Origin of the sequence: Mesorhizobium sp. M0808 (genome assembly GCF_040320025.1) — a bacterium.
Taxonomy (GTDB): domain Bacteria; phylum Pseudomonadota; class Alphaproteobacteria; order Rhizobiales; family Rhizobiaceae; genus Mesorhizobium.
Window position 1 is genome coordinate 1 of record NZ_JAMYOX010000014.1, and the last position, 55,419, is coordinate 55,419.

56 protein-coding genes, 1 tRNA gene and 1 pseudogene (1 of these 58 only partly in view) are annotated in these 55,419 nt (G+C 62.4%); 32 read left to right on the top strand and 26 right to left on the bottom strand.

Features of this window, described 5'->3' with window-relative positions; all coding sequences use genetic code 11:
* Positions 1 to 390: 390 nt before the first annotated feature.
* Both NKI25_RS17365 and NKI25_RS17370 read right to left on the bottom strand, forming a co-directional pair.
* Positions 391 to 690, bottom strand: coding sequence for a BA14K family protein (locus NKI25_RS17365; RefSeq protein ID WP_023680423.1), 300 nt, complete (start codon positions 688 to 690; stop codon positions 391 to 393).
* 175 nt (positions 691 to 865) lie between these two features.
* Positions 866 to 1,033 (bottom strand): hypothetical protein, encoded by a 168-nt coding sequence (locus tag NKI25_RS17370; RefSeq protein ID WP_023680422.1) that lies wholly within the window; start codon positions 1,031 to 1,033, stop codon positions 866 to 868.
* A 156-nt stretch (positions 1,034 to 1,189) separates the two neighbouring features.
* Between NKI25_RS17370 and NKI25_RS17375 the strand changes: the two genes are divergently transcribed.
* The 4 genes from NKI25_RS17375 (at position 1,190) to NKI25_RS17390 (ending at position 2,905) form a co-directional block, all read left to right on the top strand.
* Positions 1,190 to 1,265: transfer RNA gene (locus tag NKI25_RS17375), tRNA-Thr, on the top strand.
* 153 nt (positions 1,266 to 1,418) lie between these two features.
* Positions 1,419 to 1,658: a hypothetical protein gene (locus tag NKI25_RS17380; protein WP_156937488.1), complete on the top strand. Its 240-nt coding sequence runs from the start codon at positions 1,419 to 1,421 to the stop codon at positions 1,656 to 1,658.
* A 275-nt stretch (positions 1,659 to 1,933) separates the two neighbouring features.
* Positions 1,934 to 2,131: a hypothetical protein gene (locus NKI25_RS17385; RefSeq protein ID WP_084641813.1), complete on the top strand. Its 198-nt coding sequence runs from the start codon at positions 1,934 to 1,936 to the stop codon at positions 2,129 to 2,131.
* 135 nt (positions 2,132 to 2,266) lie between these two features.
* On the top strand, positions 2,267 to 2,905 hold the full coding sequence (locus NKI25_RS17390; RefSeq protein WP_352570926.1) for a cupin domain-containing protein: 639 nt from the start codon (positions 2,267 to 2,269) through the stop codon (positions 2,903 to 2,905).
* A gap of 64 nt (positions 2,906 to 2,969) precedes the next feature.
* Here the strand turns inward: NKI25_RS17390 and NKI25_RS17395 are convergent, their stop codons facing one another.
* On the bottom strand, positions 2,970 to 3,536 hold the full coding sequence (locus NKI25_RS17395; RefSeq protein ID WP_352570925.1) for a DUF2569 family protein: 567 nt from the start codon (positions 3,534 to 3,536) through the stop codon (positions 2,970 to 2,972).
* A 140-nt stretch (positions 3,537 to 3,676) separates the two neighbouring features.
* Here NKI25_RS17395 and NKI25_RS17400 point away from each other — a divergent pair, with 140 nt between their 5' ends.
* A complete protein-coding gene (locus NKI25_RS17400; protein ID WP_023679908.1) occupies positions 3,677 to 3,877 on the top strand; it encodes a DUF2905 domain-containing protein in 201 nt (66 codons plus the stop codon).
* Positions 3,878 to 3,932: 55 nt separating this feature from the next.
* On the opposite strand, the gene NKI25_RS17405 is transcribed toward NKI25_RS17400, so the two are convergent.
* The gene (locus NKI25_RS17405; RefSeq protein ID WP_352570924.1) at positions 3,933 to 4,547 is read right to left on the bottom strand and encodes a TetR/AcrR family transcriptional regulator; all 615 of its coding nucleotides are present in this window, start codon (positions 4,545 to 4,547) and stop codon (positions 3,933 to 3,935) included.
* 91 nt (positions 4,548 to 4,638) lie between these two features.
* Between NKI25_RS17405 and NKI25_RS17410 the strand changes: the two genes are divergently transcribed.
* The 7 genes from NKI25_RS17410 (at position 4,639) to NKI25_RS17440 (ending at position 12,237) form a co-directional block, all read left to right on the top strand.
* Positions 4,639 to 5,745 (top strand): polyamine ABC transporter substrate-binding protein, encoded by a 1,107-nt coding sequence (locus NKI25_RS17410; RefSeq protein WP_352724703.1) that lies wholly within the window; start codon positions 4,639 to 4,641, stop codon positions 5,743 to 5,745.
* A gap of 13 nt (positions 5,746 to 5,758) precedes the next feature.
* Positions 5,759 to 6,601, top strand: coding sequence for an ABC transporter permease (locus NKI25_RS17415; RefSeq protein ID WP_352724704.1), 843 nt, complete (start codon positions 5,759 to 5,761; stop codon positions 6,599 to 6,601).
* Between the two features lie 2 nt (positions 6,602 to 6,603).
* Complete coding sequence (locus NKI25_RS17420) at positions 6,604 to 7,386, top strand: ABC transporter permease (RefSeq protein WP_352755283.1); 783 nt, start codon at positions 6,604 to 6,606, stop codon at positions 7,384 to 7,386.
* Entirely contained in the window at positions 7,383 to 8,453 is a 1,071-nt protein-coding gene (locus NKI25_RS17425) for an ABC transporter ATP-binding protein (RefSeq protein WP_352998856.1), read from the top strand. The genes NKI25_RS17420 and NKI25_RS17425 overlap by 4 nt, the downstream gene beginning before the upstream one ends.
* Entirely contained in the window at positions 8,450 to 9,211 is a 762-nt protein-coding gene (locus NKI25_RS17430) for an MBL fold metallo-hydrolase (protein WP_023679914.1), read from the top strand. Before NKI25_RS17425 ends, NKI25_RS17430 begins: the two co-directional genes overlap by 4 nt.
* Positions 9,212 to 9,671: 460 nt before the next feature.
* Entirely contained in the window at positions 9,672 to 10,445 is a 774-nt protein-coding gene (locus tag NKI25_RS17435; RefSeq protein ID WP_023679915.1) for an NAD kinase, read from the top strand.
* A 190-nt stretch (positions 10,446 to 10,635) separates the two neighbouring features.
* Positions 10,636 to 12,237 (top strand): DEAD/DEAH box helicase, encoded by a 1,602-nt coding sequence (locus NKI25_RS17440; RefSeq protein ID WP_352570918.1) that lies wholly within the window; start codon positions 10,636 to 10,638, stop codon positions 12,235 to 12,237.
* 81 nt (positions 12,238 to 12,318) lie between these two features.
* On the opposite strand, the gene NKI25_RS17445 is transcribed toward NKI25_RS17440, so the two are convergent.
* Both NKI25_RS17445 and NKI25_RS17450 read right to left on the bottom strand, forming a co-directional pair.
* Positions 12,319 to 14,331, bottom strand: coding sequence for a BTAD domain-containing putative transcriptional regulator (locus NKI25_RS17445; protein WP_352570917.1), 2,013 nt, complete (start codon positions 14,329 to 14,331; stop codon positions 12,319 to 12,321).
* 447 nt (positions 14,332 to 14,778) lie between these two features.
* Complete coding sequence (locus tag NKI25_RS17450) at positions 14,779 to 15,720, bottom strand: LysR family transcriptional regulator (RefSeq protein WP_352570916.1); 942 nt, start codon at positions 15,718 to 15,720, stop codon at positions 14,779 to 14,781.
* A gap of 72 nt (positions 15,721 to 15,792) precedes the next feature.
* Between NKI25_RS17450 and NKI25_RS17455 the strand changes: the two genes are divergently transcribed.
* Both NKI25_RS17455 and NKI25_RS17460 read left to right on the top strand, forming a co-directional pair.
* Positions 15,793 to 16,677 (top strand): NmrA/HSCARG family protein, encoded by an 885-nt coding sequence (locus NKI25_RS17455; protein ID WP_023679920.1) that lies wholly within the window; start codon positions 15,793 to 15,795, stop codon positions 16,675 to 16,677.
* Between the two features lie 48 nt (positions 16,678 to 16,725).
* Positions 16,726 to 16,998: a DUF2798 domain-containing protein gene (locus NKI25_RS17460; protein WP_023679921.1), complete on the top strand. Its 273-nt coding sequence runs from the start codon at positions 16,726 to 16,728 to the stop codon at positions 16,996 to 16,998.
* A 90-nt stretch (positions 16,999 to 17,088) separates the two neighbouring features.
* Here the strand turns inward: NKI25_RS17460 and NKI25_RS17465 are convergent, their stop codons facing one another.
* The 6 genes from NKI25_RS17465 to NKI25_RS17490 all read right to left on the bottom strand — a co-directional run bounded on the left by NKI25_RS17465 (position 17,089) and on the right by NKI25_RS17490 (position 24,515).
* Positions 17,089 to 17,736: a YiaD family glycine zipper/OmpA-like lipoprotein gene (locus tag NKI25_RS17465; protein ID WP_023679922.1), complete on the bottom strand. Its 648-nt coding sequence runs from the start codon at positions 17,734 to 17,736 to the stop codon at positions 17,089 to 17,091.
* Between the two features lie 174 nt (positions 17,737 to 17,910).
* Complete coding sequence (locus tag NKI25_RS17470; RefSeq protein WP_023679923.1) at positions 17,911 to 18,279, bottom strand: GFA family protein; 369 nt, start codon at positions 18,277 to 18,279, stop codon at positions 17,911 to 17,913.
* A gap of 177 nt (positions 18,280 to 18,456) precedes the next feature.
* Complete coding sequence (locus NKI25_RS17475; RefSeq protein WP_031212810.1) at positions 18,457 to 18,843, bottom strand: hypothetical protein; 387 nt, start codon at positions 18,841 to 18,843, stop codon at positions 18,457 to 18,459.
* Between the two features lie 473 nt (positions 18,844 to 19,316).
* Positions 19,317 to 20,448 (bottom strand): peptide chain release factor 2 gene (gene prfB, locus NKI25_RS17480; RefSeq protein WP_156937454.1). Its coding sequence is split into 2 segments (ribosomal slippage): positions 19,317 to 20,381 and positions 20,383 to 20,448, totalling 1,131 coding nucleotides; the frame shifts between segments, so codons are not numbered across the junction.
* A gap of 133 nt (positions 20,449 to 20,581) precedes the next feature.
* On the bottom strand, positions 20,582 to 23,038 hold the full coding sequence (locus NKI25_RS17485; protein ID WP_023679927.1) for a penicillin-binding protein 1A: 2,457 nt from the start codon (positions 23,036 to 23,038) through the stop codon (positions 20,582 to 20,584).
* A 214-nt stretch (positions 23,039 to 23,252) separates the two neighbouring features.
* Positions 23,253 to 24,515 (bottom strand): N-acetylmuramoyl-L-alanine amidase, encoded by a 1,263-nt coding sequence (locus NKI25_RS17490; protein WP_352593831.1) that lies wholly within the window; start codon positions 24,513 to 24,515, stop codon positions 23,253 to 23,255.
* A 666-nt stretch (positions 24,516 to 25,181) separates the two neighbouring features.
* Between NKI25_RS17490 and NKI25_RS17495 the strand changes: the two genes are divergently transcribed.
* Positions 25,182 to 28,148: an Rne/Rng family ribonuclease gene (locus NKI25_RS17495; RefSeq protein ID WP_352998858.1), complete on the top strand. Its 2,967-nt coding sequence runs from the start codon at positions 25,182 to 25,184 to the stop codon at positions 28,146 to 28,148.
* A gap of 200 nt (positions 28,149 to 28,348) precedes the next feature.
* Here the strand turns inward: NKI25_RS17495 and NKI25_RS17500 are convergent, their stop codons facing one another.
* Together NKI25_RS17500 and NKI25_RS17505 are read right to left on the bottom strand one after the other, a co-directional pair.
* On the bottom strand, positions 28,349 to 29,314 hold the full coding sequence (locus NKI25_RS17500) for a glutaminase (protein ID WP_352998860.1): 966 nt from the start codon (positions 29,312 to 29,314) through the stop codon (positions 28,349 to 28,351).
* A gap of 11 nt (positions 29,315 to 29,325) precedes the next feature.
* Positions 29,326 to 30,474, bottom strand: a complete 1,149-nt coding sequence (locus tag NKI25_RS17505; protein ID WP_352998862.1) for a pyridoxal phosphate-dependent aminotransferase — start codon at positions 30,472 to 30,474, stop codon at positions 29,326 to 29,328.
* A 145-nt stretch (positions 30,475 to 30,619) separates the two neighbouring features.
* Between NKI25_RS17505 and NKI25_RS17510 the strand changes: the two genes are divergently transcribed.
* From NKI25_RS17510 to aat, 6 genes are all read left to right on the top strand, one after another.
* On the top strand, positions 30,620 to 32,014 hold the full coding sequence (locus NKI25_RS17510; protein WP_352748111.1) for a M48 family metalloprotease: 1,395 nt from the start codon (positions 30,620 to 30,622) through the stop codon (positions 32,012 to 32,014).
* Positions 32,015 to 32,084: 70 nt separating this feature from the next.
* The gene (locus NKI25_RS17515) at positions 32,085 to 32,888 is read left to right on the top strand and encodes a DsbA family protein (protein WP_023674825.1); all 804 of its coding nucleotides are present in this window, start codon (positions 32,085 to 32,087) and stop codon (positions 32,886 to 32,888) included.
* A gap of 164 nt (positions 32,889 to 33,052) precedes the next feature.
* Positions 33,053 to 33,487 carry a type II 3-dehydroquinate dehydratase gene (gene aroQ, locus NKI25_RS17520; RefSeq protein ID WP_031211260.1) on the top strand — a complete coding sequence of 145 codons (435 nt, stop codon included), beginning with the start codon at positions 33,053 to 33,055 and terminating at the stop codon, positions 33,485 to 33,487.
* Between the two features lie 26 nt (positions 33,488 to 33,513).
* The gene (gene accB / locus NKI25_RS17525; protein WP_023674823.1) at positions 33,514 to 33,972 is read left to right on the top strand and encodes an acetyl-CoA carboxylase biotin carboxyl carrier protein; all 459 of its coding nucleotides are present in this window, start codon (positions 33,514 to 33,516) and stop codon (positions 33,970 to 33,972) included.
* Positions 33,973 to 33,991: 19 nt separating this feature from the next.
* Positions 33,992 to 35,335, top strand: a complete 1,344-nt coding sequence (gene accC / locus NKI25_RS17530) for an acetyl-CoA carboxylase biotin carboxylase subunit (RefSeq protein WP_352829315.1) — start codon at positions 33,992 to 33,994, stop codon at positions 35,333 to 35,335.
* 15 nt (positions 35,336 to 35,350) lie between these two features.
* On the top strand, positions 35,351 to 35,968 hold the full coding sequence (aat, locus tag NKI25_RS17535; protein WP_023674821.1) for a leucyl/phenylalanyl-tRNA--protein transferase: 618 nt from the start codon (positions 35,351 to 35,353) through the stop codon (positions 35,966 to 35,968).
* A gap of 83 nt (positions 35,969 to 36,051) precedes the next feature.
* Here aat and NKI25_RS17540 read toward each other — a convergent pair whose 3' ends face one another.
* From NKI25_RS17540 to NKI25_RS17550, 3 genes are all read right to left on the bottom strand, one after another.
* Positions 36,052 to 36,420: a hypothetical protein gene (locus NKI25_RS17540; protein ID WP_352593854.1), complete on the bottom strand. Its 369-nt coding sequence runs from the start codon at positions 36,418 to 36,420 to the stop codon at positions 36,052 to 36,054.
* An 88-nt stretch (positions 36,421 to 36,508) separates the two neighbouring features.
* Complete coding sequence (locus tag NKI25_RS17545) at positions 36,509 to 36,991, bottom strand: DUF2155 domain-containing protein (protein ID WP_352451095.1); 483 nt, start codon at positions 36,989 to 36,991, stop codon at positions 36,509 to 36,511.
* A 171-nt stretch (positions 36,992 to 37,162) separates the two neighbouring features.
* Positions 37,163 to 37,561, bottom strand: a complete 399-nt coding sequence (locus tag NKI25_RS17550; RefSeq protein WP_023674818.1) for an NADH:ubiquinone oxidoreductase subunit NDUFA12 — start codon at positions 37,559 to 37,561, stop codon at positions 37,163 to 37,165.
* Positions 37,562 to 37,816: 255 nt separating this feature from the next.
* Between NKI25_RS17550 and NKI25_RS17555 the strand changes: the two genes are divergently transcribed.
* From NKI25_RS17555 to NKI25_RS17575, 5 genes are all read left to right on the top strand, one after another.
* On the top strand, positions 37,817 to 38,977 hold the full coding sequence (locus tag NKI25_RS17555) for a helix-turn-helix transcriptional regulator (RefSeq protein WP_352829314.1): 1,161 nt from the start codon (positions 37,817 to 37,819) through the stop codon (positions 38,975 to 38,977).
* Between the two features lie 207 nt (positions 38,978 to 39,184).
* A complete protein-coding gene (locus NKI25_RS17560; RefSeq protein WP_352829312.1) occupies positions 39,185 to 40,585 on the top strand; it encodes an ArnT family glycosyltransferase in 1,401 nt (466 codons plus the stop codon).
* A 94-nt stretch (positions 40,586 to 40,679) separates the two neighbouring features.
* Positions 40,680 to 40,979: a hypothetical protein gene (locus tag NKI25_RS17565; RefSeq protein WP_352998865.1), complete on the top strand. Its 300-nt coding sequence runs from the start codon at positions 40,680 to 40,682 to the stop codon at positions 40,977 to 40,979.
* Between the two features lie 137 nt (positions 40,980 to 41,116).
* Positions 41,117 to 42,328: a hypothetical protein gene (locus NKI25_RS17570; protein ID WP_352998866.1), complete on the top strand. Its 1,212-nt coding sequence runs from the start codon at positions 41,117 to 41,119 to the stop codon at positions 42,326 to 42,328.
* Positions 42,329 to 42,479: 151 nt separating this feature from the next.
* On the top strand, positions 42,480 to 42,821 hold the full coding sequence (locus tag NKI25_RS17575; RefSeq protein WP_352829307.1) for a hypothetical protein: 342 nt from the start codon (positions 42,480 to 42,482) through the stop codon (positions 42,819 to 42,821).
* Positions 42,822 to 42,837: 16 nt separating this feature from the next.
* On the opposite strand, the gene NKI25_RS17580 is transcribed toward NKI25_RS17575, so the two are convergent.
* From NKI25_RS17580 to NKI25_RS17595, 4 genes are all read right to left on the bottom strand, one after another.
* On the bottom strand, positions 42,838 to 43,326 hold the full coding sequence (locus tag NKI25_RS17580; RefSeq protein WP_352829305.1) for a GNAT family N-acetyltransferase: 489 nt from the start codon (positions 43,324 to 43,326) through the stop codon (positions 42,838 to 42,840).
* Between the two features lies 1 nt (position 43,327).
* Positions 43,328 to 44,827: an Asp-tRNA(Asn)/Glu-tRNA(Gln) amidotransferase subunit GatB gene (gene gatB, locus NKI25_RS17585; RefSeq protein WP_352998868.1), complete on the bottom strand. Its 1,500-nt coding sequence runs from the start codon at positions 44,825 to 44,827 to the stop codon at positions 43,328 to 43,330.
* 189 nt (positions 44,828 to 45,016) lie between these two features.
* Complete coding sequence (locus NKI25_RS17590; RefSeq protein WP_023717464.1) at positions 45,017 to 45,448, bottom strand: CBS domain-containing protein; 432 nt, start codon at positions 45,446 to 45,448, stop codon at positions 45,017 to 45,019.
* Positions 45,449 to 45,548: 100 nt separating this feature from the next.
* Positions 45,549 to 46,319, bottom strand: coding sequence for a rhomboid family intramembrane serine protease (locus tag NKI25_RS17595; RefSeq protein ID WP_352998870.1), 771 nt, complete (start codon positions 46,317 to 46,319; stop codon positions 45,549 to 45,551).
* A 393-nt stretch (positions 46,320 to 46,712) separates the two neighbouring features.
* On the opposite strand from NKI25_RS17595, the gene NKI25_RS17600 reads away from it, so the two are divergent.
* From NKI25_RS17600 to NKI25_RS17610, 3 genes are all read left to right on the top strand, one after another.
* Positions 46,713 to 47,351 (top strand): PAS domain-containing protein, encoded by a 639-nt coding sequence (locus tag NKI25_RS17600; protein WP_352593821.1) that lies wholly within the window; start codon positions 46,713 to 46,715, stop codon positions 47,349 to 47,351.
* A gap of 117 nt (positions 47,352 to 47,468) precedes the next feature.
* Positions 47,469 to 48,086: a PilZ domain-containing protein gene (locus NKI25_RS17605; protein ID WP_352593820.1), complete on the top strand. Its 618-nt coding sequence runs from the start codon at positions 47,469 to 47,471 to the stop codon at positions 48,084 to 48,086.
* Between the two features lie 262 nt (positions 48,087 to 48,348).
* Positions 48,349 to 48,948: a transglutaminase-like cysteine peptidase gene (locus tag NKI25_RS17610; protein WP_198023528.1), complete on the top strand. Its 600-nt coding sequence runs from the start codon at positions 48,349 to 48,351 to the stop codon at positions 48,946 to 48,948.
* Positions 48,949 to 49,249: 301 nt separating this feature from the next.
* Here NKI25_RS17610 and NKI25_RS17615 read toward each other — a convergent pair whose 3' ends face one another.
* Positions 49,250 to 50,146: a LysR family transcriptional regulator gene (locus NKI25_RS17615; protein WP_023674806.1), complete on the bottom strand. Its 897-nt coding sequence runs from the start codon at positions 50,144 to 50,146 to the stop codon at positions 49,250 to 49,252.
* A 96-nt stretch (positions 50,147 to 50,242) separates the two neighbouring features.
* Between NKI25_RS17615 and NKI25_RS17620 the strand changes: the two are divergent.
* Both NKI25_RS17620 and NKI25_RS17625 read left to right on the top strand, forming a co-directional pair.
* Positions 50,243 to 51,418: pseudogene (locus tag NKI25_RS17620) on the top strand (MFS transporter); the annotation flags it as partial.
* 41 nt (positions 51,419 to 51,459) lie between these two features.
* Positions 51,460 to 52,206 (top strand): SDR family oxidoreductase, encoded by a 747-nt coding sequence (locus tag NKI25_RS17625; protein WP_023674804.1) that lies wholly within the window; start codon positions 51,460 to 51,462, stop codon positions 52,204 to 52,206.
* Between the two features lie 57 nt (positions 52,207 to 52,263).
* Here NKI25_RS17625 and NKI25_RS17630 read toward each other — a convergent pair whose 3' ends face one another.
* Both NKI25_RS17630 and NKI25_RS17635 read right to left on the bottom strand, forming a co-directional pair.
* Positions 52,264 to 52,791 (bottom strand): gamma carbonic anhydrase family protein, encoded by a 528-nt coding sequence (locus tag NKI25_RS17630; protein ID WP_352998873.1) that lies wholly within the window; start codon positions 52,789 to 52,791, stop codon positions 52,264 to 52,266.
* Between the two features lie 18 nt (positions 52,792 to 52,809).
* On the bottom strand, positions 52,810 to 53,154 hold the full coding sequence (locus NKI25_RS17635; RefSeq protein WP_352998874.1) for a DUF6949 family protein: 345 nt from the start codon (positions 53,152 to 53,154) through the stop codon (positions 52,810 to 52,812).
* Between the two features lie 118 nt (positions 53,155 to 53,272).
* Here NKI25_RS17635 and NKI25_RS17640 point away from each other — a divergent pair, with 118 nt between their 5' ends.
* Positions 53,273 to 54,004: a hypothetical protein gene (locus NKI25_RS17640; RefSeq protein ID WP_352998876.1), complete on the top strand. Its 732-nt coding sequence runs from the start codon at positions 53,273 to 53,275 to the stop codon at positions 54,002 to 54,004.
* Positions 54,005 to 54,269: 265 nt separating this feature from the next.
* Here the strand turns inward: NKI25_RS17640 and NKI25_RS17645 are convergent, their stop codons facing one another.
* Positions 54,270 to 54,473: a DUF3126 family protein gene (locus NKI25_RS17645; protein ID WP_023674799.1), complete on the bottom strand. Its 204-nt coding sequence runs from the start codon at positions 54,471 to 54,473 to the stop codon at positions 54,270 to 54,272.
* A 333-nt stretch (positions 54,474 to 54,806) separates the two neighbouring features.
* Positions 54,807 to 55,419 carry the 3' portion of a serine O-acetyltransferase gene (gene cysE / locus NKI25_RS17650; RefSeq protein WP_023717455.1) on the bottom strand. Its footprint extends 236 nt past the window's final position, so the window shows 613 of its 849 coding nt (coding positions 237-849); its start codon lies off the right edge, out of view; the stop codon is at positions 54,807 to 54,809.

A 55,419-nucleotide genomic window follows, 5' to 3' on the forward strand; every position in this document is an offset into this window, starting at 1 on the left:
TCCAAAGTCCAAAGCCCCAGGACCCATCACCTTCCGACACGGATTGCAGCACTTCCTGTCCATCGCCCATGGATGGGCGCTTCGAAATGTGTGAATCGCCTAGACGGAAGTGGGGAGAGGTGGCGCGGCGAAGCCGCGACGGAGAGGGGACCGCGCCCTACGAAGGCCCCCTCTCCGGCCGCGGAGCCTGTCCTCGGGCTTGCCGAAGGCAAGACCCGTAGGCGGCCACCTCTCCCCCGCTTCGCGGCGGGCGAGGAACCCAGGTCCTAAGAGGTCGGAGGAACAACCCCTCTGCCCTGCCACTCAGACACACAGAAAAAGGGGCAGTGGGGTGCCCCTTCTTCCGGTTGCCTGAAACGGTCACCTCCTCCCAAGCTGGCATAGTGGCCCTCAAAGCCAGCAGCGATGGCGATAGCCGTCGTAGCCGACATAGGTGTCCGAGTACGGGTCGTAGCTCTGGTAGCGATTGAGGCAGCGCCGGACGTGCCACGAGCCGCCGCCTTCCTCGATATAGACGGTGCGCGGCTGGGCCAGCGCGCTGCCGAGCAGGAAGCCGCCGACACCTGCGGCAATGCCGATGCCGAGGTGCTTGTGCTTGTGATGGGCGGCCGACGGCTGAACGGTGCCGACCAGCATGGCGGCGGCGACAGTGGTGGCGACGAGGCCGGAAACGATGGTGCGCTTGAACATGACGATCTCCTTGTTGTGGGAGGCGATCCAACCGCCTCTTGACCATCAGTCGTCGCAACAAGGAAAAAGGTTCGAAGGTCCTTTTGGATTTTTTTCGAAGGGAGAAATCGCGCGGTCTGATGCGCGACCACGAACGGTCGCGCCGTCGACAGTTCACCGGAACAACCGGCAGGCCTCAGCCCATGCCGGTGATATGGCGAAGCCAGAAGGCGAGCGCGATGAAGCCGATGATGGTGGTGACGCCGGTCCAGTCGATATTGGCGTGCTTCAGGTCCTTGACGAGCTTCACCAGGAGAACCCAGGCCACGACGACGAGCGGGAGAATGATGACAAACCTGATCATGCGACTGCCTCGCTGATGCAATTGCACCTTCGATCAATATAGGAAGCGAATTGGCCGTTTTCAGGACGCCTTGGCGGCAGAACCGGCGCGTTCGCGGCGGCCGAAAACGGAGTTTTGTCTTTACTGGCGCGGCAAATATGGTAACCGGAGCGCCGTGCCCTTGTAGCTCAGCTGGTAGAGCAGCGGTTTTGTAAACCGAAGGTCGGCGGTTCGATTCCGTCCGGGGGCACCAGTACGGGCTTCTTGAGACCTCCGGGGCGCTTGATATCTGCTCATCCCCGATATCCACAGGCCGGGGCCGTCAGGATCGGTAGCACATCAGCTTCAACGCATATATTCCCTAGCGGAAACCATAGTTCCCTAGCGGAAAACCTAGGAGTCTTCGTTGGAGCAGAAACGCACGACCGCCCCCTTCATCAACGGCATATTTGGCGGATTTATCGTCTTCGCCTTCGCGTTCGGTTTCCGTTTCCTGCTAAGTCCCGATCCCGATCCAACATCAAGAGCAACGACAAGCCTTTCAGTACTGGCCTTCGCCATTTGTTTCGGCGCAGCCTTCCTCCGCGAGCACCGGCGCCAGATTGCCGCCGCCAGAGAATATATAAGCCGCCCAAGATCGTATTAGGGGCGTACGTGTCGGGACCGTCCTCGTCGGGTCACCAGAAACTTCCGTGAAATTGCTGGCAAAATCTGTCGCCAGACAACGAGTTAGCATCTCATATCTAGAGACGCTGAGCCAGGGCGTGACTTCGCGGTTGCAGAGCCGTCATTTCGGCCCTCTCTCCCGGCCTCGGCCATCTCGTACCATTCGATTAAATTGCTCCTGTGTATATTAGCACTCGCTCAATTAAGCGCGCCGACAATGTCGGTGCGGCGGGCCAAAAACCAAAGGGTGTTGTCATGCGAAGTGATTTCGCCGCGGCGCGCGAGCTTTTGGAGTGCGCACAAAACCGCCTCTGCGGCGCGGATGAAACGAGCCGACGCGTCAACGAGGCCCTCGACGCGCTGATTGAAGAAATAGCCATCGCGGAATTCCGCAAGGCGCCACTGACGGTCGTGCCGTTTCCGCGAGCGCGGCCGCCTAAGCATGTTCGGTAGAGCGCTGATCGCCCGCGTTGACGAAGAGCCGGCAACTGGTGTTTCCGCAATCGCCCGTTGGAGCGTCGTTGAACGACCAAGCCTTTGACGATAGAGTTGCCGGGCAGTGGTGCTCTGAAACTCCGGAGCCGATCCATGTCACGCTGTGGAGATGTCTACGAGAACAAGGTGACCGGCGAATATGCGGTCATCCTGCGTGGTACCGAAGACCGCGGCCAGGGACCTGGCATCGCTCATCTGACCGCCCGGCCGGGAGCCGCAGTGGTGGGCGAGCACTTCCACCCGAATCTGACGGAACGGTTTACCGTCCTCCGTGGCCGTCTCGACGCTTGCATCGCCGGGAGCACTTTGTCCCTGGGGCCTGGCCAATCCGCCACGGTCGAAGCAGGCGTCGCACATGATTGGTGGAACAGCAGCAAAACCGAAGAAGCGCATGTCCTGGTCGAAGTCGACCGGGCGCCAGGTGCGGACAATGTCGACCCGAACCGTTTCGAGCTGCTGATCGGCATGCTCTTCGGCCTGGCCAATGCCGGCAAGGTAGACAGAAAAGGTAGACCTTCGCCGCTTCAGGCAGCAGTCATCGCCAGGGAATTTGCCGACGTGATCGTCTTCACGCACCCGCCACCTTCGATTCAGCGAGTGGCGCTGGGGATCCTGGCGCCACTCGGCCATCTGCTCGGCTATCGCGCGATCGACCCGGACTACTGCAAGCCGCACGGGCATGTCACGCCGGCTCCTGAAATCCTCGCTAGAGCAGGCCTAGTAGCCGGATGATCCGGGTCCATATTGGGCGCCCGGCATTTTTGTCGGCAGCCATACATAGGACTCGCGGCAAGCTCTATGAAGCACTCGCGACATGACCGGATATGGCGACCCGGTCGAACGTGTTTCTCACCCTGACCGACTTGTAGACGTAGGCGACCCAGATGCCGGTCAGGACAAAAGAAACTGCGGGCATTACCAGCGCATCCCCTGCAAGCACCAAGCTCACAGGAGCGCTCATAACCGCTGAGATCCATACCGCGTCCAGAATAAACACGATTGGTATTGCAAACCACTGATACAGGAATAGCTGCTTGAAGCGGGAACTCCGCCGGAGCATTGCAACGAACACAATCACCTGGAGCACCAGAAACGCCAGCAAGAGGGCAACCTCGCCGTAGACCGCCAAAGTGCCATTCGGGAGCGTCATGAGCTGTCGGTAGCCTTCACTCGATGAGCCCAATGAGACGAGCGTGCGTAGCGGGGAGAAAGCCTGAAGGATCGCCAGCAGCATAAGCCAGCCTCCGAAACCTACGAGAGCCGAAGGATCCTGTAATGGCTTTGCGGCTGACCGAACGGCAAAGAAAACAGGCACGCCGATCAGCAGCAGCACTATAGCCCAATGCCAGATGGAAATCTGCATCCAATCCCTCCCTTGATACCCTTTTAGGTTGTATCAGATTTCAACCTCAACTCAAGAGGCAACATCGAAAGGAAGCGCTGCTTGCAAGACCCGTCAACACTATATTTCTGGTACGATGCTATTTCCGGCAGGATGCTGCCATGTCGCGAACTCTGATCGTCGTTGGTCTCAGCATAGTCGCCATAGGCCTGCTGTGGCCTTGGTTGGCCCGGACCGGCCTTGGCAGGCTGCCCGGCGATATCGTGATCGAGCGTGAGAACTTCAGGCTTTATGTCCCTATCACCACGGGGATACTGGTCAGCATCGTGCTCTCGGCCATTCTATGGCTGATCAACCGTTAGGCGATGCTCCGGCTGCGGCGATTTGTGTTGCAGGCCCTACTCGCCCTTGATCTTCTTACACTCCGATCGCCGCCACCAATATCCTGTTCTGCCTGCGTATCGCCGTGCGCAGTTCGGCAATCCTCGCCTCCTCGCGCTTCACGAATTCGATGAACATCATGTTCATGTTGTTGAAGATGAGTTCGCCGAGCGCCGGCCCGTCGATGTCGCGGCGCACCAGGCCGAGCGCCTGCAGGCGGACGATCAGCGCGCGGATTTGCTCGGTCAATGCCCGGTCGAGCGCGGTATAGGCCTGGCCGAACGGGCTGTCGGGCAGCTGCGTCGAGATCGCCATCGCCTGCCGCCACATCTCCTTGCTGAGATAATGCAGCGAATGTTCGATATAGATGCCGAGCAGCGTATCCAGCGCGTCGCCGACATTGGCCGGCGGGTTGGCGACGACGCCGCGCCCGGCATTCAGCACCTCGTTGACCTCCAGCGAGACGATGGCGCCGAGGATGTCGCCCTTGTTCTGGTAGTAATTGTAGATCGTGCCGACCGAGACTTCGGCCTGCGCCGCGATGGTCTCGATCTTGGCGCCTTCATAACCGGCATCGCGGAATAGGTCCGCTGCCGCCTCGATGATGCGGCGGTGCCGATCCGCCTTCTGCCTTGCCCGCAATCCGCTCATAGCGGCTGTTTGCCACAAAAACAGAATTGACTCAATTTTAGAATTGGTTCAATTTTTTGCCACAAGCCAAAAAGGCAAGGGAGAACACTCGATGCCCATCAAGCTGAAGACCCCCAATCCAATTACCAGGAACCCGCTTTCCGTTCTGAAGAGCCATCTCCAAGGCGCGTGCGCCGCGGCAGCACTGCTGCTGGCGGCTGGCAGCCTCGCTCAGGCGCAGGACCTGAACGCGCTGATCTGGTGCGATCACGCCGATCCGGCGCTGTTGCAGCCGTTCGAGGAGGCGAACGGCGTCAAGGTCAATGTCAAGGAGTTCGAAGGCACCGGCGCCGGCCTGGCCATCGTCGATCAATCACAGCCCGGCGACTGGGACGTGATGGTGATCGACAGCATCGACGTACCGCGCGGCGTCGAAAAAGGCCTGTTCGAGCCGCTACCGGAAGACAAGCTGCCGCTGGTCGACCTTTTTCCGCAGGTGAAGATGGATAGCTCCACCGTCGTCGACGGCAAGCGTTACGGCATCACCGAAAAGTTCGGCTACAACACGATCGGCTACAACAAGACCAAGGTCGACCCGGCCGACATGCAGTCGATGGCCGCGCTGACCGGCGACAAATACAAGGGCAAGATCGCCATCTACGATTATTACCTGCCTGTCATCGGCATGGCCGCACTGGCGATCGGCAAGAAGACTGCCGAGCTGACCGAAGCCGACCTTCCCGCCATCAAGGAAGAGCTGCTCAAAATGAAGGCCAACGCCAAGCTGGTCGGCGAAGTGACCGCCAGCCAGACGGCGCTGGCGACCGGCGAGGTCGACATTCTGGTCGGCGGCGGCGAATGGGTGACGGCGGGGCTGGCCAAGGAAAACCCTGCCCTCGACTTCTCTATCCCGAAGGAAGGCGCCGTGCTGTGGTCGCAGTCGCTGGCAATGTTCAAGGATTCCAAGAACAAGGAGCTGGCGCTTAAATTCATCCAGTACATTATGAGCCCCGAAGGCCAGGCGCGGCTCGCCACCTCGTCCTGCTATTGGGGCATGCCGGCCAGCAGCAAGGCGGCGTTGAGCGACGAGCAGAAGAATATCCTGCGCTTCGACGAGCAGCCGGAATTCCTCGCCCGCGCCCAGTCCTATCCGGCGCCGAACGCGGATCTCGACAAGAAGATGCAGGACGTCTGGACCGAAATGCTGCAGGCGCAATGACCGGCTGCCGGTCGTGAACGCCGTCAACAGCGGGCGTGCCCTGCCCTGGGCGCTGGTCGCGCCGGCGCTCGGCTGGACGTTGCTGTTCTTCGTGCTGCCCTTCGTCGCCATGGCGGTATCCAGCCTGACGGCACATGAAGGCGGCGGCTTCACGCTGTCCAACTACAGCCAGTTCTTTGCCAATCCGTCCTACTGGCAGGCGATGGTGAACTCGCTGCAGGTCACAGCGATCGTCACCGTGATCTCGGTGCTGCTTGCCTATCCCTTTGCCTGGATCCTGGCCGAGCAGGTGCCGGAGCGCTGGCAGCGGCTGGCGCTGATGCTGGCGGTGCTGCCCTTCTGGACCTCCTATGTCGTGCGCTCCTATTCGTGGCTGCTGGTGCTGGCGCAAAACGGCGTCGTCAACCGCGCGTTGACCGGCTCCGGCCTGTTCAGTGAACCGCTGCAGCTCGCCAATACTCGGCTGGCCACAATCACCGGCTTTGTGCATTTCTTCGTCATGCTGTTGACGCTGACGATCTTCGCCAATCTGAAGCAGCTCAGCCCCAGCTACCGCAAGGCCGCCGCCGACCTCGGCGCCGGGTCGCTGCGGACTTTCCTGCATGTCGTTCTGCCGCTGACGCTGCCTGGCATCATGGTCGGCGCCTTCCTCACCTTCGTGCTATGCATCGGCGACTACATCACGCCGCAGATCCTCGGCGGCAACAATGAGCTTTTGATGCCGCAACTTGTCATGATGCAGATCGGCCGGCGCGGCGACTTTCCGCTCGCCTCGGCGCTGTCGATCATCCTGATGGCGGTGGTCACCATTGCCTATCTCGCCTGCGCCCGCTGGCTGAAGATCGAGCGGGCCTGACCATGCGCGCTCTCATCCGCCTTGTCTCCGGCCTTTACGCCCTCGCCATCTACGGCTTCATCTTCTTGCCGGTCGTCGTTCTGGTGCTGTTTTCGCTGCAGGCAACCTCGTTTCCGATCCCGCCCTTCACCGGGCCCTCGCTGCGCTGGTACGAGGCCGTGCTCGCCGACACGCGGCTGACTTCGGCTCTGGTCAATTCGCTGCTGGTGGCGGTCGTCTCCTCGGCTGCCGCCGTCACGCTTGGCTTTCTCTCCGCCTGGGGTTTTGCGCGCTTCGCCTTGCCGGGCTCGGGCCTGATGCGCGGGCTGATCACCTTGCCCCTGACCGTCAGCTATCTCATCATCGGCATGGGGCTGCTGGTGCTGTTCAACTGGGCCGGCGTGCCGAAGTCGCTCATTGCCGCCGGCATCGGCCATGTCGTGATCAACCTGCCGCTCTGCTTTGCCATCGTCTACAGCCAGATGGGCGACCACCAGATCAATATCGAGCGCGCCGCGCGCGACCTCGGCGCCCCCGAATGGAAGGTGCTGCTGCTGATCACCGTGCCTGTCATGGCGCCGGCCATCTTCGCCGGTTTCTTTCTGTCGATGACCTTCTCCTGGGACGAATTCGTCATTTCGTTCCTGTTGACGCGCTTCGATACGACGCTGCCGGTCGAGATCTGGAACCTGCTCCGGTCCGGTCTCAATCCCAAGACCAACGCCGTCGGCTCGCTGGTCTTCGCCGTCTCCATCGTGCTGGTGGTATTGTTCGAGCTGATGCTGTTGCGGAGGAAGCCGGCATGACCGCGCCACTGGTCGATATAAGCTCCGTCTCGCATCGCTTCGGCCAGCATACCGTGCTGAAGAACGTCTCGCTGACGATCGAGGCGGGCAGCTACACGATCCTGCTCGGGCCGTCCGGCTCCGGCAAGACGACGCTTTTGTCCATCCTCGGCGGCTTCGTCACGCCGAGCGAGGGCAAGGTGCTGATCCGCGGCGAGGACTGCACTGCCGTGCCACCGGCGAAGCGGCCGACGACGACCGTGTTCCAGGATTATGCGCTGTTTCCGCATATGAGCGTCGGCAGCAATGTCGGCTTCGGCCTGCGCATGCGGGGTGTCGATGGCGCAACCCGGGCAGCAAGGGCACGCGAGGCGCTGGCGCTGGTCGGGCTCGCCACTGCCTTCGACAAGAAGCCGCACCAGCTTTCCGGCGGTCAGCGGCAGCGCGTGGCGCTGGCGCGCGCCCTGGTGGTCGAGCCGGCGGTGCTCCTGCTCGACGAGCCGCTCGGCGCGCTCGACCTGAAATTGCGCCGGCAGATGCAGGATGAATTGAAGGCGATCCAGAAACGCGTCGGCACCGCCTTCATCCACGTCACCCACGACCAGGAAGAGGCGATGGCGCTGGCCGATCATTGCGTGGTGATGAATGACGGGCGCATCGAGGACGAAGGGCCACCCGAGCGCGTCTATGCACGGCCGGCGACGCGCTTTTCCGCGACCTTCATGGGCGAAAGCACGCTGTTATCGGGAACGGTGACCGAGGCAAAGAGCGCCAAAATCACCGTCACCACGAAGCTTGGGCCGCTCTCGCTGCCCGGCACATTGCCGGTCGGCTCGACCGTTGCGCTGGCCGTCCGCCCGGAGCATCTTGTCCTCGGCGCTGCCGGCGGTGCTGTGGCGCTCGGTACGGCCAAGGTCAGCGACGTCGTCTTCCAGGGCAGCTTCAAGCGTGTGCTGGGGACCTCCACGACCGACCCGGCGCTGCACTTCATCGCCAAGGTTCCCTCGGCATCGGCCGTCCAGCCGGGCGACGTGGTCGCGGTATCGTGCGATGCTGGCGACATCATCCTGCTTGCGGACCAAACATGAGCACGCTTCCAATCATCGACGCTCCTGACTGGTACGAAACTATCCGCATGGGCGATGGCGTGACGCTGATCCACGAGCCGTGGATCAAGCCGTTCTTCCGCTGCAACATCTGGCATGTGCGCGGCCGCGACCGCGATCTTCTGTTCGACACCGGCCTCGGGCATTTCAGCCTGCGCCGCCACGTGCCGCTGGTCACGGAGCGCAAGCTCACCTGCGTGGCCAGCCACACGCATTTCGATCATATCGGCTGCCATCACGAATTTCCCGACCGCTGCGTGCACCCGGCCGAGGCCGAAATCCTCGCCGATCCACGCAACGAATGGACGGTTGCCGACCGCTATGCCACTGACGAGATGTTCGACGGCATGCCGCAAGGTTGGGACACGAAGCGCTACCAGATCCTGCCCGCACCAGCCGGCTGGTTGCTCGAGCAAGGCGACATCGTCGATCTCGGCGACCGTGCCTTCGAGGTCATCCACACGCCCGGCCATTCACCCGGCGGCATTGCGCTCTACGAAAACAGGACGGGCATCCTGTTTTCCGGCGACATCATCTATGACGGCCCGCTGATCGACGACGTCTATCACTCCGATATCGACGATTATGTCGAAACGCTGCTGCGCATGCGCGATCTCGATGTCTCGGTCGTGCACGGCGGCCATTTCCCGAGCTTCGGCAAAGTCCGCTATCGCCAGCTTGTCGACGAGTATCTCGCGCAAAAGCGCCAGGCCGGCTGCCATCTGTTGCAAGCCCGATAAGCACTGGCGCTGTGGCGTTAAAGCGCCCTTTGCGGACAGGGTGTCCCCGCCGCGTCGCCGCAGCGTGAGGCCGTGGGCTCGGGTCTAAAGCTCTTTTCCTCCGACTGGCGCACCAGTTCCGCGAAAGCCAGGGCAAAACTTGCCAGCATCAGGAAGACAATAATCAAGCGTGCCAGCGGCAATAGATCGGCCTCGACTGGTTAGCCCCCACGCCGCCCGTCCGCTGCCGGCTAACATGATCGATATGGCTTTACGAGAGTTTAAGGCGAGTCTTAACCATCACATCATTTTGTCCTCCGACATGATGCGCGAGTGCGGCTTGTTTGGTCGCCATCTGCAGGCATCTCCCTCCCTTTGCAGAAATGCCCACCCATGCTAACCCGGCGCTGGCGCGGCCCAGCAACCGGTCGCCGCCAATCGGTCGCCAGGCGGTCGTCCCAATCGGTTGTCGTTGAGAGCCATGAGCAAAACCGCCAGCCGTTTCGCCTTCGTCTCATCCGGTACCGCCGACGCCAATGCGGCGTTGGAAAGCCTTTCGGCACGCTACGGCCAGGCATCCGTCGAAGAAGCCGGGATCGTCGTGGCGCTCGGCGGCGACGGCTTTCTGCTGCAGACCCTGCGTGAGACGATGAGCACGGGAAAGAAGGTCTACGGCATGAACCGTGGCACCATCGGTTTCCTGATGAACGAATACCGCGCCAGCGGCTTGACCGGGCGCATCGCGGCGGCCGTTGCCGAAACGATCCGTCCGCTGGAGATGCAGGCGGTGACGGCCGAAGGCGAGACGATTTCGGCGCTCGCGATCAACGAGGTCGCGCTTTGGCGCCAGTCGTACCAGACGGCCAAGATCCGCATCACCGTGGATGGGCAGGAGCGGCTGGAGGAATTGCACTGCGACGGCGTGATGATTGCGACGCCGGCCGGCTCGACCGCATATAATCTGTCGGCGCACGGGCCGATCCTGCCGCTCGACGCTCCGCTGCTGGCGCTGACCCCGGTCAGCCCGTTTCGTCCGCGCCGCTGGCGCGGCGCGCTGCTCTCCAACAAGGCGATCGTGCGTTTCGACATTCTGGAGCCGGAAAAGCGGCCGGTGAATGCCGCCGCCGACCACACCGAGGTCAAGGCGGTGACGACGGTCACGGTGAGGGAATCGCCGACGGCAACGGCGACGCTGCTGTTCGATCCCAACCATTCGTGGAACGAGCGCATTCTCGCCGAACAGTTCAGGTATTGAGCCGGCGCAGCGGCCACTGCGCAAATTAAGCATCGCGATTAAGGTTACGACTTCACAATCGCGCCAATGCCGCCCGTTTGTGTTGACAAATCGTGGGCTTGCGCCTACCTGCAATACCAATCTTGCAGGCGCGCGGCGCTTGCCGCGACTGCATATGTTGCGCCCCCGAACCAGCCAAAGACAGCCAAACTTGTCCTCAGACACCCAGATCGCTCAAGAAGCGTTGACCTTTGCAGACCTTGGCCTGTCGCCGAAGGTCCTTTCCGCAGTTACCGATGCCGGCTACACCGAGCCGACGCCGATCCAGGCTGGCGCCATCCCTCACGCCTTGCTCGGCAAGGACGTGCTGGGCATAGCCCAGACCGGCACCGGCAAGACGGCGTCCTTCGTCCTGCCGATGCTCACCCGGCTGGAAAAGGGCCGCGCCCGCGCCCGCATGCCGCGCACGCTGATCCTCGAGCCGACGCGCGAGCTCGCCGCGCAGGTCGAGGAAAACTTCGTCAAATACGGCAAGAACCACAAGCTCAACATCGCACTGCTGATCGGCGGCGTGTCCTTCGACGAGCAGGACAAGAAGCTCGAGCGCGGCGCCGATGTGCTGATCGCGACTCCCGGCCGCCTGCTCGACCATCGCGAGCGCGGCAAGCTCCTGCTCAATGGTGTCGAGATCCTCGTCATCGACGAGGCCGACCGCATGCTCGACATGGGCTTCATCCCCGACATCGAGCGTATCTGCGAGATGATCCCGTTCACCAGGCAGACGCTGTTCTTCTCGGCGACGATGCCGCCGGAAATCACCAAGCTCACCGAGAAATTCCTGCACGCGCCGGTGCGCGTCGAAGTGTCGAAGGCAGCATCGGCCGCCACCAACATTATCCAGCGGCTGGTGAAATCCGGGCCAAAGCCGTGGGACAAGCGCGAGACGCTGCGCAATTTGATGAAAGCCGAGGATGCCGAGCTGAAGAACGCCATCATCTTCTGCAACCGCAAGATCGAGGTATCGGAGCTGTTCCGCTCGCTGCTGAAATATGATTTCGACGCCGGCGCCCTGCATGGCGACATGGACCAGCGCGCGCGCATGCAGATGCTTGCCAATTTCCGTGACGGCAAGCTGCGCTACCTCGTTGCTTCGGATGTCGCGGCGCGCGGCCTCGACATTCCCGATGTCAGCCATGTCTTCAATTACGACGTGCCGATCCACGCGGAGGATTACGTCCACCGCATCGGCCGTACCGGCCGCGCCGGGCGCTCGGGCAAATCCTTCACCATCGCGACCAAGTCGGACACCAAATACATCGACGCCATCGAGCGGCTGATCGGCACGAAGATCGAGTGGCATGACGGCGATTTGTCGACGGTCGTTGCCAGCGAAGGCGGCGAGGATGAGGCCCCGCGCCGTGGCCGCGGTGCGCCACGCCGTGCCGGCCGCAAGGACGACGCCGACGCCAAGGACAGGGGCGAGCGCAAACCGCGTGAACGCCACGTCAAGCGCAGCGAGGAAGCGGCGCCGGAAGCGGTTAGCGAGGAACAGCCAGTCGTGGCCGAAGCCACCGTCGCCGACATCGACGAGCGGCGTACCCGCAAAGAGGCGATCCGGTCGGAAAACAGCGAACGCCAGGCTTCACCTGAACGGAAGGCTTCGCCGGATCGCAACGAAAGGCGCGCGCCCGAACGCGGCGACACCAGGCCGCAGCGCGAGCGCCCTGCCCGCCAGCGACAGGAAGACAATGACGCGACCGTCGGCTTCGGCGACGACATGCCGGCCTTCATGCGGATCGTCGCCAAGGTCTGATGCTGCAGCGCTTGTGCGTCCTGCGGACGCGCGAAGCACCGAAACCTGCATAAGACAGCCTCGCTTCGCGCTGAGATGGGGTTAGTCCGGCAGGCCCGCCTTGCGAAGGCCTTCGATATATCTGCTGCGATCGTCCGGTCGATAAAACGGCGGCAGCACCTCGGCGAGATTCGAAAGCCGCAGCGAGGGATCGAACTCGCAAAGCCGGGCCATCATTTGCTGCGCTTCCGTTAGGCGCCCCGCAAGGGCATGACCCGCCGCCACTACACGCATCGCGCTCACGTAGTTCGGCTGGTGCCGCAGCGACTTTCCCGCCCAAGCGACGGCGTCATCGTAGTGGCCTGCACAAAAATGAGCGAGCCCGGTGTTGAACTGCCAAGCGAACAGGCGTGGATCCAATGGGCTTAGGCGCATGGCAAGCGCGGCGTGCTCGATGGCCTTGCCTGGCTCGCCCAAGCAAGCCCTCACCCAGCTGCTGACGCCCAAAGCAGCGGCCAAGTTCGGGTTGAGAGCGAGCGCGCGATCGATGCAAGCCGCACTATCATCAAGGTCGCCGCCTACGTAGCCGAGGACGTATCCACCGTAGGAAAGCGCAATTGCATCGTCCCTTCCGAGTTCGACCGCTCTCCTGGCCAGTCGAGTAGCTTCGGCAATCTCTTCTGCACGGTCGACCATCCAGCCGTTGCTTTTTCGGGTAGCGTAGCACCGCGCCGCCCGCGCATGGGCTATCGCGAACTCCGGGTCACGGTCGATCGCCTTCATGAAGAGGCGCAAGGCGTCGTCAATCGCCGATCTACTAGTGATCGTTCGGTCAAAGGCCGCCAGCCCGCGGAGATAGTAGTCATAAGCATCGAGGCTTTCTGTCGGTTTGCGTTTGGCACGCTCGATCTCAGCCTCCTCCATTTTCGGTGTGATTGCGCCGACGATGCTCGAGGCGACCTGGTCCTGCAGACTGAAAACTTCGGCGAGCGTTCCATCAAAACGGTCGGCCCAGAGATAGGCCCCCGTCGAGGTGTCGATGAGCTGCCCGGCGATGCGCAGGCGGTCGCCCGCCCGGCGAACACTTCCCTCGACCACATAGCGCACGCCCAGCTCACGCCCGACCTGCTTTATGTCTATGGACCGTCCCCTGTAGGTGAAGCTCGAATTCCGTGCGACCACGAACAGGTGACGAAAGTGAGCCAAGGCGGTGACAATGTCTTCCACCATGCCGTCGGCGAAATATTCCTGCTCCACATCACCGCTTAGATTCTGAAACGGCAGCACCGCAATCGACGGCTGGTCGTCGCGCCTCGTCGGGGCCGCCAGAACCTGCGCCAGTGATGCGGCGGCAGAGCTTGGCTCAGGCCGCTGACGTTCAGTTCTTTCACGGGACTGCAGGGAAGCCGCAAGTGAGCTTGTCTGCTCCTCTGGGTCCGCATTCAGATGTTTTTTTAAAGCTGCCCGACACAGCTCGACCTGGCGCAAGGCCGCGTTTTCGTGACCTCGATGAGCGTGGATGCGGATAAGCGCCCGATGGGCTGCCTCCGCCGTCGGATCCGAGGCGAGCAATCTCTCCGCGAGCCCTTCGCAGGCCGTCTCTTCCGCTGAGCCGGGTGCGGGCAGCGCCAGGCTCAGCCGATCGACCAACTGCAGCGCCTTGCGCTGATACTTGCTCAGATACGGTCCAAACCACTCGTCCAGTTCGTCAGGAATCGTTTGCCCGGCAAGCAGCTCACCGCGATAGAGATCGGCTGCGAAGGCGAGATCGGTGGTCCGGCCCTCCTCTAATTTCCGGTCGAACACCGAGATGTCCGCCTCATCCGGACCGGCAATCAGCACGACGGTCTCCTGATCCCCATCGATGTAGACGGTGGCATCCAAGCTGGCCGGGAACGAGCGCCTGATGTCGACAAGCGCTTGCCGCAGACTATTGCGGGCTTGCCCATTGCTTCGCCCCGGCCAAAAGGCTTCGGAAAGCTGCTCGCGACGATGGCCGCGGCGGCCTGCGAGAACCAGAGCAGCAAAAAGAAGCGAAGTCTTGCGTGTGGCGAACCGGACGGGCCGGTGCTCCGGGGAAGTAACCTCCAGGCCACCAAGCAACCGGATGCGCACAAATCGTCTCCAGACTTTGACCGCAGCGACAGAATAGCATCTCGGTAGATTGATTTAACACCGATTTAACGGCGGATCGTCGGACTCCTCCCAATTGTTCACGCACAGCCGAACAGCCCGAAAACACCTGCGTGGCACGCTCCCACCCGCAAACTCGAAACGGGAGACTAAGAAATGGCTCACACGGGAACTCGCGCCGGCAGCAGCGCGTCCAAACGCCGCTGGCTTGGGTCTGGCCTGAAAAGCGCAGCAATGATGATCACTGCCTTCACGGGGTGGCGGCGGACCGTCGCAAGACGCAGGGCATTGGCAAATTTGACGACCGATCAGCTGAATGACATCGGTCATTCGGAGGTCCATCAACCCGTGGTCAACGCCGCCAAGGCAGTTCTGATCACGAACTTGATGTCGATGAGGTAAGATCGGCGCTCAGATTAGTTTTGCGCCCTAAAGGTTCTTGAGCTCCAGGCGGGATGCCAGCAGGTCCAGAAAAGCGCGAACTTTGGCGGAGGATGATCTGCCTTCCGGCCACACGGCGTGTATCGGCACCGGCACAGGCTCGAATTCGGTCAGAACCAGTTCCAGGCGGCCGTCGTCCACCAGGTGTTTTATCTGCCAAAGCGGCGAGTAGCCCAGACCCAATCCGTGAACCGCGGCTGCATAGATGGATATCATCAAATTCGACCGGAAAGTGCCCGCGACCTTCACCGACCGGGGCTTGCCTTCAATCTGAAACATCCATTCGCCCGGGCGGCCGTCGACAGTTCGTACGATGCAATCGTGCTCACGCAATTCAAGCGGATGGGCCGGTCGGCCGCGTTGCTGGAAGTAGGCAGGTGCGCCGAACACGACGCGCCGCAACGCCCCCAGCCGCTTCGCACGTAAATTGGAATCCGGCAAATTGCCGATCCGGACCGCCAAATCGAGACCCTCGGCATCAAGATCGACAAATTCATCGGAAAGCTGGAGGTCAACCTCGACGCGGGGATATGTCCGCATACAGTCGGCGATGACCGGCATCAGGAAATCCGGGCCGAACAGAACCGGGGCACTCACACGCAGGATGCCCGACGGCTCCGACCGTCGGTTGGCCGCCTGAAGCCTGGCTTCGTTAATTTCCTCGACGGCGGGTTTGATGCGCTGGAAAAAAGCCGCTCCGGCTTCGCTCGGCGTCGAGCGGCGTGTCGTCCTGTGCAGAAGCTCGACCCCGATGGATTCCTCCAATGTCGCCAAGGACCGACTGACCGACTGCAGTGAGCGGTTCAGCCGGCGTGCGGCAGCCGTCAGGCTGCCGTGCTCGACAATGGCAATGAAGGCTTCGAAATCATCTATCCGGCTCATCGCTCCTTTCTCCCGAAAATCGGGAGAAACTATCGCAAAATCGATCAATTGTAACGCAGTTCGCTAGATTTTATCTTCCCTGCATAGGCCGAAAGGCAGACTTGAGGGAAGGAGATCGTCATGCGAACACCCAGTCCAACGGTCCTGATCGTAGGCGCCGCAGGCCGCGTTGCCGGTTTGGTGGTGCCTGAACTCGTCCGCCGCAATGCCAGGATTCGGGCGCTTGTTCGTGACGCCGCGAGTGCCGAAAAAGCCCAGAAAGCCGGTGCATCCGAGATCGCGATCGGAGATCTGCGCGACCATCGGAGCCTTGAGCAGGCCGTGGAAGGTGTCGACGGTGTCTTTCACATCGGACCGGCCTTTGCTCCCGACGAAGCCGCCATGGGGGTTGCCATGGTTGAGGCGGCGGCGCGAGCAGGCGTTCGAAAGTTCGTCTTTTCGTCGGTGATCCAGCCGACCAATACGAGGCTGGAAAACCATGCAAGCAAGGTACCCGTTGAAGCTGCCCTCTATTCGACGAACATGGAGTACACCATTCTGCACCCGGCCAATTTCATGCAAAATATCGCGGCGGCCTGGCCGTCCGTCGTCGAGCACGGCGTTTTCGCCGAGCCGTTTCCAAGGACGGCGAAGCTCGCCCGCGTCGACTATCGCGATGTGGCTGAAGTTGCGGCAATCGCACTGACCGAAGCGCGTTTGTCCTATGCGACCCTCGAGCTGTGCGCCGACGGTATGCACAGCCGCGAAGAGGTCGTCGCCATGATGAGCGAAGCGCTTGGCCGGCCGGTTTCGGCGGGCGAGCCGACATTTCAGGACTGGGCGGCGAAGGCCCGCCTTCCCTATACGGACCGGCAGTTGCAGATGCTGGCCAAAGTACACAGCCACTACGCCAAATACGGCCTCGGCGGGAACAGCCTGACGTTGCGTGCCGTGCTTGGCCGCGAGCCGCGTTCGCTGCGAAGCTTCATTCGGGAATTGGCGCTGCAGACGGCATATGCCGCCTGATCGTCCTCACAATAGCGCCTACGCATATTTTTTTATTAGGAGATTTCGATGCAAGCATCACCGGACCGAGCCTTCAAGTTGAGAAAGCTGCCGCCCTCCTACGGCGCGGTGGTGATGCCGTTGGTTCTTTCGATTCTGATGTCCTCGATTGTCTCGGCGGTTTCGACGGCAATCGGCGCAGGCTGGACGAACGGGTTTATAGCGGCCTGGAGCTATGCGTGGGGCGCTTCATGGCTTGTTGCGTTTCCCAGCCTGCTGATTGTGCTTCCGATCGTGCGCCGGATCGTTGCCGCAATTGTCGATCAGCCGGCCCGGTCCTGATATCGCGAACGAAGGGCGCCGGCGGCCGGTGGTCCGGCATAACCATTAGAGCGGCCCCTTGCGGGGCCGCTCTCGGTTCATGTGCTTGCCTCAGGTGAGCGGCGACAGCTGGATCTCGACGCGGCGGTTCTGAGCCCGGCCGGCAGCCGTCGCATTGGAGGCGATCGGACGCGTCTTGCCGAAGCCGGTGACGGCGAAGCGGCGGGAATCGACGCCCTGTCCGGACAGATAGTTGGCGACCGCCAAAGCACGGCGCTGCGACAGGTCGAAATTGTGCTCGTCGCCGCCGGTCGAGTCGGTGTGGCCGAACACGTCGACGGTGGTCTGCCGGAACTTTTTCAGCACAAGGGCAACCGAATTCAGCACCGGATAGAAACCGGCCTTCACCGCGTCCTGGTCGACGTTGAAGGTGATGTCGGACGGCATATTGAGGATGATCTGGTCGCCGGTGCGGGTGACGCTGACGCCGGTGCCCTGAAGCTGTCGGCGCAGTTCGGCCTCGTTCTGGTCCATGGTGGCACCGATGGCACCGCCGGCAAGCGCGCCGATGCCCGCGCCGATCAGCGCGTTGCGGCGGTCGTTACCGCCGGCAAGCATGCCGAGCCCGGCACCCGCCAAAGCACCGAGACCGGCGCCGGCAGCGGTGTTGGAAACCTTCTGTTCCCCGGTGTAGGGATCGGTGGTGCATGCGCTCACGAGCACAGCCGTCGCCACGACGGCGAGCACAATCTTTTTCATATGGTGGTCCCTCTCCATTCCACGGTCGCGCAACGGCGCACCGCATCAGCCCTTCCAGCGACTTGTACCATGAAATGCGGCGAAAAACGGACCAGCAAAAGCCGTTGCCGCGGCTTTCCCCGGCTCAATTCCACACGCCTGCAGCGGCTCGCGCGACCACCCCAATTCGATCGGCTACCAGAGATTCTTGCCGTCGATGACCACCACTTCGACCTTGTCGAGATCGAAATCGTCGAACAGCCGCGAGTTCACGCTGATCTTCGGATTGTCGAAATTCGGCTCGCCTGTCGACCAGTCCGGCGTCTCGGTGAAGGTGCCGCAGCCGCAGGTGGCGCAAAAACCGTGTTTTATGGTTTTCGATCCCCACTGGTAGAACGAAACATTCTCCGGCGGGCTGGTGAGTCTGAATTGCGATGGGGTGTAATAGGCCCACAACGAACCGCGTTTCGAACAGAAGGAACAGGTGCATCGCGTCACTGTCTGCGGCGCTTGCGAAACCTCGAACGTCGTCGCCTTGCAGTGGCAGCTTGCCTTGATGGTCATGAATTGGTCCCTCACAATGCCGCCGCCCCGTACGGCAAAGGCAGCATAAAGAAACGCTCCTGACAACTGCCGGTCAGCAGACCTGTGAGCCTGCGATGCACAGATCGAAGGCCCATCGATCCAAAACCGCTGCACACGCTCGGGTCAGCCCGTGGGCAAGCTTTTGGGCGTCATGCGCTAGTAGGACGATGGGGGCACGAACAGGCAGATGGTCTTTCCGTCATTGGCACCGGCAACGGAGCACCAATGATATTCGCCGTCGGGCGAATTCTTGATCCGCTTGTCGCTATAGGCCACGACTTCCCCGGTTCCTTTGATGACATAGCCCTCGGGACGTTCGCTGATCGATGTCTGAGAGACCTCGCGGCAATCATAGCCCGAGCAGCAGGAGAACGGATAGCTCCAGCCTTGCGGCATTGCCGCGGTCGGCTTGGCATCATGCGCCAGAGCAGGCGCCGCAAATGGAATGGCGGCAGCAATCAAAACCACTGCCGCGACAAGTGAATTCAGGAGTCGGCGCGCCGTGCGGGCGACTGGGGCCGGTCTGGTTGTGAGAGCAGGCATGAGCGCAGTTCCTATCAACGGTTGTCAAGCATTTCGCTTGCCCGTTCCCGGAACGTGTCTTCCCAGTGGCCGGATCGTCAGGTCGCAGATACGCCGCGTCCGGCCATAAATGCTTTTTTCCTCCCCAGCGCATGAATGCTGGGCTGATTCCTTGGTTGGCGCAAGGAATTGCTGTCGCAATCGAACGCCGACCTCTGCAGCCGGAACCAACCTGCCGCCCTGGTTGACGAACCTCGTCGACCCCCGGCAGAGGGATCGCCAATAACGGGATTTGGCTCGCGCTGGTTCCAGGCTTGGCACCGGCAGGCCCGAGGCATCCGCGTCAAAAGCGGAAATCGATTTTGAAAAACTCTACGAAAAACAAAGTTGTAGAACGACAGGTAGGTGCAAATTGAGAGCTCGTCACTCTCGCACGATGGCCGTAACTCTCGCGTGATGAACCCACATTCCTGCCGGATTGGTGCCCGGCGGCCTCAGTCGATATCGGCCACCGTTTCGCCGGCGCCACCCTCGATCCGCTGCGACAGCGAGGCTTCCATGAAATCATCGAGGTCGCCGTCGAGCACGCTCGACGGGCTGGTGCTCTCGACACCGGTGCGCAGATCTTTCACCAACTGATAGGGCTGCAGCACGTAGGACCGTATCTGGTGGCCCCAGCCGATATCGCTCTTCGACGCTTCCGTGGCGTCCGCCACCGCTTCGCGCTTCTTCAGCTCTTCCTCGTAAAGCCGCGAGCGCAGCATTTCCCAGGCCTTGGCCTTGTTCTTGTGCTGGGAGCGCTCGGCCTGGCAGGCAACCGCGATGCCGGTGGCGAGATGGGTTATGCGCACGGCCGAATCGGTGGTGTTGACGTGCTGGCCGCCCGATCCCGACGACCGATACGTGTCGATACGGACGTCGGATTCGGAAACGTCGATGTCGATCGTATCGTCGATGACGGGATAGACCCAGACGCTGGCGAAGGAGGTGTGGCGGCGCGCATTGCTGTCATAGGGCGAAATCCGCACGAGACGATGCACGCCGGATTCCGTCTTCAGCCAGCCGTAGGCGTTGTGGCCCTTGATCAGCAGCGTGGCGGACTTGATGCCGGCTTCTTCACCGTCATGTACTTCCAGCACTTCGACCTTGAAGCGGCGGCGCTCGGCCCAGCGCGTATACATGCGCAGAAGCATCGAGGCCCAGTCCTGGCTTTCGGTGCCGCCGGCGCCAGCATGGACTTCCAGATAGCTATCGTTGGCGTCAGCCTCGCCCGACAGCAGCGTTTCGATCTGGCGCGCCTTGGCCTCGCCGCGCATCGAGCGGATCGCCGCTTCGGCCTCCGCGATTACGCCCTCGTCGCCCTCTTCCTCGCCAAGCTCGATCAGGCCGATATTGTCTTCCAGGGCCTGGGTGAGGCCTTTGACCGCGGCAATACCTTCCTCGAGGCCCTGACGCTCGCGCATCAGCTTTTGCGCTTCCAGCGGCTCGTTCCAGAGGCTCGAATCCTCGGCACGGACATTCAGGTACTCAAGCCGCTTTATGGCTTGATCCCAGTCAAAGATGCCTCCTCAGCAGGGTTATCGCCTGCCTGATCTCGTCGACAATATTTTGCGTTTCCGCGCGCATGGCTGGCTGTTCTGTCCTGTTGCTAAATGGCGGCTTGATGGCGCGATACATAGGGACGGCACCGGCCCCTGTAAAGCGGAATGGGCCGGCTCGACCATCATCGTCAAGTCGGCCCGACCCGATGTAGCGATTGTCAGTAGAGCCCGCCGCCGCCCGACTGGATGGCCTGGTTGGCCTGCGGCGACAGCGCCCCGCCGGTGGCGTTGGAGCCGTCCGCACCCATGCCGATCACCCAATAGCTGTCGGCGGGACCGGTACCCGGCTTGAAGGCTTCGGTGATGGTTCCGGCGTCGCCCGCGTTGGCTCGCATGCCGGTCTTGCGATTGATCGCAATCAGCTTCATGCCTTCCGGAACCTTGAAGTCGACATTGGGCGTGCCATCCAGCGCCACGCGCATGAAATCCTTGAAGATCGGCGCGGCAAGGCCGCCGCCGGTCGCGCCCTTGCCAAGACCTTTCGGCTGATCGTAGCCCATATAGAGGCCGACAACGAGGTTCGGCGTATAGCCGATGAACCAGGCATCCTTTTCGTCGTTGGTCGTTCCGGTCTTGCCGGCGATGTGACGGCCAAGCTCGTTGATGGTGGCGCCGGTACCGCGTTGCACGACGCCCTCCATCATCGATGTGATCTGGTAGGCGGTCATCGGATCGAGCACCTGCTCGGAGTTGTCGACCAGCTCCGGCTCTGGCTGGTCCTGCCACTCGGCGGCATTGCAGTTCGAGCAGCCGCGTTCGTCCTGCCTAAAGACGGTCTTGCCGTAGCGATCCTGGATGCGGTCGATCAGCGACGGCTTGATCGACTTGCCGCCATTGGCCATGATCGAATAGGCCGACACCATGCGCATCACCGTCGTCTCGCCGGATCCCAGCGCCATCGGCAGATACGGCGCCAGGTGGTCGTAGACGCCGAAACGCTCGGCATATTCCACGACCAGCTTCATGCCCATGTCGTTGGCAAGCCGCACCGTCATCAGATTGCGCGATTTCTCGATGCCGGAGCGCAACGTCGCCGGGCCGGCCACCGTTCCGTCGTAGTTCTTGGGCGTCCAGGTCGTGTTGCCGCTCTGGATGGTGATCGGCCCGTCCATGATCACGGAGGCGGGGGTATAGCCATTGTCGAGGGCGGCCGAATAGACGATCGGCTTGAACGACGATCCCGGCTGGCGCATGGCCTGCGTCGCCCGGTTGAACTCCGATTGCGCGTAGGAGAAACCGCCGACCATGGCCAGGACGCGTCCGGTATGCGGGTCCATGGCGATCAGGCCGCCTTCCACTTCGGGAACCTGGCGCAAGCTGTAGCTGTTGTCCGAGCCGTCGTTCTTCTGCACGAAAATCACGTCGCCCGGCTTCAACACGTCGGCGGGCGACTTCGCCTTGACGGTCCTGCCGTCGACCACGTGGCGCATGGCGAAGCTCATGTCTTCCTTGCTGACAGTGCCTTCGACGCGGTCCTTGACGATTTCGCCGGAGATCTGGCGCGTCGGCTGCAGGCCGATGGACAGGCCGGTGGCCGAGCTGTCGAGCACGACGGCGAGCGACCATTCCGGCACGTCCTCCAACCGCTTGACGTTGCCCAGCGGCACGCCCCAGTCGCCGGAAACGTCGATGCTCGTGACCGGCCCGCGGTAGCCGCGCAGCGTGTCGAACTTCATAAGTCCGTTCTGCATGGCCTTGCGGGCAATCAGCTGCATCTTCGGATCGAGCGTCGTGCGGACGGAAAGGCCGCCCTCGTAGAGCGCATTCTCGCCATAGCGCGCGATGATCTGGCGACGCACTTCCTCGGTGAAATACTCCCCGGCGAAGAGATAGTTGCCGGTGCGGCGCGGCGTGACGCCGAGCGGCTCGGCCTTGGCCTTCTCGCCTTCCTCATGCGTGACGTAACCGTTCTCGACCATCTGGTCGATCACCCAGTTGCGGCGCTCCAAGGCGCGATCGGCATGCTTGAAGGGATGGTAGTTGTTCGGCCCCTTCGGCAGAGAGGCGAGATAGGCGGCTTCGGCCACGGTGAGCTCGTTCACCGATTTGTCGAAATAGGTTAGCGCAGCACCGGCGACGCCATAGGCGCCGAAGCCGAAGAAAATCTCGTTGAGATAGAGCTCGAGAATGCGATCCTTCGAGTAGGCCTGCTCGATGCGGAAGGCGAGGATCATCTCCTTGATCTTGCGCTCGTAGGTCTGGTCTGAAGACAACAGGAAGTTCTTCGCCACCTGCTGGGTGATGGTCGAGGCGCCGACCTGGCGCTTTCCCGAGCCAACATTCTGCAGGTTGACGACAATGGCCCGGCCAAGGCCGGTCACGTCGATGCCGGGGTGATTGTAAAAGTTCTTGTCCTCGGCCGACAGGAAGGCCGCCTTGACACGATCCGGGATCGCCTGAATCGGCAGATAAAGCCGCCGCTCACGCGCATATTCGGCCATCAGCGCGCCATCCGACGCGTGGATGCGGGTCGTCACCGGCGGCTCGTATTTGGCCAGCACCTCGTAATCGGGCAGGTCCTTCGACAAATGGCCGATATAGATCGCCACGCCCGCCGCGACCAAAAGGGCCAGCGTCGTGCCGATGCCGAAGAAATAGCCAATGAGACGAATCATACCCGCTCCAGTCCTTGGTTCGGGAATTTCCTAAACGAAGCCGCCCTTCGCGCAAGCTTTCGGGACGATCCCAAACCGTAATCGCAAAACCCATGTCGCGACCATGTGGGCAAAATACGGCAGCGTGGAATTTCGGTTTCGAATGCCGGAAATAAAAGCACAGGGTGTTGTCGCCGTGCAACGCTGCTTCAGGTTGTGGGCGCCGGCGGACATTTCAGCCTCCGGCCCCCGTTCCGCTCTTGGCCGAAGCAAATAGGGCAACGGCGTTGGTTATGCTCTGGGTCGCCTTGTTGCGCCAATCGGCGCTGAGCAATTGCGCTTCGTCCTTGGCGTTCGACAGATAGCCGAGTTCGACCAGCACGGATGGAACGTCCGGCGCTTTCAGCACCTTGAAGCCGGCAGAACGCTGCGGGTTGTTGATCAGACCGACGCTGGTGGAAAGCTGTCCGACGAGAGTATGGGCGAAGCTCATCGAAAAATTATGCGTCTCGCGGCGGATCAGGTCGATCAGGATATCGGTCACTTCCTTGCTGTCGTCCTTGATCTCCATGCCGGCGAACTGGTCGGAAAGATTTTCACGGTCGGCAAGCGCCTGCGCCTCGGGATCGGAAGCCTTGTCGGACACGGTGTAGACCGTTGCGCCGCGAATGCCCTTGAGGCTGATCGTGTCGGCATGGATCGAGATGAGCAGGTCGGCCTCATGCTGGCGGGCAATGCGCACGCGGTCGTCGAGCCGCAGGAACACGTCGGTCTCACGTGTCAGGAACACGTCGTATTTGCCGCCGGCGGCGAGCTTGTCGCGCAGTTCCATGGCGAAGGCGAGCGTCACGTTCTTCTCGACCGTCCCGTTCAGGCCCTCGGCGCCGCCGTCGATGCCGCCATGGCCGGGATCGATGACGACGGTGAAACGATGGCCCGGATTGGAGACCGGCCCGGTACCGACCCTGCCGGCCTTGTCGGCGGAGACCGTCGAACCGGTGGTCAGCGCCTGATTGGCGAGCGCTGCGTCGAATTCCCGCTGCGAGGCCGCCGACATGTCGATGGCGATGCGGTAGCCGTTGCCGTCATCGTTCTTGAGCACGTCGAGATTGTCGACGGCGAACGGTCCCTTGCCGGTGAGAATCAGCCGCGATTTCCCCTCGCCGAGTCCGCCGTAACGCACGGCGCGGACAAGCCCGCGCGGCTTCATATCCTTGGCATTGAGGGCGAATCTCGTGGCCGGGAGATCGATGACCAGGCGATTGGGGCCGCGCAGCAGGAACCATTTGATGTCGGGCTCGCGGTCGAAATTGATGACGATACGCATCTTGGTGGCATCGCCGGCCATCTTGTAGCTTATGGCACCGAGCGGTGCGTCGGCAGCACGCGAAAGCGGCGAAAAGACCAGGCAAGCCAGGATCAGCGGCAGCAGGCAGGCGGTGCGGAAGAACCAGCCTCCATGATGACGGCCCTTGTCTGCGAAGCCTGCCAGTCCCATCTTTCTACCAATCGCTCCCGTTGGCGTCATGCCCGATCGCTTGTCGAAGTGCCCTATTGCTTGTCAAAGTGCTGGCAGGCCGCGAACTCGATTAACGATTGGTATCCAGAGAAGGTTAACCAAGCCTTTTCATGGAAGGCTTGGAACCGGGGCTTCCGCTGCGGAACGGCTTTTTGCCGGCATCGGGAATCGGGGTTGCCTTCCAACCCGCCAAATCATAAAAGCGATGGTGGATCACTGCAATCCTGGAACCGTCCTCCTCCGCAGCTTCCTGCTACAGGTCAGACGCAAGACGGCTCCTTTCGCTTCAGGCGAAGAAGGCATCGGTGATCGCGACGATTTTCGCAGGCGTGCTCCCGTGGCGGGGGAATCGCCTGCGTGAGCAAAACGGCCGGGATTGTCCCGTGCCGGCTCTGTATGAGCAAACAAGCTGGTCCGGTTTTTTCCGGGCTTTGGTTCAAAAGGTTCTGCTGGTGACGATGGCTTCAAGCGCAATCATGGAAAGGTCCGCAACAAACCGCGCCACTACGGCTGCGGGCGGCACCGCCATGGCGCTCAGGCAGCGGCCGGCGGACGTTCAATTGTCCGGCACCCATGTTCCAGGTCCACGGCAGCGGGCAGTGTCCTGCAAGCTGCGGCCGACGGCTGCCGGGAGGAAACGAAATAATGCCCAACAAAATGCTGATAGACGCCTCCCACCCGGAGGAAACACGCGTTGTCGTCGTTCGCGGTAACCGTATTGAAGAATTCGACTTTGAATCCCAGGACAAGAAGCAGCTCAAAGGAAACATCTATCTCGCCCGCGTAACGCGCGTCGAACCTTCCCTCCAGGCAGCCTTTGTCGAATATGGCGGCAACCGTCACGGTTTCCTCGCCTTCAGTGAAATACATCCCGACTACTACCAGATTCCGGTCGCCGACCGTCAGGCGCTGCTGCGTGCGGAAGCACAGGAAGCCCAGGACGAAGAGGACGAGGAAGCCGAAGGCGAGGACCGCCAGAGCCGCGACCGTGGCAAGCGCGGACGCCGGCGCGGCGGCAAGAGCCGCGACCGCGGCGAGCACAGGCGCGAGGCAGGCGCGGCCGACGGTGAGAATGGCGAGAACGGCGAAGATGCCGTCGCAGAAAAGCTGGATGCCGTTGCCGACAACACCACGTCCGACACTGCCGGACAGAGCGAGGATGCCGCTGGACAGATTGAAGAAGTCGCTGATAGCGGCGAGACCGAGCCTTCCGAAGGCGGATCGAGTTCCATCGCTGCCAGCGTCGATGCCGACGTAATCTCCGAAGCCGTCCCACAAGTCGAGACAGGCGGGGCCGAGACAAGCGGCGAAGCGACGTCCGAAGACAATGATCGCGGCATGCTGGAGGAGGTGCAATCCTCGCATCCGGACGATCACGAGATCGAATCGGTCGGCGCTGAAGACGCGCTCGAAGAAGTGCGCAACCGCCGCAAGCCGGTGCGCCGCCAGTACAAGATTCAGGAAGTGATCAAGCGCCGGCAGATCCTGCTGGTACAGGTCGTCAAGGAAGAGCGCGGCAACAAGGGTGCAGCGCTGACCACCTACCTGTCGCTGGCCGGCCGCTATTCGGTGCTGATGCCGAACACGGCACGCGGCGGCGGTATTTCGCGCAAGATCACCAATGCGCAGGACCGCAAGCGGCTGAAGGAAGTGGTCGCCGATCTCGAAGTGCCGCAAGGCATGGGTGTCATCCTGCGTACGGCCGGCGAAAGCCGCACCAAGGCAGAGATCAAGCGCGACTACGAATATTTGATGCGACTTTGGGAAAATGTTCGCAATCTGACGCTGCAATCGACGGCCCCTGCCCTGGTCTATGAGGAAGGCAGCCTGATCAAGCGCTCGGTGCGCGACCTCTACAACAAGGATATCGACGAGATCCTGGTTTCCGGCGAAGAAGGCTACCGTGAGGCCAAGGACTTCATGCGCATGCTGATGCCGAGCCACGCCAAGGTGGTTCAGCCGTTCCGCGACACGACGCCAATCTTTGTGCGCAACGGCATCGAAGCGCAGCTCGACCGCATGCTGCAGCCGCAGGTGACGCTGAAGAGCGGCGGCTACATCATCATCAACCAGACGGAAGCGCTGGTCGCCATCGACGTCAATTCGGGCCGTTCCACCAAGGAGCACTCGATCGAGGACACCGCACTTCACACCAATCTGGAAGCCGCCGAGGAAGTCGCCCGGCAATTGAGGCTGCGCGATCTCGCCGGCCTCATCGTCATCGACTTCATCGATATGGAGGAGAACCGCAACAACCGCTCCGTCGAGAAGCGGCTGAAGGATCACCTCAAGAACGATCGTGCCCGCATCCAGGTCGGCCGCATCTCGCATTTCGGCCTGATGGAGATGTCGCGCCAGCGCATCCGTGCCAGCGTGCTGGAATCGACCATGAAGCCTTGCCCGCATTGCGGCGGCACCGGCCATGTGCGCTCCGATTCGTCGGTCGCGCTGATGGTGGTGCGGGCAATCGAGGAATTCCTGCTCAAGGATTCGCGCAGCCACATCACGGTGCGGACGCCGGCGGCGACCGCGCTCTATGTGCTCAATCACAAGCGCGGCACGCTGGTGGAATTCGAGCACCGCTTCGGCGTGACCATCACCATCGAAGCCGATGACGCGGTCGGTGCACAACACTATGCCATCTTCCGCGGCGCGCTGGCCGAAAAGCCGGAAGGCTTTGTCGAGGCGCGCACGTTCCCGGCCTATGTCGAGCCGGAAGAACCCGAGGACGAGATCGTCATCGAAGAGGAAGACGAGGCACCGGTGCAGGCCGAGCAGCCACGCCCTGCCCAGCAGCCGCAGCAGCCAAGGTCCGGCGAGGACGGCGAAGGCCGCGATCGCAAGCGCCGCAAGCGCCGCAGACGGCGCGGCGGCAAGGATCGTGAACACGGGGATCGTGAACACGGGGAACGTGAACACGCCGATCGCGAGCATGGCGCTGCTGTGGAAGGTGCTTCCGTTTCGGCGCCGATAGACGATGCCTTCGTAGCCGCCGGCGATCAAGGCGCCGAAGCGGAACGTGAAACGCCGGCCGGTGTTGCCGAAACGGCGGAAGCGGCGGACGACGGTCACGGCAAGAAGCGCCGGCGCGGCAAGCGCGGCGGCAAGCGCAATCGTCGTGAGGACGGCGAGGACGGCTTGGAAGCTGCCCCCGGCGAGCCAGCCGCCATGACGGAAGGTGCCGTGTCGGAAGCAGAGCCCGTAACCGGCGAGCCGGAAGGTGCGCCGCCGGCCGAAGAGCTTGCGGTGCTCGCTCCGGCGAACGACGACATGCCGAGCGCCGAAAAGCCGAAGAAGCCGCGCCGTGCCGCCAAGCCGAAGAAGGTTGCGGCGGATGCGGTTGCCGAGATTGCGGGCGCCGATACATCGGCTGCCGAGGCCGCCTCAGTGACTTCCGGCGAGACCCCCACGCCGGTTCCGCAGGAGACCGAAGCGGCGGCTGCCGAGGAAACGCCGAAGGTCCGGCCGTCGCGGCGCAAGCCCGTACCGGTGGATGCTCCGGTCGTGCCGGTCGTCTCCTCGATCGTCCCCGACGAGGCAAAGACCGAGGAAGCAAAGGCTGAGGACAAGCCGAAGCGTGCCGGCTGGTGGCAACGGAAGGGCTTTTTCTAAGCCTTTCCGTGCATTAGCCAGACTTTCTGATTAAAAAAAATCCCGCGCGGCCGGGGGGGCGCGCGGGGTTTTTTTTGGGCCAAATGAGGGGGCAGGCACCAGAGCGGAAAGGATTTTAATTTAATTGGGGCTTGCGGTCTAACTGTTTGTTTTGCCGCATTTGTGCGGACGCCAAATGATTCCATTTGGCTGCAAAATGCTTATGGCGCGAAGATCGACCAGTTCATCGTCTTCGCCAATTTTTCCAACGCGATCGAGCCCAGCCTGGAATTGCCGTTGGCATTAAGGCCGGGCGACCAGACGGCAAGCGAGGCGACGCCCGGCACGATCCCCAATATGCCGCCGCCAACGCCGCTCTTGCCGGGAATGCCGACGCGGAAAGCGAAGTCGCCGGAGCCGTCATAGTGGCCGCAGGTCAGCATCATCGCGCCGATGCGGCGGGCGCGCTCTGCCGAGACGACGGAATGCCCGGTCGCCGGGTTCTTGCCGCCATTGGCGAGGAAGCGGCCGGCCAGGGCCAGTTGCCGGCAGCTCATGGCGATAGCGCAATGGTGGAAATAGACGCCCAGCGCCAGTTCCGGCGCATGGTGGAGATTCCCGAACGATTTCATGTAATTGGCAAGCGCGAAATTGCGAAAGCCGGTCGCGCGTTCGGACGCCGCGACCTCGCGGTCGATGATGATGGTGTCGTCATCGGCCAGGAACTGGATGAAGCGCAGGATCTCGCCGATCGCCTCGCGCGGCTGATGGCCGGCAAGCAGGATGTCGGAGACGACGATGGCGCCGGCATTGATGAATGGATTGCGCGGAATGCCGTTCTCGTGCTCGAGCTGGACGATCGAGTTGAACGGATTGCCCGAAGGTTCGCGCCCAACCCGCTGCCACAGCGCGTCGCCGACATTGCCGAGCGCCAGCGTCAGCGTGAACACCTTTGAGATGCTCTGGATCGAAAACGCCTCGTCGGCATCGCCCGCGGTCAGCACGCGGCCGTCATTGGTCACCGCGGCGATGCCGAATTTTTTCGGATCGATCTTGCCGAGCTGGGGAATATAGCTGGCGACGTCGCCGCGATCGGTACGCTCCGCCATTTCGGCGGCGACCTCGCGCAACGCCTGTTCAAGCTGTGGCGCCTGTTCAAGTTGAGGCGCCTGTTCAAGCTCCGGCATCGTCGCCCCCGCTACTTCAGCCAGCGTTCGATACGCGCCATCGCCTCGACCATGTCGTCGTGGCTGCCGGCATAGGAAAAGCGCATCGTGCGATGGCCTTGCAGCGGGTCGAAATCGCGGCCCGGCGTCGCCGCCACATGCGCCTCGGCAAGCATCCGGCGCGCAAACGCCATGCTGTCATTGGTGTGCCTGGTGACGTCGCAGAAGGCGTAGAACGCGCCGTCCATAGGCGCGGCCAAAGCAAAGCCGAGCTCCGGCAGGCGTTGCATCAGGAGCTCGCGGTTCCAGGCATAGCGCGCCTTCACCGCTTCCAGCTCTGGCGTCGCCTTGAATGCCTCGATCGCGGCAATCTGGGACAGTTCGGGCGGCGAGATGTAGAGGCTCTGGGCGATGCGCTCGACCGGCCGCACCAGTTCCTGCGGCAGCACCATCCAGCCGATGCGCCAGCCGGTCATGCAATAATATTTCGAGAAGGAATTGATCACCGTCACATCCGCGCCGAAAGCAAGCGCCGTCGTGTCGGGCGCCGCATAGGCCAGCCGGTGATAGATTTCGTCCGACATGACGGCGATGCCGAGCTCTTGCGCCGTCTCGACCAGCGCCTCGAGATCGCCGGCGGGGATGACCGCGCCGGTCGGGTTGGCCGGGCTGGCGAACAGCACGCCCTTCAGCGGTTTTTCGCGATGCGCGGCTTGCAGGTGCTCGGCATGCAGATAGGCGCCGCCGTCCAACTCGATCTCGGCGATGTCGATGCCGAGCGCGGCCATGATGTTGCGATAGGCAGGATAGCCGGGCGCAGCGATGGCGACGCGGTCGCCTGGATCGAACATTGCCAGGAAAGCGAGGTTGAAGGCAGCCGACGATCCGGTGGTGACGGCTATCCGCTCGGGCGAAACGTCAAGCCCGTAGTGCTCGCCATAATGCGCCGCGATCGCCTTGCGCAGGCCGGCGAGGCCCAGCGCGTCGGTATAGCCGATGCGGCCTGCTTTCAAGGCATTGGCCGCCGCTTCGCGAACCCCGGCCGGCGCCGGATCGGAAGGCTGGCCGACGGCCATGGAAACGACCGGCAGGCCCTTGGCTTTCAGCCGATTCGCCTCGGCCAGGATGTCCATGGCATGGAACGGTTCGACCGCGCCGCGGCGCGAAAGCGAAACAACCATTTTTCAATCCACCACACTTGTCCGCACGTGCCGGCCATGCTGGCCGCGCCGCACAAATGCCCGATTGGTGTGGGGATCACAAGTTCGGTAAGTTTAGGCTGCCGACTTTTCATCCTTCGCCCACTCGTCTACCAGTGGACCTGCCATGTTGAGCCGACCCAAATCGACGATCGCCAGGACAGCGCGCGCCCTCGCGACGCTTTCGCTTGCCGCGGTGGTCGCCATGGCCGGCTCGGTCAATGCCTTTGCGCAGAATGTGCCGGTTGTGCGCGATGCCGAGATCGAGGCGCTGGTGCGCGATTACGCGCGGCCGATCTTCAAGGCGGCGGGCTTGTCGGGCGACGCCATCAACATCGTGCTGGTCAACGACCAGAGCTTCAACGCCTTTGTTGCCGGCCGCCGCCTGTTCATCAACACCGGCGCGCTGATGACGGCCGAAACGCCCAACGAGATCATTGGCGTCATTGCCCACGAGGCCGGCCATATCGCCGGCGGACACCAGCAGAAATTGCGAGAACAGCTCGAGCGCGCCAAGACGATGGCGATCCTGGCGACGCTGCTTGGCGCCGGCGCCATGGTGGCCGGCGCCACCAGCAACAGCCGCGGTCTCGCCGGCGCCGGCATGGGCGTGGTGGCCGGCGGCGGCGAGATGGCGCAACGCAGTATCCTCGCTTATCAGCGCACCGAAGAGATGACCGCCGACCGTTCGGCGATCACCTATCTCAATGCAACCGGCCAGTCCGGCATGGGCATGCTGAAGACGTTTGGCCGCTTCCAGAACGCATTGTCGCTCTCGGGCGCGCAAGTCGATCCCTACAGGATCAGCCATCCGATGCCGCAGGAGCGTATCGCCAATCTCGAAGTGCTGGTGAAGCAGAGCCCTTACGTCGACAAGGTCGACCCGCCGGCACTGCAGCAGCGCCACGACATGATGCGCATAAAGATCGCCGCCTACATGCAGGGCCAGGCGGCGGCGTCGCGATTGATGCGCAAGAACCCCGGCAGCGTCGCCTCACGCTATGGCGACGCGCAGATGACCTATCTGTTCGGCAATCTGGCGTCGGCGCTCACCAAGACCAACGCGTTGATCAAGGAACAGCCGAAAAATCCCTATTTCCAGGAATTACGCGGCGACATCCTGATGAAGGCGAACCGGCCGAAGGATGCGGCGGACGCCTATGCCAAGTCGGTCAGCCTCGATCCGGCGCGATCGGGGCTGCTGCCGGTCTCTTACGGCCAGGCGCTGATGGCGATCGGCACGCAGGATTCGCTGAAGAAGGCGGTGGCGCAGATCAACACCGGCCTCGGACGGGATCGCGAAAACGCCGCCGGATACCGCTATCTGGCACAGGCTTACGGGGAACTCGGCAACATCCCGGCCGCCGAGCTTGCAACCGCCGAAGGGCATTTCTATTCCGGCGACTACAAGAATGCGAAAATCTTCGCCATGCGGGCGCAGCAGAGCATGAAGCGGGGCGAGCCGGGCTGGCTTCGCGCGCAGGACATTATAAACTACGCACCATCAGGTAAGAAGAAGTGAACCTTTCGGACGCAGGCTGCGACACAGCCAAACCGGGCGGACCCGAACACGGGCAAGAGGATCGAGGATCATGACCAAGGCAATTCTGCTGGGCACTACCGGAGTGGCAGCGGCTCTCGCCATGCTGGCGTTCGGCTTCGTCGCCGGCAATCCGCAGACGGCGAAGGCCGGCACGGCGCAGCTTGCCCAGACGGCGTCCTCGGGTACCAAGCTCGACCGCACCGAAGTCGAAGGCATCGTCCGCGACTATCTCCTGAAGAACCCGGAAGTGCTTCTGGAGGCACAGCAGGCACTCGAGGCCAAGCAGAAGGAAGAACAGCGCGTCGCCAGTCTCGGCGTCATCAAAGACGCCAAGGACCAGATCTTCAATTCCTCATTCGACGGTGTTGTCGGCAATCCGAACGGCAAGGTCACCATCGTCGAATTCTATGATTATAATTGCGGCTACTGCAAACGCGCCATCGACGACATGCGCGCGCTGACCAAGGCCGATCCGGACCTGCGCTTCGTACTCAAGGAGTTCCCGATTCTCGGCCCGGATTCGCAGAAGGCGAGCGTCGTCTCGATGGCCTTCCATTTGATGAAGCCGGAGAAATACGGCGAATTCCACAATGCGCTGCTCGGCGGCCAGGGGCGCGCCACCGAGGCGGCGGCAATCAAGGTGGCGCTGTCGCTCGGCGCCGACGAGGCGGCGCTGCGCGAAAAGATGAAGGACCCGAGCATCACCGAGGCCTTCTCCAAGACCTATGACCTCGCCACCAAGCTCGCCATCACCGGAACGCCGTCCTATGTCGTCGGCAACGAGGTGGTGTTCGGCGCGCTTGGCCAGGAAGTGCTGGCCGAAAAGATCGAGGCGGCGAAGGCCGCGCTCTGATCAGCATTCGGGTTTCGATTAGGCTGCGGGTTTCCGGCACCGGCCGTTTTTCCGGCTGTTGTGGACGGCGAAAGAACGCACTTGCGCTCTTTTCGCCAGCGTCTATGCCCATTATAGAGGGTCCGGCGCGCCGGCTTAGCCGCGCCGGGAAAGGTCGGCATATTTTGAAAACGGTTTTCGTCCTGAACGGCCCCAATCTCAACGCGCTCGGCAAGCGCGAGCCAGGCATCTATGGCGGCAAGACGCTTGCCGCGATCGCCGACGACTGCAAGCAGGCAGGTGCCGCACTTGGGCTGGAGATCGATTTCCGCCAGTCGAACCATGAGGGCGACCTCGTCGACTGGATCCAGGAGGCCGCCGACAAGGCCGCCGCGATCGTCATCAATCCGGGCGCCTACGGCCATACCTCGATCGCCATTCACGATGCCATCCGCGCTGTCGCGCCGCTGCCGGTCGCTGAGGTGCATCTCTCCAACATCCACGCGCGGGAACCATTCCGCCACGTGTCCATGGTCGCGCCGGTCGCCGTCGGCATGATCTGCGGGTTCGGGCCGCTCGGCTACACGCTGGCGCTGCAGGCGCTGGCTGCACGCCTATGACCGGCCAACAAACAGAAGGCTCGAAAATGTCGATAAAGAAGAACGGTGTTGACCAGCAGCTGATCCGCGATCTGGCGGGCATACTGAACGACACCAACCTGACCGAGATCGAGGTCGAGCTGGGCGATCTGAAGGTGCGCGTCTCGCGGCAGGCCCCGGCCGTCCATGCCGTCGCCACAGCTCAGCCGGCCTATGCCCCGGCAGCCGCGCAGCCTGCGGCAGCGGCCGCGCCGGCGACGCCCGACGTGTCGAAGAACGCCGTTGCCTCGCCGATGGTCGGCACCGCCTATCTGGCACCGTCGCCTGACGCCAGGCCGTTCATCGAAATCGGCCAGAAGGTCAAGGAAGGCCAGACGCTGCTGATCATCGAAGCAATGAAGACGATGAACCAGATCCCCTCGCCGCGCGCCGGCACGGTGACGGCGATCCTGTTTGAAGATGCGCAGCCGGTCGAATATGGTATGCCGCTCGTCGTGATCGAGTAGAGCCGGGAACAGGCGAAAGATGTTCCAGAAAATCCTCATCGCCAATCGCGGCGAAATCGCCCTCAGGGTGCTGCGCGCCTGCAAGGAGCTCGGCATCCAGACGGTGGTGGTGCATTCGACCGCCGACGCCGACGCCATGCATGTGCGTCTCGCCGACGAGAGCGTCTGCATCGGCCCGCCGCCGTCGCGCGACAGCTATCTCAACATCCACCAGATCGTCGCCGCCTGCGAGATCACCGGCGCCGACGCGGTGCATCCCGGCTACGGTTTTCTGTCGGAGAACGCCAAGTTCGCTGACATCCTCGCCGCGCACAACATCACCTTCATCGGCCCGACCGGCGACCATATCCGCATCATGGGTGACAAGATCGAGGCCAAGCGTACCGCAAAACGCCTCGGCATTCCCGTGGTGCCCGGCTCCGACGGCGCGGTCACCGAGGACAAGGAAGCCGAGCGCATTGCCGCCGCGATCGGCTACCCCGTAATCATCAAGGCGTCGGCCGGCGGCGGCGGGCGCGGCATGAAAGTGGCGCGTAGCGAGGCCGATCTCGAGGTGGCGCTGCAGACGGCACGCTCGGAGGCGGGTGCGGCCTTCGGCGACGACGCAGTCTATATCGAGAAATATCTGCAGAAGCCGCGCCATATCGAAGTGCAGGTGTTCGGCGACGGCGCCGGGCGCGGCGTGCATTTCGGCGAGCGCGACTGCTCGCTGCAGCGCCGCCACCAGAAGGTCTGGGAAGAAGCGCCCTCGCCGGCGCTCAATGCCGAGGAGCGCGCGCATATTGGCGGCGTCTGCGCCAGGGCGATCGCCGATCTCGGCTATTCCGGCGCCGGCACCATCGAATTCCTCTATGAGGACGGCGAGTTCTATTTCATCGAGATGAACACGCGCCTGCAGGTCGAACATCCGGTGACCGAGGCGATTACCGGCATCGACCTCGTGCACGAGCAGATCCGCGTCGCCTCGGGCGGCGGACTTTCGGTGCGCCAGGAGGACATCCGCTTCCACGGCCATGCCATCGAATGCCGCATCAATGCCGAGGATCCGCGCACCTTCACCCCCTCGCCGGGCACCATCACCCATTTCCACACGCCGGGCGGCCTCGGCATCCGTGTCGATTCCGGCGTCTATTCCGGCTACAAGATCCCGCCCTACTACGACAGCCTAATCGGCAAGCTGATCGTGCATGGCCGCAACCGCGTCGAATGCATGATGCGGCTGCGGCGCGCGCTCGACGAATTCGTCGTCGACGGCATCAAGACGACGCTGCCACTGTTTCGCGACCTCGTTGGCAACGCCGACATCGCTAATGGCGACTACGATATCCACTGGCTGGAAAAATACCTGGCCGAAGGCGAGTGATACAGGGGCGAAGCGATGACCCGTCCCTACGCACCCGGTTATCGCATCCCGACCGACCTTTTGCTCAAAGCCTATGCCTCCGGCGTCTTCCCGATGGCCGAAAGCGCCAATGACCCCGAAGTATTCTGGGTGCGGCCGGAGACGCGCGGCATCATTCCGCTCGACGGGTTCCACATACCGAAAAGCCTGAGAAAGACGATCCGCAAGAACCTGTTCGAGTTCCGCATCGATTTCGACTTCGAGGCGACGATCGAGGCCTGCGCCGAAAGGCGCGAGGAACGTCGGTCGACCTGGATCAACGCGCCGATCCGCGAAGCCTATATCGAGTTGCATCGGATGGGCCATTGCCATTCGGTCGAGGCCTGGCACAACGACCGATTGGTCGGGGGGCTCTACGGCGTATCGCTCGGCCGCGTGTTCTTCGGCGAGAGCATGTTCGCCAGGGAGACCGACGCATCAAAGGCCTGCCTGGTTCACCTCGTCGAACGCCTGAAGGCGCGTGGCTTTGCACTGCTCGATACGCAGTTCACCACCGAGCATCTCAAACGCTTCGGTGCAATCGACGTGCCGCGCGGCAAGTACGAGAAGATGCTGGCCGAGGCGCTGAAGGGCGAGGCCGTGTTTTTTCCATAAACTGGTATGGTTCATCGTTTCACAGAAACAAAATTCCGGACGGAAAGCCGTTCACACTTTCCCGGAATTGCTCTTGCGGCCGGTCAGCCTTTTGCTGCCGTCACCAGCGGCGTCTGTGCGTGGAACATCATCTTCCAGCCATTGACGCGATGGACATAGCCGGTGCTGACCAGCGCCGCATAGGCTTCGCCATCTTGCCGCGTCGCACGCGCCTCGTAGGTCAGCATGACGATGTCGCTGCCCGGCTCGATGATGCCCTTGAGATCGATGTCGAGATCGCGCCAGCGGTTCGGATCCGTGGCAGTTGCGGCCAGATCGGTATTGCTCATCACCCGCGCCATCTGCGGGAAGGCCACCAGGCAGTCGGTATCGGCATTGGCCTTGAAATAGTCGGCACCGCCGCTCCAGAATCCCCTTTCGATGTCGAGAAGTTCGTTCTTGTTGGCCATCATCATGGCAACCTCCTCCGTAGAGAGGCACCAACGCTCGGGCAACGCGGCGGTTCCGCAGGGCGCGGTATCCGCCGCGCACTGACAGATTCTAGTTGGTTTTGGGGGCGGCGGGTGCCGGCACGTCGGACTTCTGCTTGCAGCCCTTCAGCCAGATATCATAGACGGCATGCTCGACGGCGTTGATCCCGGGGCTTTCGGCAAACATCCAGCCGGTGAAGATACGGCGTATTTTCCGGTCGAGCGTGATCTCGTCGACCTCGACGAACGAATCCGTCTTCGGCTCTTCGTTTTCGGGCCGCGAATAGCAGATGCGCGGCGTCACCTGCAAAGCGCCGAACTGCACCGTCTCGTCGATATAAACATCGAAGGTGATGATACGACCGGTGATCTTGTCGATGCCGGCGAATTCAGCGACGGGATTGGTGATGCGCTCGGATACTGCGGGTGCTGCAGGCGCCACCGACGCGTCCGGCGCAGGCGGCGCCAACTCCTGCGCAGCAGCAAGCGCCACCATAGAAGCGAGAACGACCGCGGTTAATCCGCCCGTCAAAATTCGGCTGAACATGCTCATGCAAGGTCCGGTGGTTTGCGCCCGGGTGATTCTCTTAACGCCAAGGCTAGTTGCTGCTGTCGGATCAGCAAACAGCTAAACAGCAATTGTGGCGACAAAGGACCGCCCTCGTGGGGACCGCCCTCGTGGGGACCGCCCCCGTGGGGACCGCGCGCGTGTCGCGGCGATCGATCACGAACCAGGCGTCCAGGCGTCGTAGTCGCCCGTCACCTGCGGACGATGCTGGTTGGTCAGCACCGAGCCTTTCGGGCGATAGGCCGCGGGGCTGCCGGTGAGGTTCGGCACATGCGGCTTTTGCCAGTCGCGTGGCTTGTAGTCTTCGCTTGGCGGCGCAACGTCGACACGGTGATGGATCCAGCCATGCCAGCCGGGCGGAATCGCCGAGGCTTCCGAATAGTCGCGGTAGATGACCCAGCGGCGGGTGCGGCCTTCCGAATCGACGCCGCCCTCATAGTAGACGTTGCCAACCTCGTCCTGCCCGACCTTCTTGCCGTGCCGCCAGGTGTGGAAGCGCGTTCCCAATGTCTGGCTGTTCCACCAGGTGAAAAACTGCAGAAGGAAAGTCTTCATCCAAATCCTCGTGGCAAGTCCTTGAAGCAAGTCCTCGCGGCGGCTGCGGCGCCTGTTCCTGCTTATGGCGTCACGGCATTGCGAAGGCAAGGGTCTTGCCGCAACCGGCGAGCAAATGGCTGACGGGAAAGCGATACGTTCATGCTATTTTCGCGGCCGCCCGAAGCAGATGAAATGGGTTGTTGGCAACCTTACGCAGCGTTATTCTAGGAGTTGAAGCTTCGTTGCCTCAAGGACGGCAAATGAGAGGGGCTCATGTCATCGCTGGCGGGCACGGCCGGTCGCGCATTGCCGCAGGTCGTTGAGGCGATCTACGATTCGATTGCCGACGTCGACCGCTGGCAGGCGACACTCGAGGCCATCTGCAACCTGGCGGAAGGCCAGCTTGCCATGCTCGCCGTCATCGACACGATCAGCAGCTCCGCGCGGTTTTCGGTGTCTTGCGGCGATCCCGCAGTTCTTGAGCCGTTGAAGCATGACTACGGCTCGCAAGTGCCGTTCTATGCGGCGGTTCCCAAGATGGAGATCGACGTGCCGTTCACCGTCGATTCGATCTACGCCCTGCAAGGTCCGGATACGCGACAGAGATGGCTCGAAAGCCGCATCGTGCGCGAATGGGTGCAACCCAACCGCCTGGACGATTTCTTCTGGGTGGCGTTGATGAAGCGGCCGACCCGGATCGGCACGCTGATGGTGGTTACCGACAAGGACAGGCGCCAGATTTCCCGCGAGGATATCGAGCTTGTCTGCCTGTTGGCGCCGCATGTGCGGCGCGCGGTGACCATCGGCGACCTGTTCGAGGCCGAGCGGCGCAAGGCCGAAATCTTCCGCTCCATCATCGAAAGCCTCGACCATCCGGTGCTGATCGTCGCCGAAGACATGACCATCATCTTCGCCAACCCGTCAGCCGAAGCGCTGCTCGCCGAAAACATCTCGGTTGCTTGCGTGCGCGGCCAGCTTTCCTTCACCTATGCCAATGCCAATGCCGCGATCGGCCGCGCCGTCCAGCTCGGCACGCGCGACGAATTCGCGCTCGGACCTTGCGGCATCAACATTCCCCTGGCCAGGACGGTCGTTCCGGCGGTGGCCCATGTCATGCCGCTGGCGCGGCGTGAAATCTCGGCGCGCATCTCGCAACGCGCCGCCGCAGCGATCTTCATCGCCGCAGCCGGTTCGACACCGACCCCGGCGCTGGACGCCATTGCGGCGCTGTTCGGACTGACCGCGGCAGAAAGGCGCGTCGCCGGTCACGTTGCCGCCGGCCTGACGCGAAAGGAAATCGCCGCGGCCGGCGGCGTCTCGGACGGCACCGTCAAGTCGCAGCTGGCGACGATCTTCGACAAGACCGGTACAGGCGATCAGCGCGAGCTCGAACTGTTGATGCGCGAATTGTCGCCACCCTTGCGCTCCAGGTGATTTTGCTCAGGTTCCCCGGACCGGCAGCGGTCCAGAAGACTCGGCCGGCAAGTTTTTCAAGCCCTGACACCATCGTCCGCAAAATCTGGGAAACGAAACCGGCATCGTTGCAATTCGGCCAAAATCATGGTGCGGTCGTTCGCGGTCCAGAAACGCGGCACTATGCTCGGCTGGAATGAAAATGGTTTCTGGCGCGGATCTCGATCTTTGACACCGACATCTACCGAGCGGCTGCTCCCCTACCTCTTTCTGCTTGGGCTGATCGTAATCGCGGTCGCTTTCCGGCCACTGCTGCCCGTCGACGAAACGCGATATCTCAGCGTCACCTGGGAAATGTATCTGAGCGGACAGATCTTCGTCCCGACGATGAATTTCGCGCCCTATCTGCAGAAGCCGCCACTGCTGTTTTGGCTTATCGACCTTGTCTGGAACATTTTCGGCGCCAGCCGGCCGGCGGCGATGCTGGTCATCTTCGCCGCCTCCTCGCTCGTCATCTGGCTGACGACGGCGTTGGCAAAGACCCTGTTTCCGGGCCGCGACGACATCGCGCGGCGCATCCCCTGGCTGGTCGCCGGAAGCAGCGTGTTCGTCATCTATTCGACGCTGATCCTGTTCGACCTGTTGCTGACGGTCTTTGTGCTCGCTGCGCTGTTGTCGTTGATTGCCTTTGCCCGCAGCGGCAACCGCTGGCAGGCCGTTCTGGCCGGGCTGTTCATCGGCATGGGCGTGCTGACGAAAGGCCCGGTGGTGCTGATCCATATCGGCGCGCCCATCCTGTTCTACCCGTTCTGGCGCGACGGGCGGGCGGGACTGACGACACCGAACTTCCTCGCTGGAGTGGGCCTGGCCCTGCTCGCCGCACTAATTCCGGTGGCGATCTGGCTGGTGCCGGCGACCATCCTGACAAAAGGCAATTTCGTTTATGATCTTGTCTGGAACCAGTCGGCGGGGCGCGTCACCGGCAATTTGCGCAATTCGCACGGCCGGCCGTTCTATTTCTATCTGCTGCTGCTGCCGGTCATGTTCATACCGTGGATCTTCATACCCGAGGTTTGGCGGTTGAAGCTGCGCACGCGGATACGCAGCCTGATCGACGCGAAGTCGCCGGATCTGCGCGCCTTGCGCCTGCTGTCATTCTCGTTCGTTGCCGTGTTTCTGGTGTTCAGCGCGATATCCGGCAAGCAGCCTCATTATGTCGTGCCGATGTTGCCGTTCGTGGTCATCCTGTTCGGCTATTTCATGGCGGAGATCCCGCTCGCCAGGCTGAAGAGCTCGGCCATCGTCATGCTTGTCATTTTCGGCATCGGCCACGCGGTGGCATCGGCAACCGCGTTCAAACGCTATGATCTGACGCCGCTCGCCAACTTCATCGACGAGCGAAAGGATGCGGACTGGGCCGTGGCTTTCGACTATCAAGGCGAAGTCGGCTTCCTGGCCCGCTTGCAAAAGCCATTCGAAACCACCGACAAACCGGAAGAATGGCTTGGCTCGCATCCCAGCGGCTATGTCATCGACAAGGTTTCCAAGGATCCCGGCACTGCAGGGCAAATCGCGTTCCGGCTTCGCGTCGAACGCGGCTATCTCGTCGTGCTTAAGGGACAGCATTGACGATCGTCACCGGTATGCGAGTTCGTCCCCCGCGCGGGAGATGAAGGCGTTGCTGCTTCGTGGTTCCATCGCTCGATAGAACCGGGAGGTATTCATGCGCAAGCTCATCTCGACGACGCTTTTTGCCTTATCGCTCGCTGTGGCCGGCCTTATCGCCGATCCGGCATGGAGCTTCAAATGTCAGTCCGGAACGATTGGGCAAGGCAGTTGCTCCTGCTCCGGGACCGCCGACTGCACCGATATGCGGCATTCCAAAATGTGCAAGGGCGACCTGAACTGCGGTTCGGGCAAATGCTCCTGCACGGCCGCATTGGTAGTCGACCCCGGCCCGAAAACCCCCAAGCCCAAGGTCGTCGCGCCGATGGCGACAACCAAAGGCGTCGTGAAGCAGTAGGCATCCGACCCGAAAGGACGGCGGCTGGTTCCGCCCGATGTTTCGCGGTTCGTCCCCCGTGCGGGCGATGAACCGCTGTCGAAGAAATGGTGTTGTCTAGCCGGAGGGTGGTTTCCAACCGACTGAGCGAGGATACCATGTTGAAAATCTGCACGATGCTGTTCTTCTGCCTGATGGCGGCCGCCGCGGCCGCCCAGCCGCCGCCTTCGGGGCCGCCGGTTCCCAGTGCGGCACTTGCCCCATGCAACGCCACACAATCGAACAGGCCCTGCAAAGCCGAACTCGGCGTGTTCCTGATCACCAACACCGTCCGCAACCTGGCGCAAGCCAAGGTCGACGCCACCAACGCACAGCTGGCCGCCCAGGGACGATCGTCACGCGCATCGATCGAATCGCTGAAGCAATGGCGGCCGTCGCGCTTTGCGACGCAGATGCTGAACCAGCCGAACAGCTGGTTTGTCAAAGTTCCTTACATCCTGACCATCAAAGTCTCGATCCCGGTGACCTCCGACCGCCACATCGGCATTCCCATAGACGTCAACGTCTTCTGCAGCGGCTGGCAGACCGATTCCAGCCAGGTCATCATCCGCTCGCAACCCGGCCCGGCGAGCTTCGAGGGCGGCAACATCCTCGAAGACGTTTTCAACGTCGGCAATTACATCGACGCTCAGGTACGGAGCTCGTTTTCGGCACCTCTGCCGGTGACGACGCCGGTTCCAAATTCGAAATGCTCGGCAATAGACGGCTCCGATGCCGGCACGCAGGCCACCGGCGATGATCTCATCTTCTGGACGGTGCCACGGCGCAACCTGGTGGTGACGGACGCCATAGCCAAGCCGACGGTTGAAGTGACCTTCGACAGCCTCACACGCCTGCCAGCCCGCGACTTCCACAACAATGTCGTCTATACGGAATCCGAGGCCATAAACCTCAACGTCTATGCCAATGAGGATGGCCGTCAGAAGGCGCTGACGATGCGCGAAGGCGACGTGGCTGCGCTGAACCTTCCCGCAGTACGGCTGGACGCGCGAAAATACGATTCGCTGGTCGTCATCGGCAATGTCGACCAGCCGCCGAACGACCCCAGAGACAGCGCCTTCGCGGTAGCGGCCAAGACTGCGGGATTCGGTGCCGGTTCCAAGATCATGCAGATCCCGAAGTGGTATTCGAGGCCGCCGGACCAGTTCAATCACAAGCCTACATGGATCAGAGTTCCCGGCTACGAGTTGCACTATACGGTGCGCTATCTCAACAGCGGCGGGCTGGCCGTCGACGGTGGAGCCAGTACGGTCCGGCCCCCAAAAGTCGCCGTTCCGATAAAGACGCTCATCAAGCCGAAAACGCCCTGACGCGGCCGCTCGCGGATGACGGCGGCGGTTCAGACCGCTGCCGCCATCCCCCGCGCGGCAGATGCGGCAGCGCCGGCATCATGGCCTGATCTTGCTGGAACAAACGCGCCGCTGCGCCACGAGCGAGCGGCGCCATCGATGGAGACAAACGATGCTGCACCTTCCTCACACCATGCCCGCCATCAGGATCATTGCGGCAATCTCGCTGCTTGCCTTCCCGAACTTCCTGCCGCCGGTCACGAGCCCGGCGAACGCGCTGCCGGTCAGCCAATCCTGCAGGATCACCACGTATTACAAGTCTGCGGCAAAGGCGACGGAGGTTGGCGTGCGCTCGACGTGCCAGGGCGTCAAAAAATGGGGCGTCACCTCGAAATATTACGAGGTGGAAAAAATCGAAGCCGCCACGCCCCCGCACACGTCGGGTGGAGGCGGCAGCCTGCCGTGCGAGTTTCTCGCTGCCGGCTGCTCCAACCTGCCCGTGAAACGCAACTGAGCGCCAGGCGAACGAGCTAGCCGGTCGCCTTCTCCAAAACCAGCGCCGGCAAGCCTGAGGCGCCGCCGCAATCGGCCGTGTTGCCGGCGGGCAAGAACCCTCGCGCGCGGTAAAAGGCGATGGCCGGAGCATTTGCTTCCTCGACCTCGACGCGCAGCGTCCGGGCCTCCGGAAAGCTGGCCTCGATCTCGTCCAGCAGCGCCTGGCCGATGCCTTGCCTCTGCCAGGCCGGATGCACGTAAAGCTGGTTCAGCATGACGATCGCGGGATCCGTGGTGGCGGCGGCGAAGGCCATGCCGCCGATGCTTTTGCCGTCATCGGCGAGCAGGAACTCCGAGTTGGGCCGCGTCAGCCGTGCTTTGAGCGCGGCGATAGAATGCCATTCATCGGTGATTTCGGTAACCCGCGCCGCGCCGTAGATGGCGTCATAGGTGGCATGCCACGTCTCGATCAGCAATGCGCGCACCGCCGCCAGATCGCGCTCCCCGGCGGTGCGGACGAACATCCTACTCGATCCCGAGCCTGGCCTTGACCAGCTCGTTGACCGCCTGCGGATTGGCCTTGCCGCCAGTCGCCTTCATCACCTGGCCGACGAACCAGCCGGCCATGGTCGGCTTGGCGCGCGCCTGTTCGACCTTGTCCGGGTTGGCCGCGATCACCTCGTCCACCGCCTTTTCGATGGCGCCGGTATCGGTGACCTGCTTCATGCCGCGGCTTTCGACCAGCTGACGCGGATCGCCGCCCTCGTTCCAGACGATCTCGAATAGATCCTTGGCGATCTTGCCGGAGATGGTGCCTTCCTTGATCAGGTCGATGACCGCGCCAAGCTGGTCGGGCGAAACAGGAGCGTTTTCAATGTCCTTGCCGGCTCTGTTCAACGCACCCAGCAAATCGTTGATGACCCAGTTGGCGGCAAGCTTGCCATCGCGACCAGCGGCCACCTTCTCGAAATAGTCGGCGACCGCCTTTTCCGATACCAGGATCGAGGCGTCGTAGGTCGACAGGCCGAGCGAGGTGATCAGCCGCGCCTTTTTGGCGTCGGGAAGTTCCGGCAGGTCCTTTGCCAACTCGTCGACATAGGCCTGGTCGAATTCCAGCGGCAGAAGGTCGGGATCGGGGAAATAGCGGTAGTCGTGCGCTTCTTCCTTGGAACGCATCGAGCGCGTTTCGCCCTTGTTGGGGTCGAACAGCCGCGTTTCCTGGTCGATCTTGCCGCCGTCCTCAAGGATGGCGATCTGGCGGCGCGCCTCGTAGTCGATGGCCTGGCCGATGAAACGGATGGAGTTGACGTTCTTGATCTCGCAGCGCGTGCCGAATTCACCGCCGGGCCGGCGTACCGAGACGTTGACGTCGGCGCGCAGCGAGCCTTCGTCCATATTGCCGTCGCACGTGCCGAGGTAGCGCACGATGGTGCGCAGCTTGGTGACATAGGCCTTGGCTTCATCGGCGGAGCGCATATCCGGCTTCGAAACGATCTCCATCAGCGCCACACCGGAGCGGTTGAGATCGACATAGGACATCGTCGCATGCTGGTCGTGCATCGACTTGCCGGCGTCCTGCTCCAGGTGCAGGCGCTCGATGCCGACCTCGATGTCCTCGAATTCGCCCTGCCGGTCCGGGCCGACCGAGACGATCACCTTCCCCTCGCCGACGATCGGCTGCTTGAACTGCGAGATCTGGTAGCCCTGCGGCAGGTCGGGATAGAAATAGTTTTTCCTGTCGAAGACCGATTTGTGGTTGATCTCGGCCTTTAGGCCCAGCCCGGTGCGGATCGCCTGCTTGACGCATTCCTCGTTGATGACCGGCAGCATGCCGGGCATCGCCGCGTCGACCAGGCTGACATTGGCGTTGGGCGCGGCGCCGAAAATGGTCGAGGCGCCGGAAAACAGCTTTGCCTGAGAGGTCACCTGCGCGTGGACCTCGAGGCCGATGATGATCTCCCAGTCGCCGGTGGCGCCGGGAACCAGGCGCTTGGCGTCGGGCGTGCGGGTGTCGATAATGCTCATAAGGGCCTGCATATTGAAATTGCGGATATGCGAGAACGCATATTTTGATGTGCAACTTCGCTAGTGCAAACCGCCAAAAGAGACAAGCGCAAAGCCGCAGGCGCCGACGCGGCACAGGCCCGCACCTGCCGCGACGAACTGCGATAGCAGCTTGAAAAATCGACCTGTCGGCAACCCGGCCGCCGTCACCTATGCCGTGGCGATGTAGGCCCTGATCTCCTCGGCCTCGCGCTCGACATCCTCGATGCGGCGCTTGACCACGTCGCCGATCGACACGATGCCGTCGAGCAGCCCGTTCTTTTCCACCGGCAGATGGCGGAAGCGGCCCTTGGTCATGATCTCCATGACCTCGTTGACGGTGTGGTTCTCATTGCAGATCTTCACCTTGGGCGTCATCGCCGAGCGGATGGCAAGGTCGAGCGCCGCCGCCCCCTCCTTGGCGAGAACCCGCACCACATCGCGCTCGGAAAGAATGCCGACGATCTTGTGATCGCCGTTGGTGATGACCAGCGCGCCGATCCTGTGTTCGGAAAGCATGCGGATGGCTTCGCTGAGCTTTTCGTTCGGCCCGAGCGTCACCACGTCGTGGCCTTTTGCCTCGAGAATTGCCTTAACAGTCATGGCGTCCTCCTCTGCATTTCCTGCCGGCTCCTGCCCTGGCCGGCTTGCCCTGGGATGAACATGGTGCGCCGCGAACGGTTGCATTTCAAGTGCGGCGGTCTCAGGTCTCCGGCTCGTCCGCCTGCCGGGGCACCTGCTCTCGCCGATCAAAAAACCGCAGGCCGAAGAAGCCGGCAAGAAAGCCGCCAATATGGGCTTCCCAGGCGATCTGGCCGCCAATGCCAGGCGCCAGGCCGAAGAGGCCGGTCGCGAGGTTGATCACCATCCACATGGCGAGAAAGGTGACGACGCCGCGCGAGCGCAGCACCGCCGCCATCGGCAAAGGCTGGCCGGCGAAGGCGGCCTTGCCCGACGAGCGGTCGATGCGGAAGCCGTAGCGCGCCGCCGCACCCATCATGCCGGAAATCGCACCGGAGGCGCCGACCAGCGGCGCCTCGCCAAGCGGGTGCATGGCCCAGAACAGCGCCACCGCCGCCAGTCCGGTCGCGGCGAAGAACAGGCTGAAGCGCAGCGCGCCGAAGCGGTTGGCCAGCGGTGAGCCGAAGGCCGCAAGCCACACGATGTTGATGGCAAGATGGGCAAAGCCGCCATGCAGGAAGGCATATGTAAAGGGCCGAGAAAACAGGAACCAGTCGAAGCCGTATTGGCCAGTGTAGAGAACAGGAATGAAGGCCCCGTCGTACAATAGTGTCAGCTGCTGGTCTTGGCTAAGCACATACTGCTGCATCAGAAAGACGACGACGCAGATGCCGATCACCGCCAGCACTACGGGCGGCAGGTTGAACACCGGTTCGCGGCGCTGCTCCGGTTCGCGGGCGGCAGGCCCACCCTGACCCTGCTCGATCTCCGGTGGGCTTTCTGGGTCGCTCATATGGCTTGCACTCAGTCGCTGGATTGGACTTGGCGAGCATGTAGATCACGGCCAACCGAATCACAAACGGCGAATCAGCAGCCCCGAATCAAAAAAAGAAGCCGTCCAAGGTTTCCCTTGAACGGCTGGTCGAGCCCCCTTGCTCCCCCTGAACTCTTGACTGAAGTGCTGCCGATCGTCGCAAAACGACCGCTTCTGGAGTGGTTTTGGTGTGCCACAGGCCTGGCCGGCGCGCAACGTAAACCAGTTGTTAACCTTAACCGCCCCGACCCGTGAACAAGTATTAACGATGCTGGCACGCATCCTGCTCCGCAACGCATGTAGGTCTTCGGAGGGCGCCCTTCTGTTCACCGATGGGACATCAGAAGACAGAATGCGCGGAGCAGCATTAGCATGAACCAGACCGGATCGATCACGCTGTTCCATTATTGGAACCGGTTGCGTGACGGACGCCCTGCCCCGAAGCGCTCGGAAGTCGAACCCGCCGACATCAAGTCGCTGCTGGCCGACACGTTTATCCTGGAAAAGGACACGCGCGGCGAAGCGGTGTTCCGGCTGGCCGGCACCAGGCTCTGCGCGGTCTATGGCCGCGAACTCAAGGGGTTTTCATTCCCTTCGCTGTGGCGCGAAAAGGACCAGCGGCTGATTTCGAAGCTGACCGATGGTGTCTTCGACCTGAAATCGGTGATGCTCATCACCTATGAGGGTTTCAGTCGCAACGGCCGGTCCAACAGGTTCGAGCTGCTCGCGCTGCCGCTCGACGGCGGTGTCGAGAGCCCGCGCTGCCTCGGCGTGATAAGCGCCGTCGAAAAACCCTTCTGGCTGGGTGCCGACCCGGTTCTCGACGTCTTGATCGATTCGATCCGTGTCGTCGATCCCGACAAGGAGCCGATGTTCCCGGGGAACCGTCCGGCGATCGAGGTTCCCTCGCTCGCCCCATCGGAATTCGACCCGCCCGAGACGATTTCGGCGCTCGGCCAGGCCCGCCGCATCCGTCACCTGGTCGTCTTCGACGGCGGACGCGAGGAATGATGCCCAAAGCTTAAAGCAACAGCGCCGGGCTTTCCCCTTTGTTAACCTGCTTTGTTGTAGTTTTCCGCTGAAATTCTCCGCATCCATGCGCGGAATGCCGAACGGGGTATGGCAGTGATGAGGTCAGCGGCGGTCGACCATGCGCCGTCCCAAGCTGAAAGGCGCAACTTTCAGCGCGTCCGCGTGAAAATTTACGGACGCTTCATGCTGGAAGACCGCACCGAACATCCCTGCCAGGTGGTCGACATGTCGCCCGGCAACGTCGCGCTGCGCACCGAGCGCGCCGGCCTGGCGGGCGAAAAGGTCATTGCCTATATCGATCACATCGGCCGCATCGAAGGCGTCATCACCCGCACTTTGCAGGATGGCTTTGCGATGACCGTCATCGCGTCGGACCGCAAGAGGGACAAGCTCGCCGCGCAACTGACCTGGCTTGCCAACAAGCACGAGCTCGACCTGCCGGAAGACCGCCGCCATGAACGCGTCGCACCGCGCAACCCGACGAGCGTGCTGCAGCTTGCCGACGGACGCCAGTACCAGTGCCGCATCATCGACCTGTCGCTGTCGGGCGCGGCGATCGAGATCGACGTCAAGCCGGCCATCGGCGTCCAGGTGACGCTGGGCACCATGCGCGGCCAGATAGTGCGGCATTTCGAAGATGGCGTCGCCATCGAGTTCGCCGTCATCCAGCGGCCGGGAACGCTCGATACCGAATTCAGCTCATCGCGCGGCTGACGCGGAAGCGTTAGCACTATCGGGAAGAGAGGCTGGCGATCCTTCGCGCCCCCCTCTGTCCCGCTATCCTAGCTGTTCGAACGGTGCGACGAAGCATGGGAACATGCCCGGCTGGAATCCTTAAACAATTCTATATTCAATTGCGTCAAATTTTATGTTTATTCTATTGGCGTTTTACTTAATGTCTACTTCGCGCTTTTGCGTCAAATAAATCCAGCCGTGTCATTGTCTCCTCAAACGGGGAGACTGAATAATGAACAGGATGAGGGGCAAGCTGTTGCTGGCGGCAATAGCGATGCAGCTTTTCGGTTGGGGGACTGTAAACGCGGCGGAGCCGGCCTTCATGCACACCGGCGGCCGCACCACGCAGCCGGTCGGACACTACGAATTGTGCCAGCAGCTTCCGCAGGAATGCAATCAGAGGACGCCTGGCCGGGCACCCGTCGAGCTGACCCGCAAGCTGTGGGCAACGATCGTCAAGGTCAACAATTCGGTCAACAGCAGGGTCGCGCCGCGCACCGACATGGAAATGTGGGGCAAGGAGGAAGTCTGGTCCTTTCCCAATAGCGGCTTCGGCGACTGCGAGGACTATGCGCTGGAAAAGCGCCGCGAGCTGATGAGCATCGGCGTGCCGGCCGGCGATCTGCTGATGACGGTGGTGCGCCAGCGCAATGGCGACGGCCATGCGGTGCTGACCGTGCGCACCAGCCTTGGCGAGTTCATCCTCGACAATCTCCAGCCCAAGGTGCTGTCCTGGACCAATACCGGCTACACCTACCTGAAGCGCCAGTCCGAGCGGAATTCCGGCGCCTGGGTGACGATCAACGACGGCCGCTCCGACGCGGTCGCCAGCGTCCGCTGAGGACGCCAATGGATGTCGCCCAAAAGCGCGTAGCGGTTTTGGGATAACGACATGCATAAAACAGAGGTTAAGTGCGTCGCATGACTTCGCGCTTTAGGAGAAACCCGGTCGAGTCCCCACCCTCCCCGTCCCCAACGACCGGGTTTAAGGAGCCGGCCCCGTCCCCGGGCCGGCTCCACCATTTCTGGCGGAACACATCTCGATACAGTTGTCTCGGCTTTGCCTCCAACTGCGCTTCGTCATCCAAGCTGTCTCACGATCGTTTGTGGGATACGAGCTGCCGTTTGCCGTCGAAACGCTGTTACTTGCCCCTGATACGGAACGCGTCGACAAAGGCGGAAAACGCCGGAGAGGGATGGCGTCGGCTTGGATAGTACAGGTGGTAGCCCTGGAACGTCGGGCACCATTTGGTCAGGACTTCCTGAAGAAGGCCACTCTCAATGTGTGGAAGGACGAGTTCACGCGGTAGATAGGCCAAGCCCACTCCGTCAAGCGCGGCCTGGATCGCCGGCCCCATGTTGTTAAGCGTCAGTTGCCCCTCGACCCGAGCACTGAACTCGCGCGCTCCTTCCCGCAATTCCCAGGCATAGACCGATCCTGACGTCGGCAGCCGGTAGTTGATGCAGTTATGGTCGGTCAGTTCCTGCGGCGTCTCCGGCGGTGTCCGGTGGGCGAAGTAATGGGGTGAGCCGACCACAGTGTAGGTCACGTCGGCTCCGATGCGCACGGCTACCATATCCCGGGCAATGGACTCGCCCAGACGCACGCCGGCATCGAACTGGCGCTCGACGATGTTGGTGAAGGCGTTGTCGACCACCAGCTCGACATTGATATCGGGGAAGTCGCTCAGGAACTTTGGCAGCCGGGCGCGGAAGACAATGTCGACCGAATCGTCGGTGCACACCAGGCGAATGTTGCCGGACGGCCTGTCGCGAAGGACGCCGAGAGCGCTGACCTCAGCCGCGATGCCTTCGAAATGTGGTTCGATGCCTTCCTTGAGGCGTTGACCGGCCGCCGTCGGGGCCACGTCGCGCGTGGTGCGAGACAGAAGACGGACGCCAAGCCGCGACTCCAGCGACTTGATCGTGTGGCTAAGGGCCGAAGGAGTGACCCCGAGCTTGGCGGCTGCTCGGGTGAAGCTCCGCGTCCGGGTGATCTCCAGGAACGCGCGCATTTCGGCGAACTCGTCGCGTGGCATTGATGAGCCTCATTCACAACCACATCAAAATTATACCCGCTAGTCGCATTTGGCCAGCCCGACTACTTAGCTCGGGAACGGACAGGAGACTGCCTTATGACCATCGATTTCGTGCTGGACGAGGCCACTGCTGCTGACAGCGGGACGACCCCATGGTCTGCGGTGGTCTGCCTGTCGCTTCTGACCTTCCTTCTGGTCGGACTGGAGTTCCTGCCGGTGAGCCTGCTCACCCCGATCGCTCAGGATCTGGCCGTCTCCGAGGGTCAGGCAGGCCAGGCAATCGCGGTATCCGGATTCTTCGCCGTGGTTACCAGCCTCTTCGGCAACTCGCTGTTGCGAAACGTCGATCGACGGACGGTGGTTCTGGTCTATACGGCAGTGCTGGCCGCATCGAGCCTGGCGGTGGCGCTTGCTCCCAACTTCCTGGTCTTCCTGGCCGGGCGGGCGCTGGTCGGCATCGCGATCGGCGGTTTCTGGTCACTGTCGACGGCCATTCTGGCCCGCCTGGCCGCGGGACCCGACCTGCCTAAGGCCATTGCCTTGCTCCAGGGTGGCACTGCCTTCGCATTGGTGATCGCCGCGCCCGTCGGCAGCTTCCTCGGATCGCTGATCGGATGGCGGGGAACCTTTTTCGTCACTGTCCCCATCGGCCTTGCGGCGCTCGTGTGGCAGTTGGCCGTTCTCCCGAAGATGCCGCCGATAGAGATCGCCTCGGTGTCGAGCATGTTCGGCCTGCTGCGGAATCGCAGATTCGCCATCGGCATGGGCGCGACCGGGCTCGCTTTCATCGGGCAGAACGCGCTCTCGATCTATCTGCGGCCGTTTCTGGAAAACGTGACGGGCCTTGAGGTCAACACCCTCTCACTGGCTCTATTGGGCGTCGGCCTCGGTGGCGTGGCGGGACTGTCGATTGTCGGCTTCATACTCCGGCGGCACCTCACAGCCGTGCTGATCGGGCTGCCGAGTGCACTCGCGGTCTTCGCTCTACTGCTGATTGCCTTTGGACCGTTTGCACGCGCCACGGCCGGCCTGCTGGTTCTTTGGGGACTGTTCGCTACCCCGATCCCGGTGGCGTGGAACACCTGGATGAGCACGCTCATCCCTGAAGACCTGGAGGCCGGGGGCGGACTCCAGGTCGCCCTGATCCAGTTCGCGATCGCAGGCGGCGCTATTGCAGGAGGCCTGCTGTTCGACGTGGCCGGCTGGTGGAGCGCCTTCCTTCTCGCCGCCGTCCTGCTCACGGGCTCGGCCTTGCTCGCCGCCTCGGCCGGCCCCGCACCTGAACTCTTTCAATTCTTGTCTAGGAGAATCTCATGTCCGAAGGAATCGAGAACAAGGTCGTCGTCATCACCGGTGCCAGCAGTGGCCTCGGTGAAGCGACGGCACGCCATCATGCCGCACGAGGCGCTTCCGTGGTCCTGGGTGCACGCCGGTCACACCGCATCGACGCCCTTGTCCAGGAACTGACCGCCGCTGGGCACAAAGCCAAGGCCGTTACTACGGACGTCACCGACGCCGGCCAGGTCCAGAACCTGGTGAACACGGCGGTCCGGGAATTCGGCCGCATCGACGTGATGCTCAACAATGCGGGCCTCATGCCGTTGGCCCCGCTCGAACGGCTCAAGGTCGACGAATGGGACCGGATGATCGACGTCAACATCAAGGGCGTCCTTTACGGCATCGCGGCCGCGCTTCCGTACATGAAGGAGCAGCGATCGGGGCACATTATCAATGTCTCATCCGTATACGGCCATGTGGTCGACCCGGGTGCGGCGGTCTATTGCGCCACCAAGTTCGCGGTGCGTGCGATATCCGAGGGTCTGCGGAAAGAGGTGAAACCCTACAATATCCGCACCACGGTGATCTCGCCGGGCGCTGTCAGCACAGAGTTGCTCGAGCATATCAGCGAGAAGGATATCCAGCAGGGGACCAGGGACTTCGTGAGCAAGATCGCCGTGGGGCCAGATACGTTTGCCCGAACGGTCGCCTTCGCGATCAACGAGCCCGACGACGTCGATATCAACGAGATCTTGTTCCGGCCGACCGCCCAGCCGGTTTGACTTGGAAGGGGTTATGCTTCGATATCTTAAGGCCCGGCTCCGCCATTTCCGGGTCGGCTATGCCTTCCTCAACCCAGCCCTAAACCGCCTGCCGTTTGCCACATAATACGCGGCCGAGGCGCGCAGCCTGGCGACTGCGTCCTCGTCGAGCATCCTGACGACGCGCGCGGGTGAGCCGACGATCAGCGAATTGTCGGGGAATTCCTTGCCTTCGGTGACCAGCGCGCCGGCGCCGACCTGCGAGTTGTTGCCGATTTTCGCGCCGTTCAGCACGATGGCGCCCATGCCGATCAGGCTGTTGTCACCGATGGTGCAGCCATGCAACAAGGCGCGATGGCCGATCGTGCAGCCTTGGCCGACGGTCAGCGGAAAGCCGGCGTCGGTGTGCATGATTGTGTGCTCCTGCACGTTTGTGTCGGCGCCGATGACGATCGGCTCGTCGTCGCCGCGGACGACGACGCCGAACCAGAAGCCGGCATTGCGGCCAATCCTGATATTGCCGATCAGGGTGGCATCGGGCGCGATCCAGTTGCTGTCGGCGTCCTCGAAGGCGGGCGCTTTTCCGTCAATCGCGTAGATCGGCATTGCTGTCTCCAGATCGTCTCACACCGACAAGCTGCCAGACCCTAGAAGCGAAGCCGCCCAGGACGCAATGGCGATCACCACCATGCCCAGCGCCAGCGCCCAGATGGTCGCCGTACAGCCGCAGGAGATCAGCCCCAGCACCGAGATGCGACGCTCGCGCCAGGCGTCCAGCGCCTCGTTGGCGAACATCAGCGGCCCGGCGCAAGCCGTCGCGGCGAGCGAGCGCAGCGTGTGCTTCGACGATAGATAGGGCTGGACGAAGGCAAGCTTGCGGCCGGCGATCAGCTCCATCGCCGATCCGGTCAGGCCGCAAGCCGTCAGCCCAGCCATAAAACTGAATATGATTTGTTCGACAGGGCCCATCTTTACCCTCCGTTTACCATGAAATCGCACAGTCGCCCGCAAAGCTGCGAAGCAAGAGCCGTGCCGCGCCGAGATGTGCCGCTCAGGCACACCCGATGGACGGCAAATGAGGGTCGCGATGAAGCAGGCAGCCGCCACAGAGGGCCCGCAACTCAGCGTTGTCGATTCGACGCTGATGAGGCGGGTGTTTTATGCATTCGCGACGCTGGCGCTGCTTTCGGTGGCGATCAGCCTTGGCGGCAAATGGTTCGGCCGCTCGATCGCCATGGCCGGGTACACCGACGACACCACGGTCCACAGGGTCGTCATCGGCAACAACGTCATAGCCGTGCCGGCCAATGTCATCCGCTTTGCCCAGGCCCGGCGCGACGGCATCGCCTCGCGACTCGACCTCTATCTGCGCTATCCCGAGATGGACGGCTACAGCGAGGCTGCCCGCAACGACTTCAACCACACCGGACCCAGCAAGGACATCGTTTTCCTGTCGTTCGAGCCGCAGATGATGTCGCGCGACATGAGCGGCCGCTTCGCGCCTATCTACAGCGCGCTGATCGCCAAGCCGGGTACGCCCGGCCCTGGCGGCACCACGCTTTACGCCTTCAGCGAAAAATCAGGCTATCTCAACGAAGTGCTGGCGGTCGCCGATCGCCCTGGCAAGGATCCGTTCGTCGCACGCTGCCTGAGTGGCCCGAGCGCGGACGAATCGCTGGCGCCCTGCGAACGCGACATCCTGGTCGGCGACAATCTCAGCCTCACCTACCGCTTCCCCCGGGAATTCCTCGGCGACTGGCAGGGGCTCGACGCGGCGATTTCTGCCGAAGCAGCGCGTGTGCTGAAGACCGGGCGGTAAGCAACGAAACGAGCCGTTCCGTAGCGATCCTTCGCGCCCCTCTCTGTCCCACCGGACATCTCCCCCACGAAGGGGGAGATCGGCCGTCATCTTGGCTTTCGCCAATCTCCAATGTTGCAGGAAGAGTGCAGCGCCGAGGCTGCCAATCCCCCCCCGGGTGGGGGAGATGGCCGGCAGGCCAGAGGAGGGCGCTGTCCCGCCGCCGTCCTGCAAGGTTCCGTACCGCCGCAGCGCTTGAGGGGTAGCGGCCAGCTAAACTCCCAACTCAGGCCAGATCGATGTCGAGGATCGCCATCGAGAAATTATAATCGCCGTCGTCCTCGTCCTTGAAGACGATGCCAAGGAACTCGTCGCCGACATAGACCTCGGCCGAATCTTCCTTGCGCGGCCGCGCCTTCACTTCGAGTTTGGGGTTCTGGAAGGTGCGCTTGAAATAGGCGTCCAGCTTTCTGATTTCGTCCGGCTTCAACAGTCTTCTCCGATCGTCGGCTTCTTCGTTTGAGCGCGCTTCTGGCACGTCGACAATGGCCATGTAAAGGCAAGCCGGCGAGAGAACACGGGCAATCGCCTCAGGTTTGCGCTGCCCCTCATCGCCCTGCCGGGCACTTCTCCCCGTATAGTGACGGGGAGAAGGCCGCCTTCGCAAAAAATTTCGCCAATCTCCAGCGTTACAGAAACAGTGCCGAGGCCGCAGTCAGCCCCTTCTCCCCGTCACTATACGGGGAGAAGATGCCGGCAGGCAGATGAGGGGCAGCGCCGACATTGATAGTTGGTCCGACGCGACAAGCCCCGGCCCGAGCACTCAGATGTCGAAGCTGACGACGTGGTCCATCGTCTGCGATGGCAACAGCTGGTCCATCTGCCGCGAAGGCTGGTCGCAGCCGGTCTCGCCGACGACGCGGGCCGGCACGCCGGCAACCGTCTTGTTGTGCGGTACCGGCGACAGCACCACCGAGCCGGCCGCGATCTTCGAGCAATGGCCGATCTCGATGTTGCCGAGGATCTTGGCGCCGGCGCCGATCAGCACGCCGTAGCGGATCTTGGGATGGCGGTCGCCGCCGGCCTTGCCGGTGCCGCCCAGCGTCACGCCGTGCAGGATCGACACGTCGTCCTCGATCACCGCCGTCTGGCCGACGACGAGGCCGGTGGCGTGGTCGAGGAAGATGCCCTTGCCGATGCGGGCAGCCGGATTGATGTCGGTCTGGAACACCGAGGACGACCGGCTCTGCAAATACAGCGCGAAGTCCTGGCGGCCCTGGTTCCACAGCCAATGCGCCAGCCGGTGCGTCTGGATGGCGTGAAAACCCTTGAAGTAGAGCACCGGCATGATGAAGCGGTCGCATGCCGGATCACGGTCGTAATAGGCCTGGATATCGACGCGCACCGTCGTCGACCAGTCCTTGTCGTCGGCCGCC

Bases quoted from the DNA above. Each gene is read 5' to 3' on its own strand.
- NKI25_RS17365 (WP_023680423.1), bottom strand. From the start codon at position 690: ATGTTCAAGCGCACCATCGTTTCCGGCCTCGTCGCCACCACTGTCGCC.
- NKI25_RS17370 (WP_023680422.1), bottom strand. From the start codon at position 1,033: ATGATCAGGTTTGTCATCATTCTCCCGCTCGTCGTCGTGGCCTGGGTT.
- NKI25_RS17385 (WP_084641813.1), top strand. From the start codon at position 1,934: ATGCGAAGTGATTTCGCCGCGGCGCGCGAGCTTTTGGAGTGCGCACAA.
- NKI25_RS17390 (WP_352570926.1), top strand. From the start codon at position 2,267: ATGTCACGCTGTGGAGATGTCTACGAGAACAAGGTGACCGGCGAATAT.
- NKI25_RS17395 (WP_352570925.1), bottom strand. From the start codon at position 3,536: ATGCAGATTTCCATCTGGCATTGGGCTATAGTGCTGCTGCTGATCGGC.
- NKI25_RS17400 (WP_023679908.1), top strand. From the start codon at position 3,677: ATGTCGCGAACTCTGATCGTCGTTGGTCTCAGCATAGTCGCCATAGGC.
- NKI25_RS17405 (WP_352570924.1), bottom strand. From the start codon at position 4,547: ATGAGCGGATTGCGGGCAAGGCAGAAGGCGGATCGGCACCGCCGCATC.
- NKI25_RS17410 (WP_352724703.1), top strand. From the start codon at position 4,639: ATGCCCATCAAGCTGAAGACCCCCAATCCAATTACCAGGAACCCGCTT.
- NKI25_RS17420 (WP_352755283.1), top strand. From the start codon at position 6,604: ATGCGCGCTCTCATCCGCCTTGTCTCCGGCCTTTACGCCCTCGCCATC.
- NKI25_RS17425 (WP_352998856.1), top strand. From the start codon at position 7,383: ATGACCGCGCCACTGGTCGATATAAGCTCCGTCTCGCATCGCTTCGGC.
- NKI25_RS17430 (WP_023679914.1), top strand. From the start codon at position 8,450: ATGAGCACGCTTCCAATCATCGACGCTCCTGACTGGTACGAAACTATC.
- NKI25_RS17435 (WP_023679915.1), top strand. From the start codon at position 9,672: ATGAGCAAAACCGCCAGCCGTTTCGCCTTCGTCTCATCCGGTACCGCC.
- NKI25_RS17455 (WP_023679920.1), top strand. From the start codon at position 15,793: ATGCGAACACCCAGTCCAACGGTCCTGATCGTAGGCGCCGCAGGCCGC.
- NKI25_RS17460 (WP_023679921.1), top strand. From the start codon at position 16,726: ATGCAAGCATCACCGGACCGAGCCTTCAAGTTGAGAAAGCTGCCGCCC.
- NKI25_RS17465 (WP_023679922.1), bottom strand. From the start codon at position 17,736: ATGAAAAAGATTGTGCTCGCCGTCGTGGCGACGGCTGTGCTCGTGAGC.
- NKI25_RS17470 (WP_023679923.1), bottom strand. From the start codon at position 18,279: ATGACCATCAAGGCAAGCTGCCACTGCAAGGCGACGACGTTCGAGGTT.
- NKI25_RS17475 (WP_031212810.1), bottom strand. From the start codon at position 18,843: ATGCCTGCTCTCACAACCAGACCGGCCCCAGTCGCCCGCACGGCGCGC.
- NKI25_RS17485 (WP_023679927.1), bottom strand. From the start codon at position 23,038: ATGATTCGTCTCATTGGCTATTTCTTCGGCATCGGCACGACGCTGGCC.
- NKI25_RS17490 (WP_352593831.1), bottom strand. From the start codon at position 24,515: ATGGGACTGGCAGGCTTCGCAGACAAGGGCCGTCATCATGGAGGCTGG.
- NKI25_RS17495 (WP_352998858.1), top strand. From the start codon at position 25,182: ATGCCCAACAAAATGCTGATAGACGCCTCCCACCCGGAGGAAACACGC.
- NKI25_RS17500 (WP_352998860.1), bottom strand. From the start codon at position 29,314: ATGCCGGAGCTTGAACAGGCGCCTCAACTTGAACAGGCGCCACAGCTT.
- NKI25_RS17505 (WP_352998862.1), bottom strand. From the start codon at position 30,474: ATGGTTGTTTCGCTTTCGCGCCGCGGCGCGGTCGAACCGTTCCATGCC.
- NKI25_RS17510 (WP_352748111.1), top strand. From the start codon at position 30,620: ATGTTGAGCCGACCCAAATCGACGATCGCCAGGACAGCGCGCGCCCTC.
- NKI25_RS17515 (WP_023674825.1), top strand. From the start codon at position 32,085: ATGACCAAGGCAATTCTGCTGGGCACTACCGGAGTGGCAGCGGCTCTC.
- accB (WP_023674823.1), top strand. From the start codon at position 33,514: ATGTCGATAAAGAAGAACGGTGTTGACCAGCAGCTGATCCGCGATCTG.
- accC (WP_352829315.1), top strand. From the start codon at position 33,992: ATGTTCCAGAAAATCCTCATCGCCAATCGCGGCGAAATCGCCCTCAGG.
- aat (WP_023674821.1), top strand. From the start codon at position 35,351: ATGACCCGTCCCTACGCACCCGGTTATCGCATCCCGACCGACCTTTTG.
- NKI25_RS17540 (WP_352593854.1), bottom strand. From the start codon at position 36,420: ATGATGGCCAACAAGAACGAACTTCTCGACATCGAAAGGGGATTCTGG.
- NKI25_RS17545 (WP_352451095.1), bottom strand. From the start codon at position 36,991: ATGAGCATGTTCAGCCGAATTTTGACGGGCGGATTAACCGCGGTCGTT.
- NKI25_RS17550 (WP_023674818.1), bottom strand. From the start codon at position 37,561: ATGAAGACTTTCCTTCTGCAGTTTTTCACCTGGTGGAACAGCCAGACA.
- NKI25_RS17555 (WP_352829314.1), top strand. From the start codon at position 37,817: ATGTCATCGCTGGCGGGCACGGCCGGTCGCGCATTGCCGCAGGTCGTT.
- NKI25_RS17565 (WP_352998865.1), top strand. From the start codon at position 40,680: ATGCGCAAGCTCATCTCGACGACGCTTTTTGCCTTATCGCTCGCTGTG.
- NKI25_RS17570 (WP_352998866.1), top strand. From the start codon at position 41,117: ATGTTGAAAATCTGCACGATGCTGTTCTTCTGCCTGATGGCGGCCGCC.
- NKI25_RS17575 (WP_352829307.1), top strand. From the start codon at position 42,480: ATGCTGCACCTTCCTCACACCATGCCCGCCATCAGGATCATTGCGGCA.
- NKI25_RS17580 (WP_352829305.1), bottom strand. From the start codon at position 43,326: ATGTTCGTCCGCACCGCCGGGGAGCGCGATCTGGCGGCGGTGCGCGCA.
- gatB (WP_352998868.1), bottom strand. From the start codon at position 44,827: ATGAGCATTATCGACACCCGCACGCCCGACGCCAAGCGCCTGGTTCCC.
- NKI25_RS17590 (WP_023717464.1), bottom strand. From the start codon at position 45,448: ATGACTGTTAAGGCAATTCTCGAGGCAAAAGGCCACGACGTGGTGACG.
- NKI25_RS17595 (WP_352998870.1), bottom strand. From the start codon at position 46,319: ATGAGCGACCCAGAAAGCCCACCGGAGATCGAGCAGGGTCAGGGTGGG.
- NKI25_RS17600 (WP_352593821.1), top strand. From the start codon at position 46,713: ATGAACCAGACCGGATCGATCACGCTGTTCCATTATTGGAACCGGTTG.
- NKI25_RS17605 (WP_352593820.1), top strand. From the start codon at position 47,469: ATGAGGTCAGCGGCGGTCGACCATGCGCCGTCCCAAGCTGAAAGGCGC.
- NKI25_RS17610 (WP_198023528.1), top strand. From the start codon at position 48,349: ATGAGGGGCAAGCTGTTGCTGGCGGCAATAGCGATGCAGCTTTTCGGT.
- NKI25_RS17615 (WP_023674806.1), bottom strand. From the start codon at position 50,146: ATGCCACGCGACGAGTTCGCCGAAATGCGCGCGTTCCTGGAGATCACC.
- NKI25_RS17625 (WP_023674804.1), top strand. From the start codon at position 51,460: ATGTCCGAAGGAATCGAGAACAAGGTCGTCGTCATCACCGGTGCCAGC.
- NKI25_RS17630 (WP_352998873.1), bottom strand. From the start codon at position 52,791: ATGCCGATCTACGCGATTGACGGAAAAGCGCCCGCCTTCGAGGACGCC.
- NKI25_RS17635 (WP_352998874.1), bottom strand. From the start codon at position 53,154: ATGGGCCCTGTCGAACAAATCATATTCAGTTTTATGGCTGGGCTGACG.
- NKI25_RS17640 (WP_352998876.1), top strand. From the start codon at position 53,273: ATGAAGCAGGCAGCCGCCACAGAGGGCCCGCAACTCAGCGTTGTCGAT.